The organism is Bacillus sp. 95MFCvi2.1, assembly GCF_000374965.1.
Taxonomy (GTDB): Bacteria; Bacillota; Bacilli; order Bacillales; family Bacillaceae_G; genus Bacillus_A; species Bacillus_A pseudomycoides.
Genome location: NZ_KB895705.1, coordinates 57,672 through 115,342, shown reverse-complemented (window position 1 = coordinate 115,342; position 57,671 = coordinate 57,672). Strand labels below are relative to the sequence as shown.

The following is a 57,671-nucleotide window of genomic DNA, read 5'->3' as shown; positions in this document are numbered from 1 at the left end:
GGATAAAGTGATAAAGGTGGAGATCCTCATGGAACAAGCTTTAAAAATTACAGGTGTACTATCTGATCCAACTCGTTATTATATTTATAAATATATTTCTCAAAAACATAGTTACGTAACTGTACAAGAAATCGCAGATGAATTTAATATCCATCCAAACGTAGCACGGCTACATTTATCAAAATTAGAAGATGTCAATATGTTGCGATCTGAAACAAAGAAAACGGGAAAAGGCGGCAGACCAAGCAGATTATATGTATTGTCTGAAGACTTAATTCAGCTACAATTCCCATTTCGCGATTATCAATTATTAGCAAAAATCGCTTTTAATTCATTGCTTAGCCTCGGTGCAGCCGGTGAAAAAGCACTATATGAAACAGGCAAACAATTTGGTAAAGAATTAATGGAACAACATATGCAGCATTTAAACATTAATGAAGATTCATTAACATTAGAACACAAAGTTCAAATTGCAAAAGAAGCATTATCAACTGCTGGCCTATCCCCTTCATTTGAATTAAGCACAGATGGTACACAAATTTTCTATGACGTGTACAATTGCCCATTCAAAGAAGTTGCTGTCCATCATCCTGAAGAAGTTTGCCATATGCATAGCGATATGATGAAGGGAATTTTTGAAATCCTATTTCCGGGCATGGAATTAACACGACATGATAATTTATTAGACGGATGTAAATCTTGTAACTACAAAGTTCAGCTATAACTTGTTTTTATATGAAATTGTGTCAAAAAGAAGTCAATTTGATTTGGCTTCTTTTCTTTTTTCGCAAATATTTACAATAGTAAGAAAAATAAACTATAATGAAGAGAGGTTTACTTTTTTAGAAAAGGAGGGAGATTGCATGGAGCGCATGTTTCGCGTTCTCGGCTTTTGGACTGGAATTTTCTCGGTTATGTTTTACTTAGGGGATATGCACGCAACTGCACTATTATTTTTAGGACAAACAGGATTCTTCGTACTTTTAAGCTATTTAAAATTAACAGAGCGTATGTATATATACGTATTCGGGGCATATTTAACTGTTTTCTTCATTGGGTTTACATACTATACAACATTTCTACTTGTCCCTGGCGCTGGGCATTAAAAAGATGGCAAATTGCCATCTTTTTTTATTTTCTCTAATTACCTAGTTGACTTATAGGTTTTATTGAAATATATTCTATATAACAGATTGGAATTAGGGGGAATTATCATGAATACACTGCTAGTCGGTATTAACATAGCGGTCATGCTCGTATTAGTTGGCATATTGTATTATATGCAGCGCAAGCATGTATCATTTAATAAACGCGTATTTACTGCTTTAGGGGTCGGAATTGTATTTGGCCTTATCTTACAATTTATCTATGAACCTACTTCTAAAATTATCGTGGATTCGAATAACTGGTTTAGCTTAATTGGTAGTGGGTATGTGAAATTACTACAAATGATCGTTATGCCACTTATTCTAGTTTCTATTATCTCGGCATTTACAAAATTAAAATTAACAAGTAACCTTGGTAAAATTAGCGGACTTATTATTGGAATTTTAATTCTTACAACTGGAATCGCTGCAGCTGTTGGTATCGCAGCAAGCGCAGGGTTTGACGTTCAAGCAACTGGCTTACAACAAGGTGATGCAGAAACGGCTCGCTTAAAATTAGTGGAAGAAAAATTCAGTTCAATTGAACAAACACCAATTCCACAAAAATTATTGGAGTTATTACCTACAAATCCATTTCTTGATTTAACTGGTGCACGTCCAACTTCGACAATTTCTGTTGTAATCTTTGCAGCGTTCATTGGAATCGCCTTTATCGGTGTGAAAAGAAAATATCCAGAACAAGCAGAGTTATTTAAGAAAATGCTTGATGCTGTCTATGCAATTGTAATGCGTATGGTAACATTAATTTTACGCCTTACTCCATATGGCGTATTAGCTCTTATGACAAAAACAGTCGCTGGTAGTGATGTAAGTGCCATTTTAAAACTCGGTAACTTTGTTTTAGCATCTTACGTAGCACTTATCGTTATGTTTGTTATTCACTTATTATTAATTGCTCTTTCTGGTTTAAATCCAATTCAATATTTGAAAAAGGTATTCCCAGTATTAACATTCGCCTTCACTTCTCGTTCTAGTGCAGGTACAATGCCACTAAATATTGAAGCACAAAAAGAAAAACTTGGTGTTTCAGAAGGAATTGCAAACTTTGCTGCTTCCTTCGGGGTATCTATCGGTCAAAATGGTTGCGCAGGTATTTATCCAGCTATGCTGGCGATGATGGTCGCTCCAACTGTAGGAATTGATCCATTACAACCACAATTTATTTTAACTTTAATCGCAGTTGTCGCTATTAGCTCATTCGGTGTTGCTGGTGTAGGCGGCGGAGCAACATTCGCAGCATTAATCGTCCTTTCAACAATGAACTTACCAATCGGGATTGTTGCTCTTCTTATCTCTGTTGAGCCATTAATCGATATGGGTCGTACAGCTCTTAACGTAAGCGGATCAATGACAGCAGGTCTTATTTCTAGCAAATGGCTTGGTGAATTAGATCACGATACGTATAATCAAGATGATGTGAAAAGCGAAGAAGTTGCTTCATAAGAAAGAGAAACTTTCATAAAAAGGAATGCTAATTGATATAGCATTCCTTTTTTTTATTCCTTATACCTGTTTTAAAAAATTTAATACTATTTTAGGAACATCCTCATTTATTTGAATTCCTTGAACAGAACCTTTATCTACATCTTTTGCGATTATAATGTTATTTTTATCATCTACCCAGACTAACAAACTTTCCTTAGAATCATCCTTAAAAATAACTTCCATATTAGCATGTACAGCATCCCTTGCTTTTTTATCTAAAGATATTTTTTAGATGTACCAGCTTTGATTGCTGTAACAATCTGATTTACTAGATCTTCATTATCCGTTCCTGCTTTAGAAATATTATCTTGATCTATCCTCACTAAATTCATTTCTTTTATTTGTTTTTTCTCAAATACTATTGATGTTTCTTTTTCCTCTTTTTGTTCAGTTGATGAAGAAGTTTTTGAAGAACTTGTAATATTGGAACATCCAATTAAACTCAAAAACACTAGAATTATCATAAACAAGCACATATTTTTTCTCATTTCACTCACCCCTTCATACAATACAATTTTTAATACTGAATATCAGTATAAATCGATTCCTCAACTCCCGGAAGAAGTCTGTATACACTCATTCCCATCAAAGATTCTATTTCTTTTTTTATTTCATAAAAACCTTTCCAATGAACAGAAGTGTGAGCATTGGTGCCGTGTCTCAATCCAACTAAAATCAATCTTTTTTCAAGGGTAGTAAATCCCTTTTCATCAGCTAGGGCATCACAAAGAGTAATAACTTTATCGTATAAATCATAGTTACTGTTTGCATTTAATATCACTACAAGCTTCATTTTCATATCTGGAGGAACAAGACTCCAATCAGCCGCGATTTCTATGTCTTTATTCCTACAAGGAAATGAATGTGTTACACATTTAATCGCATTCCCTCTAAATCCTAATTGTTCTAAGTACATGTATCCATCATAAGAATGTATAACAGATTTTGTAAAACCTTTATACCTACCAATGTCATGAAGCAACCCTGCATTATAAGCCAAATTATCATTCACATCATATCCTTGTTTCATAAATTCCAAGATTATGTTTTCAGTAGCTTGGGCAACATTTATCGAATGTTTATACCAAGGTCCAGGATTTTGTTTATATGCACGTTCAAGTAACTCACGTGCATATGCTCTATCCATGATATATTCCATAACACCACCACTCTATCATCATTACTTCACATAACAAATCTGTTTCTTTTGCTCCCAAAGATCCAATTCTGGAATTTGTTTCTCCGCCGAAATCAATACTTCTTCGATTAATAATTCCAAATCCTTCACACTGTTTTCCGGATTTCCCATCAAGATATTCGTCATTCGCTCATAAAGGTTTTCCGGTTTTATTGTCATTCGTTTGATATTAAAAGGCATCCATTTAAATGCAGGGTGATGCACATACATTTTATTAAGGCCGAACAAAACACCAAATACATTCTTCTGTACATCACAAATTACATCGTATAGCATAAGCCAATCTTTTCGTTTTAAAAGTGCTTCACGGTTATGCCAGCGATTACTTAGCAAAAGATTCTCTACAATCATTTGTCTAGAAAGTTCCAATGGATAATCTGCGACTCTATCTTTTAGCCCCCTAATTTTGTCTTCACCATACAAACTCACACCATCATGAATTGAGGCTACAATACATTGTTTCTCATAATCAGTTTCATACTTTTCCACCACATCAGAAATAAAACGTTCAACCGTTACGGATAAAAAGTTACTTATTTCTAATTTAATCCCATCTTTCGTTACATAAGATTCAGACCACTCTTCCTCTTCATACGGATGATACGATAAAACTGTCCCATCAATACGTTTAATAGGCCCTTCACGATCTTCATCTTCTGGCGGTGCTGACCATAAAATATGTAACTCTATATCTGAATTTTCATCTTGCCAGTTTCTTGATACGGATCCTGCTAAAAGAATCGCTTCTACTTTTTGGTTTTGTTTATATATTTTTGCCATATCTATTGCTTTTTGCATTAAGTTCATTTGATTTCCCCCATGTTTGATTATCCATTTGAACATTTTATTGCAGCGTTATTACAATGTTTCTATTTATAGCTTAATGGAAATTTATTACTATATCAAATGATTTTCTTTTATTTCTGAATATTACATATAAAAACTTTCTTCGTTACCAAGTGTATAAACAGAAAAAGGATATATGCTCCTATATTGAGCATAATATCCCCATCATCATTATCTATTGATATAACCTTTTCAAGCACATAATAAAAATAAAAGTTCCTCTTCACAGCCCGTCCCTTTTACAAATAGCCATTGTGTTCGCACCATTCATGAAACTGCCGCACATCTACCCCTACTAAAACGATATCTTTTAGTTCCACATCAACGACTTGATCGTCAATAACAAGGAAAAAACTTGATCCTTCCTGCTTTTCTTTTTGCTTTACAATTCCAATGCGATTCCGATACGGTCCATCTTTTACATACGCTTTTTGTCCTGTAATATCAAAATTCAAAATTCTCACCCCTTTTACTGCGCTCAACTTTGGCATACTACCTTCTCCTCGGAAAGTTTCCTTTCATCACACTATTTCTGTATATATATGATGAAACAGCAAAAGAGTCCTTCCTTTATTACAATTATTTTTTCTTTGTGTCATTTTTATAAATTATACGTGAAAATTAGGAAAAACCGCACTTGGAAACGCTTTCTTAAATTTATTTCATGTTATAATGGAAAAGCAGAACTTCGTAAAGAGGGAGAAAAATGGATATAACAATTATTACAAAAGTAATCGAAGCATTAAAATCATATGGATTTCAAGATGTAACATACTGTGAGGAAACAAAACAATTCTTATTTCATAACCAAACCGATATTATGAGTGGCTATGCAGAAATAACATACAGCAGCCAATTTGAAAAGTTTAACGTGCAAATTCATCCGATTGAAACCCATCATCAGGCAGAGTTACAAGAAGTTGAAAAACACATTCAATCTTGTATACGAAAAGTCGAGTATTTAAATGCACTTCTTACAGGACAAAAAAAATTAACTGACAAAATTATTATTATGTAAAAAAAGAACGTGAGATTATCACGTTCTTTTTCATTTTCACTATTATATACTCATCTTCTCTTTCAATTGTAACCCTGTAACAGACTCTAATACATTCATCGCTTCTCCAATTGTCATATCAAAAATTGTCTTATCTTCTATATACGGAAACTGTCTAAAACGTTTTTCTAACATTTTTACTGCATCCGATGAAAATACTGCACTATCTATACCGAATTCTGTTTCAAGTAGAACAATCCAATCTAAAATATGAAATCCTAACCCATTTACAAATGAAATAAGTTTTTCTTCAGGTTGTGAAGATAGAAATACATAACGTTCCATTTCACTAAAGAGTTCTTCACCTAAAATTTCTGCGAGTTCTTCATCATGTTCACGATTTACAATTTCATCATATCCATAATCGTCTGCAAGTTCTTCTACTTCTTCTCCGTCTGCACAAAGTAGCTGACTACGCAGTGCACCTTTTTTGAATTCACTTTTTTGTATAACTTCTAAAAAGCTTGTTTCCCATCCTTGTTCTAATTTCATATTTATAACTCCTTTATGCTTTCTTTATTTTTAAATATATATTTTGATTGAAGTTCTCTTTCGCATTTTGATTGCATAACCTTACATGTTCAGATAAACGAGACGCTTTATATATTTTACCATTCATATAGACATGTGGATCAATTAAGCGTTCCTTCCCACCCGAGTAACAAATATCATACTCTTGATTATTCTCTTCTACTATTACATTTGGATGTAAAGTAGCCAATACACTCGTTATCTCTTCATCAAGACAACATTTCAATTTTTGAAGCACTACCTCATCATCGCACAAGAAATCTTCAGTATGTATCACATGCTTTTCTAACGCTAGTTGCAAAACTTTTGTTAATACATGATAACTATATGAGCCTAATGGATGTAGAAAAAAATCAATTGTTTCTTTATAATAGACTGTTGTAAACCACTCTGCCGCCTCTAGCGTACTAAGACAGATTTGTTTTTCATGGACAATTAATTGATTTAAAAATGTAAGAACTTCTTGTTTTGAAATCATTCCATATGTATATAAATCGCGAAGTGTATAATCTATACGATCTGCGCATAGAGCTGGTAGTGGTTGTTCCAACAGCATCCATTGTTCCCAGTTTTGAAGCATTTTAGAATCATATCCATACTTTTTCAAAATGAGCGGGATATCCGAGTTTTCAATGACTGTATCAAAAATATGTTCATGATAGTCTTCATCTTTTTTATGTAATACACGATCTACAACGTGTGAAAAAGCAGTATGTGATGCATCGTGAAGCAATGCTGCAATTTGTTCCGCTTCACCCCCACCCAGCATTTTCACAAGAAGCATAACTCCAATTGAATGCTCATAACGAGTTATATTCCACTCTGGTTTTACAAGAAAGCTCGCTCCAACTTGATGAATTTTCTTCAGCCTTTGCATAGCTTCTGTTTGTAATAGTTCTTCTAATACACCGTCTATTTCAAAATTACCGTATATCGTATCATAAACCTGCATGATCTATGCGTCTCCTTTATTCATGACGTATGAAACAAACTCCTCCACTTCCCCTTGAAAAATATCCACTTCTGGTAAATGGTAAAACGTTGTTTGAAGCGGATTGTTTTTATGATACATATAGATTTTCTTCTCTAGCGCAATAGCCATACCTAGCTCCGTGTGACTCCCATTTCCGCCATCTAATAAAAGTAGAAAAACATCAGCGTTTTGTATCGCCTGCTTTTCTGCTTGACCAATCTTCTGTAATTGTTCTCTATTTGTCGCTCTTTCATTTTGAGTCCAATTATATGTATGATGCCATCCCGCTTCTTTCAATTGACTCGCTACAAATTGAACAAGATGTTTGTTTTGAAAACTTGATGCAATATAGAAATTCATATGAATTAGCTCCTTATTTATAAAACCAAAGGAAAACTCCTTTTTTAGCGTTAATGATAATAATAGAGAAGGATTTCGCCAAAAGAAATCCCCACCTTCAAAACTTATTTTGCGTTTAAATGGTGGGGTGCCTCATGCTTTTCTCTTATTTTTTGCTTTTTATCACTTTCATCGGCTAACATCTCTAACTCAGCTGTTATTTCCGATTTTTCTAAGTTTCGTTCTTGTGAAAATTTTCTTGAAATGTAAATAATAACACTACCAACGTATAGCACAAAACATATAATCAGAGCGGTATTTTCATAGAGACTCAGCTCCAACACAGTCACTCCTAATCCATTCGTATTTTCACGCTCAAAGAACTGGAATTCCCCTATTAAATCTCTGTTATTGTAACATAAATAAAGTAATTCTTCGAACCTTTCATTCTACTAAAAAAGACATGATTTTTTAGAAATCACGCCTCCGTAATATATTTCATAATGGTCTGTACTGCTTCTTTTCCACTATACTTTTTTAATTCTTTTTTATACTTCTCACAATTATGATTTAACTCTTCTATATGCTTCATAAGGGATGTCACTGTTACAGTTTCTTCATATAAAACCGCTGCATACCCTTGTCTTTCAAACGATTGTGCATTTAAAATTTGATCTCCGCGGCTTGAAGCTTTCGGTAATGGAATTAAAAGCATCGGTTTTTGCAATGTTAAAAATTCAAAAATCGCATTCGATCCAGCTCGTGAGATGACAAAATCAGTTGCCCCTAACACATCTGGCAATTCTCCGTGCACATATTCAAATTGCCTATACCCTTCTATACCTTGTAACGTCTCGTCTAGATTTCCTTTTCCGCATAGGTGAACAACTTGATAATTTTTAAGGAGCTGTGGCAATGCTTCTCGTACTGTTTCATTGATTTTCTTTGCCCCTAGACTTCCTCCCATAACCGTGATAACTGGTTTTCTAGTATGGAACCGAAGAAAGTGTAATCCTTTTTCACGATTTCCACGTAGCACTTCTTCCCTCACAGGCGAACCTGTATAAACCACCTTTTCTGTTGGCAAATGTTGTGCAGCTTCTTCAAACGTAACAAATATTTTTGAAGCAAAACGGAGTGCAATTTTATTCGCTAGTCCTGGTGTCATATCCGATTCATGTAACAAGACTGGAATACGATTTAACCATCCGCCAATTACTACTGGTACAGATACAAAACCACCCTTTGAAAAAATAACATCAGGTTTTAATTTTCTTATTCGTACATAAGCATCCATAACACCCTTCATAACGAGAAAAGGATCTTTTATATTTTTCAAATCAAAATAACGGCGTAACTTTCCGCTCGCTATACCATAGTATGGAATTCCTTCGTTCTCTATAATCGTTTTTTCAATCCCTTGATGAGAACCTATATAAGAAATATCCCAGCCCTTTTTTTGCAAATGTGGAATAATTGCTAAATTAGGTGTCACATGTCCAGCCGAACCACCGCCTGTAAAGACTATTCTTTTCATACCTCTCCCCCTTCTACACTATAGTACACTAAAATATCGTGCTTCGGGGTGAGCAAATACCATTGCCGTTACAGATGCTTCCGGCTCCATCATAAATCCTTCTGTTAGTGAGATTCCAATCTCCTCTGGCTGAATTAAGCGAAATAGTTTTTCTTGATCAGCAAGTTCTGGGCAAGCTGGATAACCAAAAGAAACACGAATTCCCTGATATTTTGTACGGAATCGCTCTTCCATCGTCATCTCCGGTGAATCCGGAATTCCAAAACGATCACGAATCAACATATGTGTTTTTTCAGCGAGTCCCTCTGCTAGCTCTAGCGCTAACGATTGAATCGCATGGCTACGTAAATAATCCCCTTTCTCTTTCCATTCTTCCGCAATATCACGCACACCTTGCCCCACTGTAACAGATAAAAAGGCGACATAATCCATTTCATCACCGACAGGACGTAAGTAATCCCCTAATGTACGGTACGGAGCTTTCCCTTGTCTTGGGAATGAAAAACGTTCTAGCACACGTGTACGATCTTCTGGATCATAAATAATAATAGTTTGTCCATCACTTTGGGCAGGGGAAAATTGATAAACAGCTTTTGGACATAGCCAAGATTGTCCTTCTTGTAATAATTCATCAATTAAATTGTTTAACTCATGCGCTCTCTTATCACCTTCTTTTAATAATTTTTTCACATTTCCTTTTAAACCAAGGTGATGACCAATTAGCATTTGCCTGTTTAAAAATGGTGCAAGATGTGAAACTGGAATATCACGAAGTACAACCCGTTTTGTTGAGTCCGGCACCATAACTTTTGCTTTCGGCAACGGTTCAATGACGGCTGGTTTCTCCACTTTTTTCTCCTCTTGTTTCACGACATGAATGTGGCGATTTTTTTTATCCTGCTTCATTTTTTCTCGTTCTTCTTCTTTTTGCAATCGATTGATAAGATCGAGTCCTGTCATCGCATCACTTGCATATAATACGAGTCCATTATAGGAAGGTGAAATACGGTTATCTGTAAACTTTCTTGTCAATGCCGCACCACCTACAACAATGGGAATATCAATATTTGCCGCTTGTAAATCTTCGGCAGTTGCTACCATTTGCTGCGCCGATTTTACTAATAATCCAGAAAGTCCGATAATGTCTGGTTTCTTTTCTTTTACCTCTTGCACAATGCGATCAGAGCGCACATTAATTCCTAAATTAACAATATCATAGCCGTTATTTGATAAAATAATCTCTACAAGGTTTTTGCCAATATCATGTACATCACCTTTTACAGTTGCTAATAATACCTTTCCTTTTTTCGCACTATCGCTAGATTCCATATAAGGCTCCAAATACGCAACAGCAGCTTTCATACTTTCTGCACTTTGCAATACTTCAGCAACGATAAGCTCATTGTTATTAAACAAACGACCTACTTCGTCCATCCCCATCATAAGCGGACCGTTAATAATATCAAGGGGCTTTCTTCCTTCTGTTAGTGCGAAACTTAAATCTTCATGTAAACCCTGCTTCGTTCCTTCTACAATATAATTTGCTAACCTTTCATCAAGTGTTAATGTTTCTTGTATGACCGCTTCTTTTTTCTTAGCAACCCGGTAAAAGTTCGTAAATTCTTCTAGTGTTTCTTTCGTTGTTTCGAATAATAGTGCATCTGCGAGTTCCTTTTCCTCTTCTGGAATGGATGCATAGCGCTCTAGCTTTTCAGTATTCACAATTGCGTAGTCAAGCCCAGCCTTTGTTGCATGATATAAAAAGACCGAGTTTAGCACTTCGCGACCAGCTGGCGGTAAACCAAACGATATATTACTTACTCCTAAAATTGTTAAACATTCTGGCAGTGATTCTTTAATAAGACGAATCCCTTCTATCGTCGCTGCTGCCGAACCAATATATTCTTCATCACCAGTTCCTACCGGGAAAACGAGTGCATCAAAAATAATATCGGATGGACGTATACCATATTTCTTCGTTAATAACTCGTAACTTCTCTTTGCAATTTCTAACTTTCTTTCTGCACTAACTGCCATGCCCTCTTCATCAATCGTTCCTACTACAATTGCCGCACCATATTTATGAAGAAGAGGTGTTACTTTCTCAAAACGCTCTTCTCCATTTTCTAAATTAATAGAGTTAATAACCCCTTTTCCTTGTATATACGTGAGAGCTTTTGCCATAACATTATCATCCGTTGAATCTATCATAATCGGAACTTTTAATACTTTCGTTACTTCTGCCAAAAAGTTCTCCATATCTTCTACTTCATCACGATCTGGATCCGCCATACAAATATCAATAATATGGGCATTTTTCTTCACTTGCGCCCTCGCAATTTCAGCAGCTTCTTCAAAATTCCCTTCAGCTACTAATCGCTTAAATTTTCTTGATCCAATAACATTTGTTCTCTCTCCCACAAATAATGGCCTCATAGAATCATCATATTGCAACGCTTCTAAACCACTAATACCGTGGCCTTCTCGTTCATGATTCTCACGTGGTTCAAGGGACTCAAGCAAAACTTTTATCGCTCGTATATGATCAGGCGTTGTACCGCAACAACCACCGATAATATTGATCCACCCTTCTTTAGCAAATTGTTTCACCTTTTCTGCAAGTGAAGTCGGTGACTCATGATAATGTCCATCCTCGTCTGGAAGACCAGCATTTGGATAACAAGAAATATAACACTCTGATAAGTCAGAAAGAGAACGAATGTGTTCGCGCATAAATTCTGGTCCTGTAGCACAGTTTAATCCGACAGATAATGGTTTCATATGCTCAATTGATAAATAAAATGCCTCGATTGTTTGCCCTGCTAACGTTGTTCCCATCGGTTCAATGGTTCCTGAAATCATAAGCGGAACCGTATGATTTGCTTCCGTAAACGCTTCCTGAATCCCTAAATACGCCGCTTTCACGTTACGCATATCTTGGCTTGTCTCTACAAGCAATACGTCAACGCCACCTCGTAATAAGCCCCGAGCTTGTCTCGTATAAGCTTCAATTAGTTCTTCAAACGTTACACCGCCTGTTACACTAATTGCTTTTGTTGTTGGCCCCATCGCACCTGCTACATATACTTCTTTACCACTCTCCTTTACCGCTTGCTTTGCTAAAAACGCCGCTCTTTCATTTAACTCTTCATCTAAATGAGATAGCTCATAATCATGCAATACGATATTCGTAGCACCAAACGTATTTGTTTCGATAATATCCGCACCCGCTTCAATGTAAGCTTTATGGATACCTAAAATAACATCTGGCCTTGTTTTTACTAAGTATTCATTACAACCTTCGTATTCTTCACCTCCAAAATCTTCTGCAGTTAAATCTGCCTGCTGAATCATCGTTCCCATCGCGCCATCTAATATTAAAATATCATGTTGTAATCTCTCTTCTATCGGTCTCATCAGTTGATTCCCTCTTTCACGTCTCGCTTTTCTTTCACATACTTAACGAGATTTTCTGTAATTTCATATTTCAAAAATGGCGTAATGAGATAAATACCGTTAAAGTATTTCATTGCGGCATTAATTAATTCCTGAGAAATACGAATTCCTTCTTCAATTGCAGACTCCTGCGTTTCATGCCCATCCATTCTCTGTCTTACTTCCTCAGGCAATGTAATGCCTGGCACCTCAAAATGAAGAAAATCAGCATTACGTTTACTTACTAAAGGCATAATTCCAATAAAAATTGGTTTTTCTAAATGTTTTGTCGCCTCGTATATTTCTTCAATTAAGGCTACATCGTAAATTGGCTGTGTTAAGAAATACTCTGCACCAGCTGCAATTTTCCTCTCCATTCGCTTCACCGCTGCTTTTAAATGTCTCACGTGCGGATTAAAAGCTCCTCCAACAGAAAACCTTGTCGCTGGACCAATGGATTTTCCTAAAATAGATCGACCATCATTCATTTCTTTAATCATTTTAATTAATTCAATAGAAGACAAATCATATACAGAAGTCGCTCCAGGAAAATCCCCCACTCGCGCTGGATCACCTGTTAAAGCTAACACTTCTTCCATTCCTAAAGCCGATAAACCTAGTAAATGAGATTGCAAACCAATTACATTATGATCACGGCACGTTAAATGCGTCAGTACTGGAATATCATGCTTCGTTAATAATGCCCCCATTGCCATGTTTGAAATGCGCGGGGATGCTAACGAATTATCTGCTAACGTAATGGCATCTGCTCCCGCTCTTTTCAATGCCCTTGCCCCTTCAAAAAAACGCTGCGTATCTAATGTTTTTGGGGGATCTAGTTCAACAACCACCGTTGTTTGCTTCTTCGCTTTTTCTGCAAGGGTAACATGAGTGCTAGCACGTTTTGTTTGGATATGAACTACTTGTTGTCTTTGAACAATTTGTTTTTCTGTAACAGGCGTTACATTCGCAATTACACGCTTCATCCCTTCAATATGTGCTGGCGTTGTACCACAACAGCCCCCTAACAAACGAATACCTTGTTCAATAAATTTCGGTGTCATCTCTTCAAAATAAGCAGGGCTTCCTTCGTATACGTAACGTCCTTCTACATAGTTTGGAAGGCCTGCATTTGGATAAGCCGACAAATAACCATTTTTAGGAATCGATATCATTTTAAAAGCTTCCGTCATATGAAGCGGTCCTAACTGACAGTTTAAACCGACTACATTTGCACCGTAATCTAAAAGCTGCGTTAATATTCCATTTACATCATTTCCATTTTGCGTTGCGCCCGCTTCATGAAGCGCTAGCTGTGCAATAATTGGAATATCTGTTTGTTTTCGCAATACTTTCACTGCATGTAACAATTCGAACTCATCATAAAATGTTTCTAATAATAATCCGTCAACCTTTTCTTCTAATAATGCTCCCGCTTGCTCAAGTAGCATAAACTCTCGTTCCATATCAGTCGTTGTAACGGCCCCGATATGCTTCATCCCACCGATGGTCCCTAAAATGGCGTTCTTATCTGTTCCGGCTGCTTTTGCAAGTTTAACCGCTGCTTTATTAATTTGGGTGACCTGATTTTCCAAACCATACATGCGTAATTTCGCTTCATTTGCACCATATGTATTTGTTTGAATAATATCTGCCCCAGCAGCTACATATTGTTTATGAATAGATATAATAAGATCTGGATCAGATAAGTTTAATTCTTCAAAACTACTTTGCAAACCATGAGAATGTAATAACGTACCAATTGCACCATCACCGATAACAATTCCTTTTGATACTAAATCTAGAATTTTCACTTGTCTCCCTCTTTTCTATCAATATAAAAACCCCCTCTTCATCTTGAAGAGGGGGACATCATCAATCCTCCTCTTATCATGCAAAACAAATTGTTTTGCAGGTATTAGCACCGTTTCAAACATTTCGTTTGAAGGTTGCCGGGTTTCACAGGGCCTTTCCCTCCACCGCTCTCAATAAGAGTTTGTCTTTATTATTCATCTATGTTTTAAAAGGAAATACGTGTACCTTTTAACAATCTTTGTTAATTTTCTCATAAATTTAGCATGGGATAGACTAAAAGTCAATTGAATTAGCAGAAAAATGAAAATTGTTTAAAATAAAGTTGCAATTCAATTATCTTTTGTTGTAAAGTTAAAACCATAATAAAATTTCATACAAAATATTCTTATCTAGAGAGGTAGAGGGACTGGCCCTATGACACCTCAGCAACCATTAACACGTTCGTTAATAAGGTGCTAATTCCAGCAAATTGTGAAAAGATTTGACAGATAAGAAGAAGACTATATTCGCATGAAAGCCTTCTTCTTAGAAGGCTTTTTTTATTTTTATAAAGGAGGAATTTCACATGTCAACAATCGAAACAAAACTAGCACAAATCGGAAATCGAAGCGAAACTACAACAGGAACAGTTAATCCCCCTGTTTACTTTTCAACAGCTTATCGCCATGAAGGAATTGGAAAGTCAACAGGCTTTGATTATTCACGAACAGGAAATCCAACACGTGGTCTTTTAGAACGCGCAATTGCTGATTTAGAAGAAGGTGAACAAGGCTATGCCTGTAGTTCTGGAATGGCAGCTGTTCTTCTTATTCTTTCCTTATTCCGTTCTGGAGATGAACTTATCGTATCAGAAGATTTATACGGAGGGACCTACCGCTTATTTTCGGAACATGAGGAAAAGTGGAATATTCGATGTAGATACGTAGATACACAATCTATTAAACAAATAGAACAAGCTGTCACTTCTCAAACAAAGGCTATTTTTATCGAAACACCGACCAATCCATTAATGCAAGTCACTGATATTGCAGCTGTCGCAACTGTCGCAAAACGGCACGGCCTACTTCTAATTGTCGATAATACTTTCTACACTCCTTATATACAACAACCATTAACAGAAGGCGCAGATATTGTCCTTCACAGCGCAACAAAGTATTTAGGTGGACATAACGATGTACTAAGCGGCCTTGTCGTTGCAAAAGGTCAGACACTTTGCGAAGCACTTGCCCACTATCATAACGCTTCTGGTGCTGTATTAAGTCCATTTGATTCGTGGTTATTAATTCGTGGTATGAAAACATTGGCTCTTCGTATGAAACAACATGAAGAAAACGCAAAAAAAATCGTTTCTTATTTAAATGGGGAGAATGGTGTAACCGATGTTTTTTATCCAGGAAGGGGCGGTATGATTTCATTTCGTCTTCGCGATGAAAAATGGATAAATCCTTTCTTACAATCTTTATCGTTAATTACATTTGCAGAAAGTCTTGGCGGGGTTGAAAGTTTAATGACATATCCAGCAACACAAACACATGCAGATATCCCAGAAGCAGTTCGTATAGCACGCGGGGTATGTAATCGTCTTCTCCGTTTTTCCGTTGGCATTGAAAACGGGGATGATTTAATTCAAGACTTAAAGCAAGCTATTAAACATGTAAAAGAAGGTGTAAGAATATGAGTTATTCGTTAGATACACTCTTACTTCATAACCAATATAAACATGATTCACAAACAGGAGCTGTTAACGTTCCCATTTATAATACATCGACATTTCATCAATTTGATGTAGATACCTTTGGAAAATACGACTACAGTCGCTCTGGGAATCCAACACGTGAAGCACTTGAAGACATAATCGCTTTATTAGAAGGGGGAACAAAAGGATTTGCCTTCGCATCTGGAATTGCAGCGATTTCTACTGCCTTCCTCCTTCTCTCGCAAGGCGATCATGTTCTCATTTCAGAAGATGTATACGGGGGAACATATCGCATTGTAACAGAGGTTCTGTCTCGTTACGGTGTTTCACATACATTTGTTGATATGACAAATGTAGAGGCAGTAAAACAAAACATTAGACCAAATACAAAAGTCTTTTACATTGAAACACCATCCAATCCATTATTAAAAGTAACCGACATTCGTACTGTTTGCGAATTAGCGAAATCTACCGGAGCTCTTACTTTTGTTGATAACACATTTTTAACACCACTATTCCAAAAACCACTCGAACTTGGAGCAGATGTGGTTCTCCATAGTGCGACAAAGTTTATTGCCGGTCATAGTGATGTTACAGCTGGATTAGCAGTTGTAAAAGATGATGAACTCGCTAAAAAACTCGGCTTCCTGCAAAATGCATTTGGCGCTATATTAGGCCCACAAGATTGCTCTCTCGTTCTTCGCGGTCTGAAAACATTACACGTACGTCTCGAACGCTCAGCAACAAACGCGAATAAAATTGCTCTTTATTTACAAAAACACTCGAAAATTCAGAATGTGTATTACCCTGGATTAGAATCACACCTTGGCTATGACATACAGCACTCACAAGCACAATCTGCCGGTGCTGTTTTATCTTTCACGTTACAATCTGAAGATGCTTTGCGAAAATTTTTATCACAAGTCAAGCTTCCTGTATTTGCAGTAAGTTTAGGAGCTGTGGAATCCATCCTCTCCTATCCTGCAAAAATGTCACATGCAGCATTATCACAAAAAGCACGCGATGAAAGAGGTATTTCTAATTCATTGCTCCGTTTATCAGTTGGCCTTGAAAATGTAGATGATTTAATTACCGATTTTGAAAATGCACTTTCTTTTGTAGAGGAACCTGTGAATGCATGAGAATATTCCCATCTGATATAGAAATAAAATGTTTCACATTATAAAAAAGGATTTACCAAGCAAATTACATTCGCTTGGTCTATCCTTTTTTATTACGGTACTCAGGATTTACCACCATAAACTCATCATATGCACTTAGGTAAAGTCCCTCTATTGAAGATAATAAGCCATTAATGTATCCTCTCCATAAGAACCATCTTCATATTTAATTTGCTTCCGTTGTCTACCTTCTTCTATAAAACCAGTACGTTTGTATACTTTAATAGCCCTATCATTAACAGAAACGATCCCTAAGCAAATTTTTTCTAAACCTTTCTGCTTTTTAGCCCAATTAACAAGAAATTTTATTAATTTGGTACCGATACCTTGATTGCAACATTCCTCTCTGATACCCATTCTCATTGTTCCTACATGTTTTAAGCGTTCTTGTTTGTAACGATTGAAAATCAAAAAGCGGACTACTGCACCTTCCATCTCACTTACTATATAAAGATTTCCATCCTCAACACTTTTCAATATTTTTTCTCTTTCTTTATTCACATTATCAGGTATTTTATTTGGAGAAGATATAAAAAACTTTGTCGTAGCTGCTGATAAAATGATTTCCTTTCTAATAGCAATAAATGATTCAGCATCAGATTCTTTTGCTAATCGTATCACATCATCACCACTTATCTTTTTTCAGTAAACCTTCAGGAAAGTGAAAGTGTTTTAGGAAATGTATGTTATGATATGCCTTCTTTTCATCCAAAATTATATTCTATAGAAACATATAAAATCTCTTTTTCTTATTATTTTAAAAATTTTGTATATTAATTGAAAGAATAACAAAATCGTGATAAAATTGTGTTACAAATGTATCTGTATATTCACGATTTTTAACAAAAAATACTGTGTTACAAAACGTACAAATTTTGCAAAGTTATTTACATCATGTTCTCTTTTCTTACAATTTCTTTACTTTAGAACATTTTTTCTGCAACAACTATTTTCTTTTCTTTAGATTTTTGGTATGTATAGTATGGGTATAACAGCTCGCATGGAGGTGGAAAAAACATGTTAGAAACCTTTCAAAAGGAATTAGAACTATACGAAAATAATGCAGAATTACTGAAAGTTCTTGCTCACCCTGTTCGTTTATGTATTGTAAAAGGATTGATCGAACGCGGTCCAAGCAATGTTTCGACAATGTACACAGGATTAAATATGCCACAATCCACAATTTCACAACATTTAGCGAAATTAAAAAGCGCTAAAATCGTTTCTAGTGAAAGAAAAGGATTGGAAATTTACTACAAAGTAGAAAATGAAACAATTATCCAACTTGTTCGTGTATTACTAGGTTAGGGGTAACCAAACAAAAAGGACGTATTCTATATTTTCTATCTCATATCTTTAATATAAATATATATCATGAGAGAAAATATACAATACTACATATCCTAAAGTCGTATCAAAAAACAAGACGCAGAATCATTCTGTGTCTTGTTTTTTTCTATATATGTAAATAATGCTTTAAATCAAAATGTGGCATTCCTTTTTTTTGCATAACAACATCAAAAGCATCGCTTATTCCCCCATGTAAAATCATAGAACGAACCGCTCGATTTTGTTTCTGTTTCTCAGAAAAAGGATCGGAATCTTGATGACTAACAAGTTGTTCTAATATACCTGCCGCAAGTAAAAACCCCCTTTGTTTTGTATGCCACACTGTATGAAGACTGCTTTCTTCTCCTATTTTCTTCAATTCATCCCAATGAATATGCGCTGTAATATCCATTTCACCTGGATAATTCAGAGGGTTCTGAATGAGCCTATGGTCATAATATCCCCTTAGACTCCCTTCATGATGCGTAGGATGCATCCACTCCGCCTTTGTATATCCATAATCAACCGTGATGAATAAGCCTTCCTTGAGCCATCCTATAATCTCTTGTAAATAGGTTTCCATTGCTATTGGTACTTCAAAGCGCTGTCCTTCATAAAGCTCAATCTTATGTCTTCGTAAATAGCATCGTATTACTTCTTGTTCTAACGGCCGCAATACTTCTGTAAGTTCCCGCTGCTCCGTATACGTAATACGAACTTCATACAAAATACCAGCTCGCTTCTCTATCACTTCAACAGGAAACGCATCAAACAATTCGTTTGAAAAAACGATTCCTGTAAAAGACTCCCCTAATTCCTTATAGGACTTGTACTGCGAAATATTTTGAAATGAACCAAGTTGACGTTTTTGCAACCTTCTATGAAAAGGACTCACTTCAATAATAGAATATCGTAACTCTGTATAGGTTACTGGAGATAACTGTTTCCATTCCTGTAAAACATCATAAGCAAATCTCCCTGTTCCCCCTCCAATTTCACAAACATTCGGGGGGATCTCTCCATTTTGGACAAGTCGAATAAAAAAACGAGCGAACGTCCTTGCAAATACCGAAGAAATATTACTACTCGTAAAAAAGTCACCATTTCTTCCGATTTTCTCACGTTCTTTCATATAATATCCGTACTCCTCATCATACAGCGCAAGGTTCATATATGTACTATATGAAATCGAATAATCCTTTTCTTTTTCCATCCATTTTCTTAAAACGAGCTCCATCCCCATATAGCTCCTTATTGTAAAAACGGATTATTTTCTTTTTCGAAACCAATATTTGTTTCTGGACCATGTCCACATAATACTGCTGTGTCATCTGGCAGTACAAATAATTTTTCTTCAATGCTTCCAATTAATTCTGCAAAACTTCCACCTGGTAAATCTGTTCGACCAATACTCATTTGGAATAATACATCTCCTGAAAATACAGCATTTGCCTCTTTGCAATAATATGAAATACTGCCTGGAGAATGCCCTGGCGTCTCAAACATTTCAAATGTAAAAGATCCAATCGTTAACATTCCTTCGCCTTCAATAATTTGATCAGCTGGTTTCGCTGTAATACTTCGATTCATCATAAAAATTTGCGAACCATTTACAGTCGCATCTCCTAACCAATCCACTTCTTCTTTATGTACATATACTGGGATATGAAAAGCATCTCTCACAGCATCAACTGCACCAATATGATCGAAATGAGCATGTGTTAATAAAACAGCCAGCGGCTTTAATTGTTCTTCTTGTAAATACGTTACAAGCTTCTCTCCTTCACTACCTGGATCAAAAATAATACATTCTTTTTGATCATTACTTAAAATATATGCATTTGTTTGTAATGGCCCTAATGGCATTTGTATCCATTTCATTTTTAAATCTCCTCCAGTTATTGAACTTACTTTTATGATACAACATTTCTTCCCCTTAGGAAAAGAAACGATGCTATCTCGACAATCATTTCTAAAACATGTACAATAAAAAAGAAGAAATATTGCAAAAACTCAAACGAAAGAATGAGAGAGCAGAGGGGGATCATATATGGGTCTTGTTATCATTTTTGCGCTAGTCACTCTGTTAGCTGTATTCGCAACCCTTAGAACGTTACGTGAAAAAAATTTACTAGCAGGCGGTTTTGCTGTTGCAACTGTACTTGTTTTTGGTTGGTTTACAGTCATGACTGTCCTTTATAGCGGGTACCCACCAGCTCATTAATTCACTTACAGTTCTATTTCCCATCAAGATTTTGCATAAAAAAAGAGGAAGGGATCTCCCTTCCTCTTCTCATTATTTTGCAAATACCAGTAGTCTCATCTTAATTCCGATTCGCCCTGACTGATTCTATTCTTTTTACTTCATAACTTCATATTTATGCTTCTTCACAAGCCAAGCTCCACCAATTACACCAGCATCATTCCCAAGCGTTGCAATTGCTAGCTTCGTGCTCTTAACAGCACGAGAAAATGCATATTGTGCAAAATAGCGCTGAATTGGTTGTAACAATGCATCGCCAGCTTTAGATACACCACCGCCAATTACAATCTTTTCTGGATTTAACGTACTAGAAAGATTTGCTACAGCTAACCCTAAATAAGAAGCTACTTTTTCTACAACTTGTTCCGCTAAAGCGTCACCTTGTTCAAGCGCTTCAAATACATCTTTAGATGTAATACGTCCCTCTTCTTCTAACATAGAGTGAAGTATGCTTGGTTCATCTGTACCTTGTAATTTTTGCATAGCAACACGTACAATACCTGTTGCTGAAGCTACTGTTTCTAGACAGCCAGATTTCCCGCAGTTACAAGGAAATCCATTTTCTGTTACGACTGTAATATGTCCGATTTCACCAGCAGCACCACTTACACCGTGCACGATCTCACCATTTGCAATTACACCGCCGCCAACACCAGTTCCAAGCGTCATACAAACTAGATCTTTTGCTCCTTCACCAGCACCTTTCCACATTTCACCAAGCGCTGCTAAGTTTGCATCATTATCAACCACAACAGGTAAGCCTGTTTCTACTTCTAATAAATCTTTTAATGGATAGTTTTTCCACCCTAAATTAACAGCTTCATAAATCATACCAGAAGCGACATGCACAGGTCCAGGAGCACCCATACCAATACCAATTAGCTTGCTCTTTAATTCTCCTAGTTCTTCTAACTTTTTATCAATTGCTTTCGCTACATCTAATGTAATATGTTTGCCTTGCTCACTTGTATTCGTTGGGATTTCCCACTTATGTAAAATTTCACCATAAACATTGATAAATGCTAATTTAATCGTTGTCCCGCCAAGGTCAACACCAACTAACCACTTTTCTTCCATTTTTGCTAACCTACCTTTATCTAATTCTTGCTCATCTCTTTTTGAATCTCTTGTTTCAATAAAAATAAAGCTGTTTGATAGTCTTTTGGCTCAATCAACTGTGATTGATTTAATTCACGCAATTCATCTTGCATTAATTGTAAATCAGCGATTCGATCACCTGTATAAATGATTGTTCCAAATTTTTTTAGCAATTGCTGAATATCATAAATTGATATCATTTCATCACCCTCTATGTCCACTTATTATGGAAATATAATAAGAAAACGTTCACATATTTTATTATAATCAACAAGAAAAAGTCTCGTCAATTTTTATTTGTCTATACAAGTCCATTTTGAAGAATTGTTTCTTTTTCTGTAATAATTTTTTGTACATTTTGATCAAACGACTCTGTTGGAATATAACTTACAATTTGAAAATCAAAAGCTAATGATAACGTTTTCCCTTCATACTGCAGCAGATAACGATCATAATAACCACCGCCGTACCCAATACGTTCCCCTCGTCTTGTATACGCAACTCCGGGTACAAACAGAAGATCAATTTCATTTGCTTCTGTTTCTACTGTTAGCGCAGGAATTGGTTCACGCAAGCTCATATATACTGTTTCTAATTGATCAAAATTTGTAATTTGACGAAAGATCATTGTTCTTGTCTCTCTATTACACTTTGGTACAACAACTTTTTTTCCTTCTCGCCATGCTTGTTCAATAATTACATATGTATTCACTTCATGTTCCATCGAAAGAGTAATTCCGATTGTTTCCGCTTCTCTCCACTCTTTTTGTTCATATAAAGAAAATACAATTTGTTCTGATAAAGTTTTGTGCTGTTCTTTCGATAAAAAATTCATTTGCTCTACTATTTTCTTACGTAAACGTACCTTCTCCTCTTTCACACGCTTTTCCCCCTATAAAGTGATCCTTTACTTACTTTATAATTATTAATCGCAAAAATGAATTATGTTCTTATAAACAGTCTATCATTTTTTCATGTATCATCACTTTTCAATAAGGGTTATAACCATAGTAAAAAAAAAGAAACAGTAGGAAATTTCCTACTGCTTACTTTGTTTCACGGTGTAACGTAGACTTCTTGTCACGCTTGCAATACTTTTTAAGCTCAAGGCGCTCCGTGTTGTTACGTTTATTTTTCTTTGAGATATAGTTACGATCTCCGCATTCTGTACATGCTAGAGTAATATTCACACGCATTCTTATTTCCCTCCAGTCACTAATAACTTAAATCAGACTATACTATAATACCACTTTTAAAATAAAAATTCTACACCTTTTGATATTGTCTAATTTTTTCTATAAGAGTTTTCATATTTTCCTTTGCTATTACTGGGTTTCTCGCGTGTGAATATACAAGAAATTTAGGATGTTTTGCATCAGAAACAATATAAGACCACTCTTTTTCTGTATATTTAAATTGGATTCCCTCTAATACTTCGACTTCTCTTTTTTCCATATCTTGCAATAACATTCCCATTACTTTCCCTTTCTCTTTCCACGAGCAAACAACTTCATCACATAATAAGTAAAGGGGTGGTGATTGCTCTAACATCGTCGACAAAGTATTTCCTTGCCGAGCAATTAGTTCGAATAATTTTCCAATCCGATATAAAATATCTTGCTGCCATCTCATCTGAAACTTACTTTGTTCACCATACATATAAAAAAGAAGATAGCACTCTCCTAATTTTAACGATAATGGATAAACACTTTCTGTCGTCTCAAGTAATAAATCAGGCACATCGATTTCTTCACAATTTGCACTTTGGTAAATCCCACCATGATTATCATATAATTCAAATTTATTTCCTTGTTCATAAAACATAAGAGCCATATGAGCTCTACTTGATTTCATTAACAATTTAACATGTTCTTTTTGCTCACTAGCATAAACCCATGTAATTGTGCAACCTAGTTTTCGCAAGAAGGATATGAGTAGGGACTGAAACATTTCATCTCTTTTATTAATAAGAAGGTGAAATGTTTGCTTTTGTATCGTTTCGATATCCAAATACACTAATACAGATTCAACATATTTCTCTAAACAAACATGTACCGTTTCATTTCGTCCTATGTCTTTATCATATACATAATGAAATGCTTCTGACATATACAAGTGTTCCATTTCTTTTTGCTGTTTATACGATAACCTTATGCCTTCCTTACCATACAGTTGAATGACAATTCCTTCTTCTTGTTCAAAGCGAATAAAAATGCCCCCTGCACATTCGAGTTCATTGATCGCATACCGAAAGGCCGAATCGTTCATTTCTTGACATTCCATCGTATACAAGCCAACACTATGAATTGCATGTAGAAATAACTTTTTAAAAATATCAACTTTTACATCATCATATCCCCCTATCAATATACGCTCCCCTTTTGAAAAAAGAGAGCCATATGCCATTGCTATTTTTACAACAACTTGAGGTGTCATTTCTATATTACCCCTACCTACTACCCGGCTTTTTTGCAGCCAACCTGAGTTTTTTTCATTTTCAGTAATTCCTGACGAGGCAATAATAGAATGACTATCAACAACTTTATTAGGCCATATTTTCCCATTGTGTTGTATCACTGTATTTTTTCCAATCTGGCAACGGTCTGCTACCACACTTTTCTCAAATAAAGTTACATCATCTTTAATCATCGCATTTTCTCCAACGGTCGCTTCTAATAGCTCACAGCGTTTTCCTACATACGTATGGGCAAGAACAATACTTTTTTGGACATGCGTATGATCTAATATTGTGCTGCACTTACCGATAATTGAATATGGCTCAATTATTACCCCCGCTCCGATGGACGCTCCTTCTCCGATAAAAGATGGACCGTGAATTTTTGTTCCCTTTTCAATAGTTACCCCTTCTCCCATCCAAACCATCGGTAGTACTTCCGTATAAGAAATGGGTACCTGTACTTTCTTTGTAAGTAAGTCAAAATGAGCCTGCCGATATTGATCTAATGTACCAATATCTAACCAGTAGCCTTGCGCTACATATCCAAAGAGTGCTTTTTTATTTTCCAGCAAAGGAAAGACATGGTGACTAAAATCAAAAAACTGCGCTGATGAAATATAAGAAAAAATTTCGGGGTCCATAATATAAATGCCTGTATTTACAATATTTGAAATCACTTCGTTCCAACTCGGTTTTTCCATGTAACGTATAATTTCATGCTCTCTATTCATAACGACTGAACCAAATGATAGTGGGTTTTCCACTTCCTTCACAAACATTGTGACCAGTCTATTCCTGCATTGATGGAATTCAATTCCTTTCGATAAATTAAAATCCGTCAATGCATCTCCACTAATTACAACAAATGGCTCATCTAAAAACGCTTCTGCTTGTTTAATGCTTCCTGCCGTACCAAGCGGCGGCGAATCTTCGAAATATTGCAACTTCACTCCCCATTTACTTCCATCACCAAAATACCGCCTAATTGCCGTACTCATATATTGAACTGTAATTGCAATCTCATGAATACCATGCTGCCTTAGTAACTCAATATTGTATTCTATCACTGGTTTTTCAAGTAATGGTAACATTGGCTTTGGAAGATTACATGTTAACGGTCTAAGACGCCTTCCTTTTCCTCCAGCTAAAATAACCCCCTTCATATACATTCATCCTCCACGTTTATAATGTTGAACGACCTTGTATATCATATGTATGTCACTTATGTAGAAATTAACCTTTTCACTTCACTGAACCACATTGGTAAGCGCTTACTTTATAGCTTAATACTGTGAAATTTTAATCAGTGGCGTTTTTCCTTGTCTTTCACTGAGTGTCTACCTTCACCAATCGAGTTTTTTACAGGATAAACAATCGCTTCCTATATTATTCCATATCATATTATGATACATCTTATCATTATAGAGAGGACAAGACAACGAGCTTTTTTTGTCATGTTTTGACTAAAAAAGCAAGTGATATTCCATCACTTGCTAACATTTTTTCCTATTCATTTAATAAATAATGTTTTCCTTTCACCAAGTAAAAAACATTCTCGGCAATATTCGTAATGTGATCTGCTACACGCTCAATGTAACGTGCAATAAAAGATAATTGTGTAATTTGCGTAATCGCTTCAGGATGTTCAGGGATAGAGGAAATAAATTCACGAATCGCTCTCCCGTATATTTCGTCAACAGAATCATCCATTTCCGCAATTTGTTTTGCAGAAGTTAAATTTTCTTCTTGATATGCTTCTAACGATAAATTTAACATATCCATGGCAATCGTAAACATTTGTTCTAGACTATGCAAGCTAACAGATACATCTTTTTCTCCGAGCCGAATTGTTGATTTAGCAATATTTACGGCATGATCTGCAATACGTTCTAAATCTGTTGCTGTCTTAATCGAAACAAAAATTCTTCGCAGATCGCTTGCAACAGGTTGCTGTTTTGTAATTAGCATAAGTGCAAGGTCATTAATTTCTTCTTCTAAATTATCCATACGGTAATCACCATCAATAACTTCTAGCGCTTTTTCTACATCTTTCTTCTGAAGCCCTTCCATAGAACAAGAAAGGGCTTCTCTTGCCAATTCTCCAAGTTCAATTACCTTTTGCTGCAATGTGTGTAAATCATAATGAAATTGCTCCCTTACCATGTTGTTTCCCCCTTTAGCTGTTACATATATGAAAACTCCCGCCACTTAGCTCCTTTGGATCTTGAAGTGGGAGTTTCTCGTGTGTCTCCTCTAACAGATGCGTAACACGAGTGGAGCTGACACAGTTACCTGATAGCACAACCCCTCTATTTCATTGGCAAACGCCTTTGGAACCACTTTTTTAATATATTGTACAAAGCGTACAAGAATGCGGTTACTAGCAATTCAGCTCCCCGCTCAAGGACTGTGCTGAGCATAGTCCTTGAGCGGGGAGTTTTCTTACTTGATTTTTGATAAAATGATAAAAGCCCCTTATAAAGGGGCTTTTACTCCCAAAAACATTAACCAAATCGTCCCGTGATATAATCTTCTGTTCGTTTATCTGTAGGAGTAGTGAATAATTTGTTTGTATCTGTATATTCAACAACTTCACCGCTTAGGAAGAACGCTGTTTTATCAGAGATACGTGCCGCTTGTTGCATATTATGCGTCACAATTACAATACTAAAATCTTTCTTTAGCTCTTGAATCAATTCTTCAACTTTCAATGTAGAAATCGGATCCAATGCTGATGTCGGTTCATCCATTAAGATTACATCCGGTTCAATCGCTAAACAACGCGCGATACATAAACGCTGTTGTTGTCCACCAGATAAACCATATGCATTATCGTGTAATCGATCTTTTAATTCATCCCAAATCGCTGCACCACGTAAACTTTTTTCAACAATTGCATCAAGTGTCTTCTTATCACGAATACCATGAATCTTTGGACCATAGGCAACATTCTCATAAATAGATTTCGGAAATGGATTTGGCTTTTGGAACACCATTCCAACATGCGTACGTAATTCTTCAACAGGATATGACTTATCAAAAATATTTCGATCTCGATATTCAATTACTCCCGTTGTGCGAACGATAGGTACTAGCTCTACCATACGGTTTAACGTTTTTAAATATGTTGATTTTCCGCAACCACTCGGTCCAATAATTGCTGTTACTTCATTCTCATGAATACTTAAATTAACATCTTTTAATGCATGATCTTCTCCATACCATAAATTTAAATTTTTTGTATCGAATACAACCTTCTTCGTTGCTGACTCAATTTTCTCTTCATTTTTCACCTGTACATTTACTACTGTTGCTACCATTTTGAATTCCCCTTTCATCCACTACTTACGATTTCTCAACCATAAGACAACCACATTTATAATGAGCAACAATCCTAATAAAACGATCATACCGGCTGCTGCTACATGCTGAAACTCCTCTTGCGGTCTACTCATCCAATTAAAAATTTGAATCGGTAAAACTGTAAATCTATCAAACATGTTAAGCGGAATATAATTAGCAAAAGCAAGCGCCCCAATGACTAATAATGGTGCCGCTTCTCCGATTGCCCTCGATAAAGCCAAAACACATCCCGTTAAAATTCCTGGCAAGGCAGTTGGCACTACAATTTGATACATTGTTTGCCATTTTGTAGCACCGACACCATATGAGGCTTCTAACAAAGAGCTTGGCACCATACGAATTGCTTCTTGACTCGACACAACAACAGTTGGTAACACAAGAAGACTCATCGTAAACGCTGCTGTTACTATACTCTCACCTAACTGAAGACCATATACAAAAATTGTTAAACCAAGCAATCCAAACACAACAGATGGCACCCCCGCTAATGTTTGAATATTTAATTCTACGATTCTTGTGAATACAGATTGTCTTGCATAATGCTCTAAATAAAGAGCTGTACCTACTCCAAATATAAAGGAAACTGGTACTACTATACTCATAAATACAATTGTTCCTGACAATGCAGCTGCAATACCAGCTTGCTTTGGATTACGCGAAGCAAAGTTCATAAAAAAATCTATCGAAAGATAACTTATACCTTTTTCAAAGATTTGATAAAGTAATAAAATTAGTATGCAAATAGAAAATAGCATTGTCATATAAGAAATTGACTTATATATTTGATCCTTCCAAAAACGCGTTGCCATATTTTCTTTTATTCTCTTATGGTTCAGCATTCGCATCTTATATCGCCTTTCTAAAACGGTGCATAATCTGCTGCGAAATCATATTCATCATGAATGTAAACATAAGTAACGTCGCGCCTACAGCGTACATACTATAGTATGCGATCGTTCCATGGGGGGCATCACCTAAGCTTACTTGCACAATATAAGCCGTTAACGTTTGAATGGAGTGCGTCGGATCTATAGATACATTGGGCGTTGAACCTCCAGCAATGACAACAATCATCGTTTCACCAATCGCACGTGAAGCCGCTAATAGGATTGCAGCCATAATACCGGTAAATGCAGCTGGAAACACAACCTTTCGTACAGTTTCAAAACGCGTTGCACCTAGCCCAAGTGAAGCCTCTTTTATTCCTTTAGATACAGCTCCCATTGCATCTTCAGAAAGAGAAGCGATTGTTGGAACCATCATAATTCCTATAACAATGCCTGGACTAATTGCATTAAAGAACTGTAAATCCGGAATGACACGCTGCAAGGCCGGTGTGACAATCGTTAAAGCAAAAAATCCATATACAATTGTAGGAATACCTGCTAGTAGTTCTAAAATGGGCTTTAACACTTTTCTAACAAAGTGTGAAGCATATTCATTTAAAAACACGGCACATCCTAGTCCAATTGGAATAGCTACTATCATAGCGATTGTTGTTACAAGTAAGGTCCCACATATAAGAGGAAGTATCCCAAACTTAGGCTCTTCAAAAAATGGTAACCATTCTTTCTCAGTAAAAAAAGAATACATTGATATTTCACGAAAAAACATAATTGTTTCATTCGCTAGCGTAATAACAATACCGATTGTTGTTATAATAGATACGCTAGCAATTGCCTTTAATAGTAACGGAACCATTCGATTGATTCGCTGCGTTTTTTTTCTTTTGATTGTATTTCTTTCAATCAAATGTTGCACAGAAAATGCAAATTGACTTTTGTCATTTCGAGCCAAAGATGAAAACCCCTTCCCATCCTGACATTATCTTTTTATTTCTGTTAACATTCGCAGCTGTTCACTATATTTCTTTTGTGGTAATTTAACATATCCGACTTCTTCAGCAAGTCCGCCCGCATGTTGCATCATAAACACCACATACTCTGCCACACTGCTTTTATTTCGAATCGAAGCATGGTTTACATAAGCAAATAGCGGCCTAGACAATGGCTTATAAACACCAGATTGAATGTTTGCTTTCGTTGGTGGTACACCATTTACTTTTACGGATTTTACCTTATCTCGATTCGCCATATAGTACGCATATCCCACAAATGCAATTGCATTTTTATCATTCATTACCCCTTGCATAATGACTTGATCATCTTCAGATAAAGCAACTGTTTTTGCAAGACGATTGTTTCGCAAGACAACACTTTGAAAATAATCATACGTACCGGAATCAACACCCGGCGCATAAAATTGCACCTTTTCGTGCGGCCATTTCGGATGAATATGTGACCATCGTTTCGTTCTCCCATCTTCGCTCCATAATAGACGTAATTCTTCTATTGTCATATTATCAGCCCATGTATTTTGACGATTCACAATGATTGTGAGGCCATCATAAGCAATTTCAAATGGTGTAAACTGGATGGAATTTTCCTTCATAAAATTTTCTTCTACTTGTTTTACCTGGCGCGATGCATTATTTATATCTACTTCGCCTTTGCCAAAACGATGAAACCCTCCTCCTGTCCCAGATATACTAATAGAAATTTTCACACGTGGTTCTTTTTTTGTGTACTCTTCCGCTATAGCTTCCATAATTGGAAAAACGGTTGAGGATCCATCAACTCTCACTTCCCTCACATCATTAGCAGCGGATGGAGTAGACACATATAAAAAAATGAAACATGTCGATATTGCTAAAATCTTGATAGATTTTTTTGTCCATTTCACGTGTAGCTCCTCCTAGAAGTATCCTGAAGTAACAGGATTACAGATATAAGAATAATGCCCAACTATTAATTCGGTTTTAATAATTTGTAAAAGTTTTGTAAAGTTCAACATAATGTAGAGGAATACGATACTTCTTTCTCATTTTCACTTCTTTTCTCAAAAGTAAATATATGACCGGTCATACTATGAGAGAGTTCATTTTTTTCAACCCCCTATTTCGCGTATAGGATATGCTCGTCCACAATTACTAAAACCTATGCATAAAATACAAAAAAAAGCACACTATCTTTTAAGATAGTGTGCCAAATTCACATATTTTTATTCTTTTTTACCTTTTTCATCTTTTGGTGCTTCACCTGTTACTTCTTGTTTTTTCAAGTCAAAGTAAGCATCCATAATTTCACGACCGATATTTCCGTTAATTCCAGACTTATCATCGTGTACCCATGGAACAACAACGGAGAATGCAACTTCAGGATTATCAAGCGGCGCATAACCTACTAATGTTAAGTTATAAGTTGATACAGGCTCGCCTTTTGCATTTCTTCCGATATCTTTGTTACCACCATAAAACGTTTGTGCTGTTCCTGTTTTTCCAGCAGCTGTATATTTTGCACCTGTAAAGTATTTTGCACCTGTACCACCTGAATCATTAAATACTTGTCTAAATCCTTCTTGCACACGCTGGATTTGATCTTCAGGCATATCAATACGATTTAATACTTTTGGTTCCATTGATTGAATCACTTTTCCGACTTCATCTGGTTTAGATGATGGTTGACGAATTTCTTTTACGACTTGCGGTTGCATACGATAGCCACCATTGGCAATTGTAGAAACATATTGTACAAGTTGAAGCGGTGTATACGTATCATACTGCCCGATTGCTAAGTCTAATAAGAAACCTGGTTGGAATCCAGAACCTCTCTGACCGGCTATTTCATTTGGTAAATCAATTCCTGTTTTCACACCAAGCCCAAATTGTCCAAAATAATAACGCATATCATCGAATGCCTTTTTCTTAATATCTAATGTACCGCCCCTTTGATATTGCACTCCAGCAAGATTCATGGCTGTTTTAAACATGTATACGTTAGAAGACATTTTTAAAGCGGTAAGGTCGTTAATACTGCCCATCGTTTTCCAAGAAGCTTTTTGCGGTGTACCTTTTAATTTAATCGGTTCATCCACTAGAACTGTTCCAGGCGTAATTGCTCCTGTTTGATATCCCGTTAGCACCGTAGCACCTTTCACAGTTGAGCCCATCGGATACGCACTTGTCATTGTTCCTAATGCGTAATCTTTTATCTCTTTCGTTCCATTTTCGTCTACGATTTGTTTCCCAGCCATAGATAAAACTTCACCATTTTTCGGATTCATCATCACAACAAATGCACGGTCTAAAAGTGGTTCTGCACCTGCATATTGCTTTAAATACTTCGTAAGGATTTCTTCTACACGCTTTTGCAATTCCATATCAATTGTTAAATTCAGATCATTGCCTCGTTGACCTTTAGAAACGTTTATTGTTTCTAAAATATTTCCGTCTTTGTCTGTAACATTTCTCACTTCTGCTTTTGTACCATGAAGCGTATCCTCATATTGCTGTTCAATATAACTTTTACCAACGCGGTCGTTACGGTTATAATCTCGAACAAGAAAATAATCTAGTCGTTCTCTTGGCAACCCTTCATCTGAGCTTGTTACACCACCAAGTACACTACGGAACATATCATCATAAGTGTATTTACGATCCCAATCAACTGTCGTATCTACACCTGGCAACAATGCTAAATTTTCACTAATGATTGCATATTCTTCTGTTGTTACATCTTTTTTTATGATTTGCGGTGTCATTGCATATCCGCCATCCATTTTACTCTTAATTGCAAGTATTTCTAAATCTTCGGGTGTTAATTGATTTATTTCTGCCTCTGTCACGCGATTACGCTGACGCTCTGCCATTTCTTTATCATCAATTTTCTTTGCTTTAAATTCAGCTTGGTCTTTCTTTGTAATCTTTTCCTTTGCCTCTTTTTCATGTAAAGAAAGCCAATAATCTTTTTTATCACGTTCTGTTAATTTATCTGGTGATACTTCAATTAGCTTCGCCAGTTTTTTCGCTGTTTCTAAACGTTCTTCCGAAGTTGAACCCTTCAGTCTTGTAAACGTAATGGTACGAACTGGGTTATTATCCACAACCGCACGACCATATCTATCAAAGATCTTTCCGCGTGGAACTGGATTACTTACTGTTGAGTTTTCCTTTTTTTCAACTTCATTTTTATAGTCCTCACCATGTACAATTTGTACCATTCCAAGCTTTACAATGATCGCTGAAAACATTAAAAACACACAAAAAAACAACACGTTAAGCCGAAACGGAACGTGGGTTTTCTTTTTTTTCTTCTTTTTACTCATACGAACCCCCTCTACCAACAGCTATGTAATAGGAAAGGGACACCTTATTATAGGTGTCCTCACTGCTGTTTTACATGTCTTTTTATTCTAGCATAAAATCCAGAAGAAGTTAACCTTCTCGTTCAGTATGATTTTGTGTTGTTTCAGGTGCTGGAATCCTTGGTTTATTTGGATTCCCTTCCCCGTATTTGACATTTCTAACAGCAAAATAAATAAGTAAATGTCCAGCTCCAAGAATACATAATAGAACAGGTAAGCTTTTTTCTGGCTGGAAAAATGATACTGCACATAAAAAACTTAAAATCGAACAGATTCTTCCGCTGTTTAACCATAATTCTCGAACAACAATATACTCGACCCGCCATTCTTTCGCCTGCTTTGCTCTTCCGATTACATCGTATGTCATCGATCCGTACGGAACAAGTAAAATCGGATAAGCTATTGCAATACATGCTGCATAAATGAGTAATTTTACATATGTAACATGAAAAATAACTAAAAATACAACGACATACAAAATAATTCCACCAAGTAAAATTGCCTTTTTTCTCCACTCCTTTTTTAACATACGCGCAACCAAGTAATAGCATACAAATGAAACAGCGGAATTGACTAAACTATACTTTCCTAATGCAAATTCGCTCCCTGATGCCAAATAGACATATACAGAAATAACAAAAATAAACGTCCCTTCCCTTAATCCTTGAAAAAAGTGTGCGCGTGTAATCCTTCCCCAGTTTTTATCAACCTTACGTTCTTTCAAAACTTGAACAATTTCATAGCGCCCCTCACATTCTCTTTTCGATAAAAAGAAGCTTATGACAACAGCAATTGCAAATAAAGTTAATGAAAGAAAAAAGATAACTGTATAACCGCTCCATTTCTCCATACGTGAAATCGTATATCCTGCTGTTATTGGCCCAATCATTCCAGAAAAGGATGTTAAAAGACCAAGAAAACCGTTAAAAAAATCACGTGTTTCCGGTTCCGTAATCTCAAATGTCAACAGATTAAATGCAAGCCAATAAAAACCGTATCCAATTCCAAGAAGACCGCCAAGTAATAAAATGTAATGTGAAGCATGCGTTCCTGCGAGTAAAACAACAATAAAAAAAGCAGCTAATGTTCCCACACCGATTCGCAGTAAAATAGCACGATCTATCCGTTTTGCCAATTTTCCCGCAAAAAGAAATGTTAGTGGCTGCAATACAACGCTTGCTAAATTATACAAACCAAGGTTCACATAGTTTTGTGTTTGTTTCCATAAATAAATGTTAACAAACGTGTTGGATAAAGAAATTGCGAGCGTGTATAATCCCCCCATAACAAGTAACAATATTAAATCACGATTCACCTCGACATCGCCAATTACATGTTTCCACTTCATACATAACTCTCCTTTACTTCATGTTCTAGTCTTCCAAAGACGAGCACAATTATGTAAAAGAAAGCATACAAAAAAGCTAGGAGAATATTCCCCTAGCTTCTTCAATATCGCCTTACCTAAAACGGAACAAGCGATATTATTTAGCTTCTTGGTAACGTTTTTCAGCTGCGTTCCAGTCTACAACGTTCCAGAATGCACCGATGTAGTCAGGACGACGGTTTTGGTAATGTAAGTAGTAAGCATGCTCCCAAACATCTAAACCGATAACTGGAGTTTTACCTTCTGTTAAAGGTGAATCTTGGTTTGGAGTGCTTGTTACTTCTAGCTCACCATTGTTTACTACTAACCAAGCCCAACCAGAACCGAAGCGAGTTGCACCAGCTTTTGCGAATTCTGTTTTGAATGCATCAAAGCTACCGAATTTCGCTTCAATTGCAGCTGCAAGTTCACCTACTGGTTGTCCACCACCATTTGAAGATAGAATTGTCCAGAAGAAAGTATGATTCGCATGTCCGCCACCGTTATTGCGTACTGCAGTACGAATTGCTTCTGGTACTTCATTTAAGTTTGCAACTAATTCTTCAACACTTTTGTCAGCTAGTTCTGCATGACCTTCTAGCGCAGCGTTTAAATTTGTTACGTAAGTGTTGTGGTGTTTTGTATGATGGATGTTCATTGTTTCTTTATCAAAGTGAGGTTCTAAAGCATCATACGCATAAGGTAAATTTGGTAATTCATGTTTTGCCATTGTTACATTCCTCCCAGTTTATGTATTGCCAAAATGACTTGGCATACAACTTCATTTTACCCTAATTGCCATAGGGTGAAAACAAATTAAATCACATTGTCTTGCTATCATTAACGTAGCAAAATTCCCATTTCTTTTCAAATAAAATGCTCATATATTTCGTAAAAAAAGCTTCCTTCTACAAGGAAGCTTCTCGTCTACATGATGAACATTTGAAATGGATATGGACCCTGTAGGACTCGAACCTACGACCGGACGGTTATGAGCCGTCTGCTCTAACCAGCTGAGCTAAGGGTCCAGAATTATGTATATATCGGTGGCTGAAATTTAAATCACACCACCAAGTCTCCACAGAACTTTCATACAAGATAAAAACTGTATAATTACATGGTTGAGTCACTGCGAGATATATCGGTTAAGAAATGTAAGATAAATTTACCATATAAAAAAGAAAAGTGTCAATTGTATTTTTACTTTTCTTAAAGTCAAACTTCCATCAGTAAACTTTTCCTCATTTCTCAATGATGGTGAGCTCTCGTCTATTTTACATTTACTGAAGTCTATCTTTTTTATTTTCAAATCTTAAAAAAACACCTTACTGCAAGCGAATAATTATATAAATCCATTTTGTTTTTTCGATATATAATAATCCCCCACTACGCAAAACAAAAAGTGACCTGCACTTGTTTTCTCTCTTTGTTTTACCGTCGGACGGGGCAGGAAAAAGGATCTGACTGCTTCTATGCATAGCCAGTTGCCCTCTCCTACCTAAAAGAAAGGTTTTATGTCAGGGTTTCAATTTATATTGATATAGCAAAAAGTCCTTTATAACTCTCACTTACTGGGGTATCAATCTTACTTCACACGATATAACTTGTAGTTCTCTAGATTCGTACGTTACAATGATTTTATGCATCAATCTATCATACATATAGCAAAGGAAGTGAATATATGTCCGTATTTACGCAGCTAGTAAAAAGTTTATATTCGCCAAAAGACATGGCACTTTTTCGTTTTCAAAAAATCGGGAAAACGATTCTGTATATCATGTTATTGTGTTTAATTGCAACAATCCCAAAAACCTTTACATTTGGGAATTTCACCCAAGATATCGTTTCTACTGTACATCAATCAATTGAAAAAGATCTCCCAGATTTTAAAATTGAGAACGGCGAACTTCATGCCGACGTTAAAGAACCCATTATAAAAGAAGATGGGAACTTTGTTTTCGTATTTGACCCTAATGCAACGGATACGACTGCATATGCAAATAAACAAGGTGTATTCGTTTTAAAGGATAAAGTTGTATCTATTAATAACAATCAAACACAAAGTCAGTCTTATGGCGATTTTGGGAATGGTACATTTGAGAAAAAAGATATTAAAGATATCATATCAGCCATTGATAGCATTTATCCTATTCTCATGCTTGTTGTAGGAATAGTCATTTATTTGTTCCAATTATTCATTTCATTCCTAGGGGTAACAATTTTAGCCTTTATTGGTTCTGCAATGGGCGGTCAGCGGAAGTTATCTTACAAACAAGTTTGGACATTAACGGCTTACAGCTATACAATTCCAACAATTTTCTTTATGATTATGGATTTATTAAAAATAAATGTCCCCTGGTCATTCCTTCTGTACACTGCAATCATTTTAATTGTTCTGTACTTAACCATTAAAGAAATACCAAAACCTAAAGAAAAACACGAACTATAAAAAATGCCATTTTGGCATTTTTTTTTTGGACAAGCATATATTTCCTAACAAAGGAGTGAGGAATATGAAAAGACTTGGTACACTCTTACTTGTGCTTGTTCTCGGTTACGTGTTTTATTACGATATAAAAATTGGTACTTTACCAATGTTAAGTTCATACAAAAAACCAACAGCTGCCCAAACTGTAAAAAAAGAAAATGTTGATACAAAATCCAAAAAAGAAACGGATGCACAATATAAAGCGATTGAAGTAAAAACAGGAGATACTGTTTTATCCATTACAGAAGCGATTAACAAGAAAAAAGTTCCTTCTATTGAAAAAGTAATCGATGATTTTAAACAATTAAATAAAAATACATCTTCTACAAAAATTCAAATTGGAAAATCTTACAAATTCCCATTATATCAATGAACCATCACTTAATCCTTGTCAATTACATAAAGGCGCTGATACAATAGTAAAAGTGAAACCGAGCATATAGGTTTCTATCGCTCCATATCACATATACTATATTTGATATGAGGCAACAAAATAAGAAACTTCTTTTATAAGGAGAGCGATCTATTCGTGAATGAAATGACTCATCGTACAAAAACACGTCCTGTTAAAGTCGGTAATTTAACAATTGGCGGTAATAATGAATTAATTATACAAAGTATGACAACAACAAAAACGCATGATGTAGAAGCTACAGTTGCTGAAATTAAACGTTTAGAAGAAGCGGGTTGTCAAATTGTCCGCGTTGCTGTTCCAGACGAACGCGCAGCAAATGCTATTGCTGATATTAAAAAACAAATTAACATTCCACTTGTTGCTGATATTCACTTTGATTATCGTCTTGCTTTAAAAGCAATTGAAGGCGGCATTGATAAAGTACGTATCAATCCAGGAAACATTGGGCGTCGCCATAAAGTAGAAGCTGTTGTAAATGCTGCTAAAGAACGCGGTATTCCAATTCGTATTGGTGTAAATGCTGGTTCATTAGAGCGCCATATTTTAGAAAAGTACGGCTATCCTACTGCAGATGGTATGGTTGAAAGCGCACTGCATCATATTAAAATTTTAGAGGACTTAGATTTCCACGATATCATCGTATCCATGAAAGCCTCTGATGTTAACTTAGCAATCGAAGCTTATGAGAAAGCAGCTCGTGCCTTTGATTATCCATTACATTTAGGCATTACAGAATCTGGAACACTATTTGCTGGAACGGTAAAAAGTGCTGCTGGTCTTGGAGCAATCTTAAATAAAGGTCTCGGAAATACACTTCGTATTTCATTAAGTGCTGATCCTGTTGAAGAAGTAAAAGTTGCTCGTGAACTTTTAAAATCATTCGGTCTTGCATCGAATGCTGCAACACTTATTTCTTGTCCAACTTGCGGTCGTATTGAAATTGACCTTATCAGTATTGCAAATGAAGTAGAAGAATATATCTCTACGCTGAAAGTACCAATCAAAGTTGCTGTACTTGGATGTGCTGTAAACGGACCTGGTGAAGCTCGTGAAGCTGATATCGGTATTGCCGGTGCACGTGGAGAAGGTTTATTATTCCGTAAAGGAAAAGTCGTTCGCAAAGTACCGGAAGAAACAATGGTAGAAGAACTCAAAAAAGAAATTGATGTAATTGCTGCTGAAATGGCTGCAAATCAAGAAAAAGAAAAAGAAAAACAAGAGCAATAATAAAAACGGCTGCCTGGATGTCACCAGCAGCCGTTTTATAACTACAAATAAAAGCTTGTCAGTCTTTACGCTGACAAGCTTTTACTTTGCACACTTCGGGCAACGCCCATATATTTCAAACTTATGCCCTGTTACTTCGTATCCTTTAAAATCTTTATTCATAAAATCCATTGGACAGGAAGTAATTTCTTTCGTACCACCACAATCCAAGCAAATGAAGTGATGATGATGTTCCATAATTGAACATGTAAAACGAAAATGCTTTTCTCCATTTAATTCTGTTTGCTCTAAAACACCAATTTCAGCAAATACCGTTAAATTACGATAGATTGTATCAAAACTTAGTCCTGGGTAATCATTCTTCATATGCTCTAAAACGTCTTTTGCGGTTAAATAACGATTATGAACCGCAAATAAACGTAACATTTCTTCCCTTTTTCCAGTGTGTTTATAGCCTTTTTCTTTCATAAGACGTAAAGCTTCAGTCAGATTCATAACTATCCCTACTTTATGCAGTTTTTTTCTTCTTCCATAAGATTGCACCGATTAAAATAAGAACCGCTAGCATAACAATTGTACCACCTGGAGCTAAATCAAGCTGATAAGAAGCAAACAGCCCACCTATCACGGAAATTTCACCAAATAAAATGGAAAAGAAAATTGTTTGTTTAAATCCTTTTGCGATGCGGATACTTGCGGCAACTGGTAACGTCATTAGGGATGATACGAGAAGAACCCCAACAACACGCATTGATACTGCAATGACAAGCGCAACTAAAATAATAAAAATAAAATGAATCCATTTAGCACGAAGACCTGTTGATACAGCATATTCCTCGTCAAATGATAATAAAAATAACTCTTTATATAATAAAATAATTGTTGCAATAACTACGATTGCTACAATACCAATAAGAATTAAATCCGTGCTTGTTACAGCACTCACGCTACCAAATAAGTAACTAAATAAATCCGTATTAAATCCATTCGCAAGTGAAATAAAAACAACTCCGAGTCCCATCCCTGCTGAAAGAATAATTGGAATTGCTAATTCTTGGTAATGTTTATATACAGTACGTAATTTTTCAATTAATAGTGCTCCGCCTATCGAAAAAATCATTCCCATATATAACGGATTTAAAAAACCACCTGTAAAAATCGTTTTTTCTAGTAACAAACTTGCGGCAATCCCTGATAATGTCACATGACTTAAAGCATCTGCAATCAGTGACATGCGACGAATGACAACAAATACACCGATTAACGGGGCAACAAGCCCTATTAAAATACCAGCGTATAAAGAATTGCGTAAAAAATCATATTGTAAAAAATCCTGTATCATTATATCCTCCCGTGATGCTCATGATCATGTTCTAAACGATGAACATGATGTCCATATAAAATCGACATTTCTGCATCTTCTAACTCTCGGAATTTCTCAACATTTCCATGGAAATGCAAATGCTGATTTAAACATGCAACATGCGTCACCTTCTCTGTTACAGCTCCCATATCGTGTGTAACCAGAATCAATGTGATACCTAGTTTTTTATTTAAATCTTCTAGTATCTCATAAAAGCTCTCTACACTCTTTACATCAATCCCCACTGTAGGCTCGTCCAAAATCAGTAATTCTGGATTACTTACAAGCGCGCGTGCAATAAACACACGTTGCTGTTGTCCACCGGAAAGCTCTCCGATGTTACGATTTTGAAATTCACTCATTCCTACATCTGCGATTGCCTTTGTAACCTTTTCTTTATCTTCTTTCTTCAAGAAACGAAATAGGCCTTTTTTTGAAACAAGCCCCATTGAAACAACTTCAAAGACAGTTGCTGGAAAACCAGAGTTAAAGCTGTTAGCCTTTTGTGAAACATAGCCAAGTTTATTCCACTCTTTAAACTTCTTGCTATCAATACCAAATAACCGAATACTCCCTTTCTTCGGCTTCAAAACACCTAATATACACTTTAATAGGGTCGATTTACCAGATCCATTCGGTCCAACCAAACCTAAAAAAGCTCCCTTAGGAACTTGCAAATTAATATCTTCTAACACATTTCGATCTTCATACCGAAATGTCAGTCCTTCTATTTCCAACATATTCTTCATAGCATCTCACCTATTTTAATTCAGAATGATTCCGATTTACCTCTATTTGAATTATAGTATAACTTATTATAGTTGTAAACCAATCTGCCCAAAAATATATTCTTTATTTCGGACAACCTTATTATTATAACAAAAAAGCAGAGAAAATCTCTCTGCTTTTTTTTAAGGATATTCAAAAATTACGGCAAAGATTACTTTTACATTTCCTCATACTTTGGAACTGATTGGCCTTCTTTATCTTCTTTTTTTGAACATGTACTTTTAATGAATAGCGGATTTAAATTTACCACCATTTGTCTCTTGCGTACTCATAATTGTAATAAAGGCATTTTCATCAATTTCATGAACAATTGATTTTAATTTTGTTACCTCAAGACGTGTAACAACTGCATAAATTACTTCTTTCTCTTTATCTGTATAACCACCTTTAGCAACGAGTTTCGTTGTTCCACGACCAAGGCGGTGTAAGATGGCATTTGATACTTCTTCATACTGATCTGATACAATCAGTACTGCTTTTGTCTCATCCAACCCTTGAATAACCGTATCAATTGTTTTAAATGCGATATAGTATGTCATAACAGAATACATCGCCTGTTCGACACCAAACACAAATGCTGCCCAAGCAAAAACAAATAAGTTCACAAACATAACAAATTCACCAACAGAAAACGGTAATTTTTTCGTTAATAAAATCCCCATAATTTCCGTTCCATCTAATGAACCACCATGCCTAATAACAATCCCTACACCAATCCCTAAAATAAGACCACCAAAAACGGTTGCCAAAATCGGTTCCGTCGTAAAAGGCTTGAAAGAATGTAATGTTGACTCAATAAATGCTAAAGCGACGATTGCAAAAGCAGAAGATAACATAAAAGTTTTCCCGATTTGTTTATACCCAGAATACATAAACGGTAAATTGAGGATGACAACTAAAGTAGAGAAACTTAACCACCAAATGTTTGGAGTAAGATAATCTAGTATGAGGGAAATACCGATAATACCACCGTCAATAATTTTATTTGGCATTAAAAACAGTTCAATAGCTACTGCCGCACACGTTGCACCAAAGACAATCATAACTAAACGATACAATAGGTGAATAATACTTTCTTTTCTATGTTGCTTTTTTTCCATAAACCCTCCTTATATACTTTTTATATAGTTTTGTTCTTTTATTATAACATAGTCTTCTTTTACTTATAGAAAAAAGCATCTACTATGCGAATATATACAAGCATCCCGTACATATATTTCGATATAAGAACAACTGAAGGAGGACTACATCATGAATCTCATCAAGCACATTGTAAACAAAAAATTAAATCATATGACAACAAAAGAATTATTGAAATATAGTAAAGAATATGAAGTTCCCATCACAACTGAACAGGCTGAGCAAATTGTCCCTTTAATAAAAGGGAAAAACATCAACATTTATGATACAGGAGAAAGACTAGAACTTTTAAAAAAGATTGCAAAAGTCACTTCCCCATCTACCGCTCAACAAATAAATACGCTATTTCAGAAACTATTAAAATAAGGAGGTGGAAATCCCCCTCCTTATTGTTCTTTAATCTTCTCAAGAAGACCTTCATCAAATGAGCCACTCTTCAACATTTCAATTTCAAACTTATATGGTGGTTTTTTATCTTTCTTATCCTCACCTACATACGGTGTTTCAAGAATTTTTGGTACATGCTGTAATTGCGGATGGTGTACGATGTGGTGTAACGCTTTATAACCAATATGACCGAAACCAATATTTTCATGACGGTCTTTTCCAGCTCCGCGTATATTTTTACTATCGTTAATATGCAATACTTGCAAACGATCAATCCCAACAATTTTATCAAATTCATTTAATACACCGTCAAAGTCATTCACAATGTCATAACCTGCATCATGCGTGTGACACGTATCGAAACATACAGATAACTTTTCGTTATATTTTACACCATCAATAATTTTTGCAATTTCGTCAAAGCTGCGTCCGCACTCTGTTCCTTTTCCAGCCATCGTCTCTAGTGCAATATTCACTGTCTGTTCTGGCGTCAATACCTCATTTAGGCCTTTAATGATTTGCTGAATACCAGCTTCAGCTCCCGCGCCAACATGAGCTCCTGGATGAAGTACAATTTGCTTCGCTACACCTAACGCTGACGTTCTTTCAATTTCCATGCGCAGGAAATCAACACCTAATTGAAACGTTTCCGGTTTTGTCGTATTACCAACATTAATAATATAAGGTGCATGGACAATAATTTCTTCAATACCATTGAGCTCCATATGTTTACGCCCTGCTTCTATATTTAACTCTTCAATTGGTTTTCTTCTCGTATTTTGCGGTGCACCTGTATAGATCATAAAGGTTGTCGCACCGTATGAAGCAGCCTCTTCACTTGCTGCTAATAACATTTTCTTACCACTCATAGAAACATGAGATCCAATCTTTAACATATAATCACCTCTTCAATATACAATAGCTATAATGATAGCATAATTTGTAGAAATATGTAGTGAATTGTTTGTTCACAAAACAATAAACATACTGCTAAAACAGATTCACAAGTTACGCCCCCTGCTTCTAAAACATGGAACTCTTCTTAGCATATCAAGATTAGTAGAGTTTTTCTTAATTCCTGCTGGTTATTAGTCCTCACCTAACGCCTTTATTTTTGCTACAGGAAAGATTCACATTCGCAAATAAAAGGATAAAAAAAGATAAGGGATCGCCCCTTATCTTTTTTTATTACTGTATTTATTCTTCACTTTTGCACGTTCTGTTGCCAGTTTTCTCTTATAATTAGGTTTTACTTTTTTCGGCTTCTTAACAACTTTCGTTGCCATAATATCAAGTTCATCATTTGGCTTTTTACGACTTTTACGACGACGGCGGTCACCTAAATCAGCCCATTCATCTCCACGTAAGTCTACATGGTTAAATATGATATTACGTTGTTTTTCTAAGCTATCTAACGCTTCTTCATTTGCTGGATCATAAATCGTCACTGCAATTCCTGAATATCCAGCACGAGCTGTTCTTCCTACGCGGTGAACAAAGAAATCTAAATCAGATGGAAGTTCATAGTTAATAACATGGCTAATCCCTTCAATATCAATACCACGTGCGGCTAAATCTGTAGCGACAATGTATTGAAACTCTAAGTCACGAACTTGTTTCATCATTTTTTTACGATCACGTGGTGATAAATCACCATGAATTCTTCCTACTTTTAATCCACGCTCTGCTAATCCGTCCGCAACTTCATCCGCTTTTTTCTTTGTATTTGTAAAAACGATTGCTAAATACGGCTTAAATTGAAGTAACATATTTTTCACTAATTCAATTTTATTACGATGCCTAGAAGGAACTAAATAATGCTCAATATTCCCTGCTGCAACTTGTTTTGGATTAATATGAATATGCTCTGGATTCTCCATATACTTCTTCATAAACGGTTTTAATTTTTGAGGAATCGTTGCAGAGAAAACAAGCATTTGCAAGTTTTTAGGCATACGCGCTGCAATTTTATCTACATCTTGAATGAATCCCATATCAAGCATCAAGTCTGCTTCATCAACAATAATCGTAGTAGCTTTATGAACGAATAGCGCTTTTTCTTCTACTAGATCTTTAATACGCCCGGGTGTCCCAATAACAACATGAGGTTGTTTTTTCAATTTTTCAATGGATCTTTGCTTATCTGTTCCTCCGATTAAGCAGCGTGCTGTAATCATTTGATCTTCTTCACAAAACTTTGTTAACTTTACAATCTCTTGATAAATTTGTTGTGCTAACTCACGAGTAGGCGCTGTAATGACAAGTTGGACCTCGTCTCGTTTCGCATCAATTCGGTTTAATGTTGGAAGTAAATATGCGTGTGTTTTACCAGAACCCGTTTGGGACTGTCCAATTACACTCACACCTTTTTTCACAACAGGAAAAATTTTCTTTTGAATTTCTGTCGGCTCTGAAAAGCGTAGTTCACGAACTGCATCTATTAAAAACGGTTGAAAATTATATTGTGTAAATGTTTGTAGTGTCATAAGTTACACCTTCTTTCTAAAATTTCTACTGCGCGCACAAATCAGTCAAGTCTACATTATATCGAACTCTAATAGTAAAATCCATCTTTAGTTTAGGTTTTCACTCCAAAAACTAACCTTCTTTCTTTTCATTGCATATTGTATGTGTATATACCTAACTGAAGAAAGGAGGAGTTCTCTTATGTATCCGAACTCTCCTATGGGACAAATGTATACAGGACAGCAACCGTACACCCCGTATCCTATACCTAATTTACCTCCTATGATGCAAAAAAAGAAAGGATTTCTCTCGAAGCTATTCAAAAAACACGATCCGACTCAGCCCTTTATGCAAATGGTTCCTCCCTATCGACAAATGGAGGGGCAACCGATGATGCATCAACATCAGCAGCCCTATATGCAGCAGTCACAACAAATGATGCCACCTCAAATGAACAATCCGAATGAAATCCGTAGCTCAGCACCGATTATACCTAGCGGTGGCGGTGGCATTGGCAGCTTTTTTTCCAACTTAATCTCCAATCCAACAGGTATGTTAAATAACATTGAAAAAGTTGCTCAAGTCGCTCAATCTGTTGGACCTGTCGTCGAGCAGTATGGACCCATTGTGCGTAGCATACCAAGCATCGTAAAAATTCTCACTTCTGGAAAAGGTGCTGCTGAAGAATCAGCAGAAGAGGTGGAAGTAATTACTACACCTCCACCACCTTCAAAAAAGAAAAAAAAGAAGAAAATAATTTTAGAACCAGTTATTGAAAGAGCCTTACCGAAAGAGGAGAATATCCCGCGTATGGCACCAAAACCGAAACTATATGTCTAACAATCCTTTGTTTTCTGTCCGCTCCTCCTTTATAATGGAAAAGACTATGTACAAAAAGGATTCCTTGTTTAGAAGGAGAGGATTACTCACATGAAAATTGTTAAAATTTCCCCTCGTGGTTATTGCTACGGTGTTGTTGATGCGATGGTCATTGCACGCAATGCTGCACTAGATAAAACATTACCGAGACCGATTTATATTTTAGGTATGATTGTTCACAATAAACATGTAACCGACGCTTTCGAAGAAGATGGCATTATTACATTAGATGGTCCAAGTCGATTAGAGATTTTAGACAAAATTGATTCTGGTACTGTTATTTTCACAGCACACGGTGTTTCTCCAGAAGTTAAACAACGTGCAAAAGAAAAAGGGTTAACGACAATCGATGCAACATGTCCAGATGTTACGAAAACACACGACCTTATCGAAACAAAAAAATCGGAAGGATACCATGTGATTTACATTGGTAAAAAGGGACATCCAGAACCAGAAGGTGCCGTTGGTATTGCACCTGACATCGTTCATCTTATTGAAAAGGCAAATGATTTGGAGACACTAGAAATCCCAACAGAGAAAATTTTAGTAACAAATCAAACAACAATGAGTCAATGGGACGTTCAGCACCTGATGGAAGACATTCAGAAAAAATTCCCAACAGCTGAATTTCACAAAGAAATTTGTTTAGCAACACAAGTACGTCAAGAAGCAGTTGCTAAGCAAGCAGATGTGGCTGATTTAACGATTGTTGTCGGTGATCCAAAAAGTAATAACTCAAACCGTTTAGCCCAAGTATCACAAGAGATTGCTGGTACAAAAGCATACCGCGTTGCAGATGTAAGCGAAATTCAATTAGAGTGGCTGCAAGGGATCGAAAATGTCGCTGTTACCGCAGGGGCCTCTACACCAACGCCAATTACAAAAGAAGTAATCGCCTTTTTAGAACAGTACGACCCAATGAACCCAGCAACTTGGGAACGTAAACGAAACGTACCACTTCAAAAAATCTTGCCACGTGTTAAAGTAAAAAAACAACAATAAAAAAAATCCGTTGCTAACTCACTAGCAGCGGATTTTTTTATTCAATATAAATCTATTTTGATTTTTTCACATATAAGTCGCTGCTACGGAGAACAAAAAAATTACCTATATTCTTTTTTCTCTTTGTTTTCACTTGGCATGGGGCAAAAAAAGGCTCTGACCACTTCTATGCATAGCCGGATGCTCTCTTCCATCTAAAAAGAAAGATTTTATAATTTTTCTTTTTAGAGCTTATACAAAAGTAAACGGATCTGTATGTAACTGAGAAGCATGAATTTGCACAGCAAATTTTTTCTCATCTACTTTTTGCTGTAATTGCTTTTGCACACCTTGTTTCATTACTTTTTCAACATTATGTCCTGGATCCACAATATTTAATCCGAGCATCATCGCATCATGTGCAACATGATAATACATATCGCCCGTCACATACACATCTGCCCCTTTAAATTTCGCTTGCGTAATATATTTATTCCCATCACCGCCAAGCACTGCTACTTTCCGCACTTTATCGTCTAAATTCCCAACAACTCGCGCACCTTTTACATCTAATGCCGATTTCACATGTTCAGCAAACTGGCCTAATGTCATTTCTTCTTGCAAATATCCAATTTTACCAAGTCCTAACGTTTCTCCCTTATTATCAAGGGGGTATACATCGTAGGCAACTTCTTCATATGGATGTGCTGTTAACATTGCTTTTACTACTTTTCGCTCTAGTGGGGCTGGGATAATCGTTTCAATCTTTACCTCTTCTACACGCTCTAACTGCCCAGTTTCGCCTATATAAGGGTTTGTCCCCTCCCCAGGCATAAATGTACCTATTCCTTCACTATTAAACGTACAATGGCTATAGTTGCCGATATAACCAGCGCCAGCATCCCCAAGAGCTTTGCGAACTTCTTCAGCATGCGTTGCAGGCACACATACAACAATCTTTTTCATTTCTTCCGAGTATGTCGGAACAAGCACTTCTGTATTTTGTAATCCCAGCGCCTCAGCAAGCAAGTCGTTCACTCCGCCTTTTGCTACATCGACATTTGTATGCGCTGCATAAACAGCGATATCGTTTTTGATACACGTTTCAATAATTCGACCATACGCCTTATCTGTATGGATTGCTTTTAGCGGATTAAAAATAAGCGGGTGATGAGCAATAATTACATTCGCACCTATTTGAATCGCTTCTTCTACAACCGCTTCTGTAACATCTAGTGCAATCAATACATGCTGGACTGGCTTATTGAGTGCACCAATCTGCAAACCAATTTTATCGCCTTCCATCGTTAAATGCTTCGGATACATGCTTTCAAATAAAGAAATCACTTCATGCCCATTTGGAATTTTACTCATGATAAAACCTCCTCTATCATTTTCATTTTCTCGACTACTTCAATTCGTTTTGCCTTTGTATCTTCTGATTCTGTCGCACGCTCTATTTGCTTCAGGATATTTTGAAAGTTTTTCAGTTCATTTTCCCATTTCTCTACAAACGCATCACTTTTTTCCTTCATCAAAAATGGTCCAATAAATAACTCTGCTTGTTTGTTTTCATGATAAGGAGTTAGCGGTTCTCCTTTTTCCCCAACTAAAATCTCATAAATCTTTCCGTCTTCTTTTATAATTTTTTCATGAATAAGCTCCCAACCATTTTCAATAAACCATTCACGAATATGATGTGCAGCAATATTAGGCTGTAAAATTAAACGTATTACACCATTTAGCTTTTCTTTTCCATTCTCTAAAATATCACGAATTAGCGCTCCACCCATACCAGCAATTGTAATAACATCGACTTCTCCTGGTGTAATAACAGCTAAGCCATTTCCTTTACGAACATCTACCTTTTCTTGTAGGCCACTCTCAGCTACTGTAGCCTGTGCAGAACGGAATGGCCCATCTACCACTTCTCCCGCTACTGCCTTTGTAGCAATATTATTTATGATTGTATAGCACGGTAAATACGCATGGTCGGAACCAATATCTGCAACTGTAGATCCTACTGGAATCTCCCGCACTACTTCTTCTAATCTTTTTGAAAGCTTCACTTCATTCATTTATTTCCATTACTCCTTCTCTTGTCAGTCTGTCTCCATGATAATGAATTTACAGTAGTTGTTGCAAGTAAAGAAACAAAACAATTCATTTATTTCATCGTATTTTAGATTGAAAGAAAAAACAAGCTCCCTGCTATAAGCAAAGAACTTGTTTTATCGGTCGTATTCCACTACATGCGAATCATACAATTCTCACGGATTAAAGGTTCACTTTATTTTTTCTTTGATAACCAATCAGCTACTTTAGAAGCCTGATCTGCTGGGATTATATTCGCTGGCATATTTCCTTTCCCTTTTGTAAGCACTTCCTTAATTTCATCTTTGGAAAGTTTCCCACCAACTTTTTGTAAGTTAGGACCTACTGCACCTTGCAACTGATCACCATGACAGCTCGTACAACTTTGTTTCACAATATCTTCTGGTTTCGATGCCGTTTGTGCAGGTTTCCCACCATTTTTTGCATCAGCAAGCTCTTTAGATTTATGTAACCCCTGAAACGAAAATACAAACATAATGATAATGCCCAGTGCTGCAATAAGAGCGAATGGAATCAACGGATTACGTTTCATATCTCTTCTCCCCCCTCTACACCCCCGAATAGTTAGATGATTCAGTCACTTCTATTGTACTTGAAAACGTTCTATCAGAAAAGACAAAACTATCAGTTGTTAAAAATATTCCATAAATTCAGTTTATTAATTCTCTTCCTTTTATCCCATATTATTTTGATAAATATCAACGCTTCTCATCATATTTTTTGTTTTTCTACATATAATTTTGTATAGAATAAACGAAATTAATCGAAAAATCGAAAAATGAGCATTTGCAAATCAAAAGACAATTCTGTAAAATAAATTACAAGAATTGTAATCGTTACTGGCAGCTAAATTTTAACAAGAATTAACAAAATAAAAAAGTTTACTTCACAAGTGTGAAGTAAACTTAAAAAGAACCCTATTCTAAGAAATCTTTTAAACGTTTGCTACGGCTTGGATGTCTTAATTTACGAAGCGCTTTTGCTTCAATTTGACGAATACGCTCTCTCGTTACACCGAATACTTTCCCAACTTCTTCAAGCGTACGAGTTCGTCCATCATCTAAACCGAAACGAAGACGTAGAACATTTTCTTCACGATCTGTTAGTGTATCTAACACATCTTCTAATTGTTCTTTTAGCAATTCATACGCTGCATGGTCCGCAGGTGATGTTGCTTCTTGGTCTTCAATAAAATCGCCTAAATGTGAGTCATCCTCTTCACCAATTGGTGTTTCAAGAGAAACTGGCTCCTGTGCAATCTTTAAGATTTCGCGTACTTTTTCTGGAGCAAGATCCATTTCTTCTCCAATTTCTTCTGGAGATGGTTCACGTCCTAAATCTTGTAATAATTGACGCTGTACACGGATTAATTTATTAATTGTTTCAACCATATGAACAGGAATACGAATTGTTCTCGCTTGGTCTGCAATGGCACGTGTAATCGCTTGACGAATCCACCAAGTTGCATACGTACTGAATTTAAAACCTTTACGATAATCGAACTTTTCAACAGCTTTAATTAAACCCATGTTTCCTTCTTGGATTAAGTCTAAGAAGAGCATACCACGGCCTACATATCGTTTTGCAATACTTACAACAAGACGTAAATTCGCTTCCGCAAGACGGCGCTTCGCTTCTTCATCACCTTCTTCAATGCGGGTTGCAAGTCGAATTTCTTCTTCAGCAGATAGTAGATCCACACGGCCGATTTCTTTTAAATACATGCGAACAGGGTCATTGATTTTCACACCTGGTGGCACACTTAAATCATTTAAATCGAATTCTTCTTCTGTCTTTGTGATTTGGTGATTATTCGGACCTTCATCGTTGTCGCCAACTAAATCAATTCCTTGTTCACCTAAATATTCATAATATTCATCCATTTGATCAGATTCAATTTCAAATCCATTCATGCGTTCTGCAATCTCTTCATATGTAAGAACGCCACGTTTTTTTCCAAGCTCAGTGAGTTGTTCTTTCACTTGCTCAAGAGTCATATCAGTTTCAATTTGTTTAGAACGAGCTGGTTTATCAGCCATCTGTTCCCCTCCTTACGCGAGATACAAACATTCATTATAATAAAATTTTATACAAAAAGCTATCTTCTTGCTTTCTGATTTTGTAAATATGCTACATAAAATTTTGCAGCTTCTACTGGATCTGTTTTTTCCATTTGCTTTAATGCAAAAATGGTTTCCATCTTTTTAAGCTTTTGCTTGTGGCGGCTTAGCGCCTCTAAGTGACCTTGCAATATTTCATCACTGTATTCTGGATTAATGAATTCATCCGTTGAAATATTGGTGATAATATTTTTCAATTTCTCATCAGAGAGCCAGCTCAAGAAATTCCCGACTGAAGGTTCATTTCCCTTTTCATAATATGCATATAGTTCATATAAAATCCCTTTATGTTCTTCCGTATGAAAATCTTCTATATGAGGTTCAATACGGAAAGCAACTTCGGCACTTTGTAACATATGGTAAATGAGCTCTCTTTCTGCCCTTTCAAAACCTGAAAATTTCGGTTTTGCCTGAACAATTTGAGGCGGCTTAGAAATTTGTTTCGTTTGTTTTTGCTGTATCTTTTGTTCTTTGCGATATTGGTGCAATTGTCCTAAAAGTGTTTCCATTGAGTAAGAAAATTCTTGCGATAATGATTTTAAATACGACTCCGCTTGCATTGCATCTTGCAATAATGCTAGCTCTTTTAAAACACTTTTCACATATTCTTCTTTACCAGACTCATCTTGCAAATTTTTCCCTAAACGCAAGTAATTTATTTTGAATCCAACAAAACTTATACTAGCCTTTACAAGATTTTCAAACGCCGCTGTTCCATATTGTTGCACATATTCATCAGGATCAAGCTTATCTGGCAATGAAGTAACCTTCACATGACAACCAACTTGCGATAACAATTGTCCTGCTTTCATCGTCGCTTCTCGTCCTGCTTTATCACCATCATAGCAAAGAACAACAGTTTCAACATTACGCCGCAGAAGTTTTGCCTGTTCTTCTGTTAAAGCTGTTCCCATCGTCGCAACTGATTCCTCAATCCCGCTTTTTACAGCAGCTAATACATCAGCATATCCTTCAAATAGAACAACTTGCCCTCGTTTTCTGATAAACGGTCTTGCTTGATGGAAGTTATACAGCAATTTGCTTTTGTAAAAAATAGGTGTTTCTGGGCTGTTTAAGTATTTCGGAGTATCATCCCCCAACGCCCTTCCACTAAATGCTGCGACTTTTCCTTGTAGTGTATGAATGGGAAACATAACCCTTCCGCGAAAACGGTCATGGTGACTGCCATCCCTTTCACTCCGCACAAGCAAGCCAGCTTGCTCCATGGTCGATAACGAAAAACCTCTTTTTTGTAATATTTTTGCTGCTGCATCCCAACCTGGAGATGCATAACCAATTTCAAACTTTGCAATCATCTCTTTTGTAATACCTCGATTTAGTAAATAAGAAAGAGCTACATTTCCCTCTTCAGTATTTACTAAAAGATGGTGATAGTATTTTTTCAAAAGTTCGTGAGCCTGTAACATAATGACACTGTCATCAGATATGTCCTCTTGTTGATCTTGTCCTGATGTATAATCTACAACCGAAATATTATTTCTTTCTCCTAGCTTTTGCACAGCTTCTATGAAAGAGAGCCCTTCCATCTTCATGAGAAATGAAAAAACATTTCCTCCCTCTCCACATCCGAAGCAATGAAAAATTTGCTTGTCTAATGAAACAGAAAATGAAGGTGAATTCTCACCGTGGAATGGACAAAGCCCAAAATAATTGCGCCCTTGCTTTCTGAGCTGAACATACTCACCAATCACTTCTACAATATCAGATGATGTCCGAATCTGTTCAACAACTTCTTCGGGAATTCTGTTCCCCATAACTCCATCTCCGTGTCGTATTTTGTATTCGATACAAATTAAAGGATTCCTTTATAATTCGACAATATTTTTTCTAAATTTATTAAAAAGCATTGTCGATCATGGGTTGAAAATGCTTTTGGACCTTTTGTGTAGGTCCCTTGTCTGCGTAACTTCGCAGATACATACCTACTATATAAAATTGTATCCATTTGCTCATCAGTCACAAATGTACCTCGTGGAGATAATACATATACTCCCTTTTTTACAAGAAGACCAGCAAGTCCCATATCCTATGTGATTACGAGATCTGAAGCTTTGGCGTGTTTATAGATATAAAAATCCACCTCATCTTGCTCAGAATCCACATATATCCAATTCCCTTGCTGTTTTTTCGAACGATGGGCGTAGGATGCGACAAACAAAATTTCGACATGGAATTTTGTTCCAGCTTGCACAATTTCATCCTTCACAGGACATGCATCTGCATCAACTAGAATCTTACTGATGTTTTGCATATTTCTGTATTCTACATCCCTTCTGTGAATCCTTCCATAATGTGCGTTTTCTTGTCCAGATTTTTGTCGATTTTACGTAAATGCATACCTTTTCCGTAAATCCTATCCCTAGTTTATTCTGAAAAATTAAAGTCTAAACGTAAAATGTACCTTTTTATCACAATTTTTTATTATAATATATTTTCTCTAACTTCGCTACATATCCTTTAAAATTTTATCCGGCTATTCACGGGCAGTAATACTCCCATTTCAAAATTCAGATTAAAGTAAAAGGTTAAGCGGGGGACAACCTACCCGTAAAAGCCCAAATAGTAAAAGATGAAGCACTCCACTGATTAAAGTTTTTCTTTATCTTGAGCGAAAAAAGCACATTCACCCTTGGTAAATGTGCTAAAACATTTTTTGGTTTTGCACTGCATTCACAATAATATTCGCTGTTTCCTCAATTGCCTTATTTGACACATCAATAACTTGACAGTTTATTTTACTTACTACCTTCTCAAAATGATCAATTTCTTCTTTAATACGATTGATGTTCGCATATGTTGCTCCATCACTTAACCCAAGTGATTTTAATCGTTCTTTTCGAATGTGATTTAACTTATCCGGTGTAATTTTCAAACCGAAACATTTCTCTTTTGCAACTTGATATAATTCTTCAGGCGGATCCACTTCTGGTACAAGTGGTACGTTCGCAACCTTCAATCGTTTATTATGAGCTAAATATTGTGAAAGTGGCGTCTTTGATGTACGTGATATCCCAATTAAAACGATATCAGCTTTTAAAATCCCACGTGCATCTCTACCATCATCATATTTAACAGCAAACTCAATTGCTTCAATCTTTTTAAAATATTCTTCATCTAATCTACGAACAACACCAGGTTCATACCTTGGAACTTGTCCTGTAATCTCTTCGATTTGATCGATAAGAGGCCCGATAATGTCATATGCCTCTACACCCTCTTTTGCCGCTTCTGCTAACAAATACTGACGCATTTCTGGTTTTACTAACGTAAAGCAAATAAGCGCTCGATTACTTTTCGCAATTGAAATTACCTCTTTTAATGTCCCTGTATCTTCCACATACGGTACACGTCTAATATCAGGAGCAAATGGAAACTGTCCCATTGCAGCTCGAACAACTAAATCAGCCGTCTCTCCAACAGAGTCAGATACGACATATACGATTTTATTATCCATTACATTACCTCACTTTAAACAAATTACACTTATTCATTGTTTACTAAATTTACAAACGCACGCGTAATATTTGTTTTTGTAATTCGACCAACAACTTCTAGCCCTTGTTTCGTGTCTTTTACCACTGGTACAGCATCAATCTGTCTTTCTATTAATTCCATCGCAACATCATATAGAGAATCCTCCCTACGGCACATTGCGATGTTTGGCATCCTTGTCATGATAATATTAACCGGAAGCGATGTTAAATCCTGCTTTCCTAAGCTTGCACGTAATAAATCTTTACGAGAAACCACCCCAACTAGAAGCGTCGCTTGATCTACAACAAATAAAGTACCAACATCTTCTAAAAACATGGTACAAATCGCATCGTATACGGAAATATTTTTATCAATTACAACCGGTCTAGATTGATAATCTTGTACCTTAACTTTCTTAACAGCTTCTGATAATAACTGTCCCCCAGTTTTCCCTGTATAAAAATAACCGACACGTGGACGTGCTTCTAAATAACCTGCCATCGTTAAAATCGCTAAGTCAGGTCTTAATGTTGCACGTGTTAAATTTAATTGTGCCGCAATTGATTCCCCTGTAATAGGACCGTGATCTTTTACAATCTGAATGATATGTTCTTGCCGTTTATTCAGTTCTATGATAATCACCACCTTCAATGCAAAACGAAAAAAGTTATACTATCTCTTAAATATTATATACTAAATATGCTTTTTGAAAAAGAAAGTATGTAAAAAGGACCTATATATGGTCCTCATTATATTTGAAATTTATCAAGTTGTTCAAGAAAACGCCTTGATTTCAAATAGATTCCGCAATATTCATCATAATATGTATTTAATACTGTACGTATTTGCCGCTTCGTTCCATCCTTAACAGATACATTACCAAGGCGAGCTAAATCAAAATGATAAAAGAGACGTAGCAATTTATGAACAGCCTCTCCCACCGGAATACGGTATGGATCTTGCTGCGCATGACGCGAGCACAGAAAACCGCCTTCTCGGACAGAGAAGGCGACAAAATCTGCTTCTTGGTGACAAATTGCACATGTATCAAAGTATGGATGCATCCCTAGTACTGGGAGCATTTTCGTTTGATAAATTAAAGACAATACTTCAGCATCAACACCCTCACACATATAGTGCAACGTTTGATGTAACATTTCAAATAAATACGGATTATGTTTCTTATCTTCAGTTGCTTTATCGGTCAATTCCACGATAAATGATGCATAAGCAGTTAAAAATATATCTTCACGAATTTCTTTCATAGATGAAATTATTTCACCTTGTTGCAAAGTCCCAAGTCCAGACCCCATTTGAATCAGAAAGTGACCGTGCATCATAAGTTGCGAAATAGATGCTAACCTACTTTTCGGTTTTTTCGCCCCTCTTGCCATTGCACTTACCTTTCCAAGCTCACGGGAAAATATCGTAACAATTTTATTCGTTTCTCCGTAATCTGTTGTCCGGATGACAATTCCCTCAACTTTTTGAAACATGTTTGTCACCATCCAAGGTTTGAACAAAACGGGTCAAGAAATTGGAGAATCTAGATGCGCTAGCTCCTCTTCATGTTGATCCATCTCATCGTTTACGTCTTTTTCCATTTCCTTCAAAAGCAAATACGTTTCAATGCTTCCTGTTTTGGAGAAAAACTTCCAGGTAAAATCTAGCATAAGAATCCACCTTTCTCAGTAAGCGTAGCATATAAACCAATTTCTTTTGTTGTTATTAAAATGACCCATTTTGTCCATTTTCATGTGAGAAAAATTTTCCTAATTTCTATTAATACTCATCTTCACGGAAACCAAGATCGCGAAGTTGTGACATTTTATTACGCCAATCTTTTTGTACTTTTACCCACACTTCTAAGAATACTTTTGAACCAAGAAGTGCTTCAATATCAAAGCGAGCTCGCTTTCCAACTTCTTTCAGCATCTTCCCTTGTTTTCCGATAATAATTCCTTTTTGCGATGGACGCTCTACAATAATTGTCGCATTCACATAGACCGCTCCACCTTCACGCTTTTGAATCGCATCAATCACAACCGCTACCGAATGTGGTACTTCCTCACGTGTTAAATGAAGTACCTTTTCACGAATAAGCTCAGCAATAATAAATCGCTCTGGATGATCCGTTACTTGGTTGTCTGGATAGTATTGTGGTCCTTCAGGTAAATATTTTTTAATCGCACCGATTAACGCCTCAACATTATTACCATCCAATGCAGAAATCGGAACAATTTCTGCAAATTCATGTAACTTACGATATTGATCAATTAATTCCAGCAATTGTTCCGGATGAACTTGGTCAATTTTATTGATTACTAGAAATACCGGTTGCTTTGTTTCTTGTAATTTTTCGATAATAAACTCTTCACCACGACCAAAACCTTCAGCAGCATTGACCATAAATAATACAATGTCAACTTCTTTTAATGTCGTTTGTGCCATCTTCACCATAAAATCGCCTAATTTATGCTTCGGCTTATGTATTCCTGGCGTATCAATAAAGATAACTTGTGAGTCATTTTCTGTGTATACACCTTGAATTTTATTACGAGTTGTTTGTGGTTTATCGCTCATAATTGCAATTTTTTGACCGATAATTCGATTTAAAAATGTAGACTTTCCAACATTCGGTCTTCCAATTATAGAGACAAAACCTGATTTATAACCTTTTCTATTCATGTAAATCCTCCGCTAAAAATGCTCCTGGTAACAATTCTCCAACTGTTGTCTCCTGAACGTCACCATGTAAATTTGATAAGTATACTTTCGTATCCTGTTTACATAATTCTATCATAACTTGACGGCACGCTCCACAAGGAGGTACTGGACGCTTCGTATCCGCTACTACCGCAATGGCTACAAATTCTTTATCTCCTTCAGAAACTGCTTTGAATAAAGCTGTTCTTTCTGCACAATTACATAATCCATATGATGCATTTTCAACATTACATCCTCGGTATACTTTTCCATCTTCCGTTAATAATGCTGCACCTACTTGAAACTTAGAATATGGTACATACGCTTGTTTACGCGCTTCGATTGCTTCTTGAATTAATTCTTTGCTGTTCATGCTCTCGCATCCTTTCCATTCACAATTGTGAAAAGATAAAATGAAACTTTCATTAACGGCGTTCTTAACGCTACCAAAGCATAACAAAAGCTTTGGAATGCAACTATACCATATAAGGTAAAAAGATAATAGCACCAATTATAACAGCTATAACAGTAAATAATAGCACTGCACCAGCAGCAACATCCTTTGCAATTTTTGCAAATGGTTTAAAATCCACTGTGACTAAATCAACTGTTTTTTCAATTGCCGTATTGACCATTTCCAAACCCATGACAATTCCAATTGTAATGAGTAATATGAGCCATTCCGTTCTCGTTACACGGAAATAAAAGCCGCAGCATATAACAATAACTGCGGCCAAAAAATGAATTTTCATATTTCGTTCG

At 36.1% G+C, this 57,671-nt stretch carries 60 protein-coding genes, 1 tRNA gene, 1 pseudogene and 2 riboswitches (1 of these 64 only partly in view); of the genes and pseudogenes, 14 read left to right on the top strand and 48 right to left on the bottom strand.

Features of this window, described 5'->3' with window-relative positions:
- Positions 1 to 28: 28 nt before the first annotated feature.
- From C568_RS0120470 to C568_RS0120460, 3 genes are all read left to right on the top strand, one after another.
- A complete protein-coding gene (locus C568_RS0120470; protein ID WP_003200412.1) occupies positions 29 to 724 on the top strand; it encodes a helix-turn-helix transcriptional regulator in 696 nt (231 codons plus the stop codon).
- 139 nt (positions 725 to 863) lie between these two features.
- Positions 864 to 1,106: a DUF2626 domain-containing protein gene (locus C568_RS0120465; RefSeq protein ID WP_006096019.1), complete on the top strand. Its 243-nt coding sequence runs from the start codon at positions 864 to 866 to the stop codon at positions 1,104 to 1,106.
- A gap of 87 nt (positions 1,107 to 1,193) precedes the next feature.
- Positions 1,194 to 2,609: an L-cystine transporter gene (locus C568_RS0120460; RefSeq protein ID WP_003200409.1), complete on the top strand. Its 1,416-nt coding sequence runs from the start codon at positions 1,194 to 1,196 to the stop codon at positions 2,607 to 2,609.
- 60 nt (positions 2,610 to 2,669) lie between these two features.
- Here the strand turns inward: C568_RS0120460 and C568_RS35655 are convergent, their stop codons facing one another.
- From C568_RS35655 to C568_RS0120440, 5 genes are all read right to left on the bottom strand, one after another.
- Positions 2,670 to 2,834 (bottom strand): hypothetical protein, encoded by a 165-nt coding sequence (locus C568_RS35655; RefSeq protein ID WP_231398944.1) that lies wholly within the window; start codon positions 2,832 to 2,834, stop codon positions 2,670 to 2,672.
- Between the two features lie 32 nt (positions 2,835 to 2,866).
- Entirely contained in the window at positions 2,867 to 3,139 is a 273-nt protein-coding gene (locus C568_RS35650) for a hypothetical protein (protein ID WP_231398942.1), read from the bottom strand.
- A gap of 29 nt (positions 3,140 to 3,168) precedes the next feature.
- Positions 3,169 to 3,810, bottom strand: a complete 642-nt coding sequence (locus tag C568_RS0120450; protein ID WP_018782571.1) for an HD domain-containing protein — start codon at positions 3,808 to 3,810, stop codon at positions 3,169 to 3,171.
- A 21-nt stretch (positions 3,811 to 3,831) separates the two neighbouring features.
- Positions 3,832 to 4,656, bottom strand: coding sequence for a DUF4037 domain-containing protein (locus C568_RS0120445; RefSeq protein WP_018782570.1), 825 nt, complete (start codon positions 4,654 to 4,656; stop codon positions 3,832 to 3,834).
- A 278-nt stretch (positions 4,657 to 4,934) separates the two neighbouring features.
- Positions 4,935 to 5,150 (bottom strand): DUF3912 family protein, encoded by a 216-nt coding sequence (locus C568_RS0120440; protein ID WP_026008571.1) that lies wholly within the window; start codon positions 5,148 to 5,150, stop codon positions 4,935 to 4,937.
- A gap of 251 nt (positions 5,151 to 5,401) precedes the next feature.
- On the opposite strand from C568_RS0120440, the gene C568_RS0120435 reads away from it, so the two are divergent.
- On the top strand, positions 5,402 to 5,713 hold the full coding sequence (locus C568_RS0120435) for a hypothetical protein (RefSeq protein ID WP_003200402.1): 312 nt from the start codon (positions 5,402 to 5,404) through the stop codon (positions 5,711 to 5,713).
- Positions 5,714 to 5,755: 42 nt separating this feature from the next.
- Here C568_RS0120435 and C568_RS0120430 read toward each other — a convergent pair whose 3' ends face one another.
- The 7 genes from C568_RS0120430 to C568_RS0120400 all read right to left on the bottom strand — a co-directional run bounded on the left by C568_RS0120430 (position 5,756) and on the right by C568_RS0120400 (position 14,381).
- Positions 5,756 to 6,244: a hypothetical protein gene (locus tag C568_RS0120430; protein ID WP_003200401.1), complete on the bottom strand. Its 489-nt coding sequence runs from the start codon at positions 6,242 to 6,244 to the stop codon at positions 5,756 to 5,758.
- 13 nt (positions 6,245 to 6,257) lie between these two features.
- A complete protein-coding gene (locus C568_RS0120425; protein WP_018782569.1) occupies positions 6,258 to 7,235 on the bottom strand; it encodes an HD domain-containing protein in 978 nt (325 codons plus the stop codon).
- Positions 7,236 to 7,238: 3 nt separating this feature from the next.
- Positions 7,239 to 7,616: a nucleoside 2-deoxyribosyltransferase gene (locus C568_RS0120420; protein ID WP_003200399.1), complete on the bottom strand. Its 378-nt coding sequence runs from the start codon at positions 7,614 to 7,616 to the stop codon at positions 7,239 to 7,241.
- A 104-nt stretch (positions 7,617 to 7,720) separates the two neighbouring features.
- On the bottom strand, positions 7,721 to 7,993 hold the full coding sequence (locus C568_RS0120415) for a DUF3966 domain-containing protein (RefSeq protein ID WP_026008572.1): 273 nt from the start codon (positions 7,991 to 7,993) through the stop codon (positions 7,721 to 7,723).
- An 80-nt stretch (positions 7,994 to 8,073) separates the two neighbouring features.
- Positions 8,074 to 9,132 carry an undecaprenyldiphospho-muramoylpentapeptide beta-N-acetylglucosaminyltransferase gene (locus C568_RS0120410; protein WP_018782568.1) on the bottom strand — a complete coding sequence of 353 codons (1,059 nt, stop codon included), beginning with the start codon at positions 9,130 to 9,132 and terminating at the stop codon, positions 8,074 to 8,076.
- 18 nt (positions 9,133 to 9,150) lie between these two features.
- Complete coding sequence (metH, locus tag C568_RS0120405) at positions 9,151 to 12,549, bottom strand: methionine synthase (protein WP_018782567.1); 3,399 nt, start codon at positions 12,547 to 12,549, stop codon at positions 9,151 to 9,153.
- Positions 12,549 to 14,381 carry a bifunctional homocysteine S-methyltransferase/methylenetetrahydrofolate reductase gene (locus C568_RS0120400; RefSeq protein WP_018782566.1) on the bottom strand — a complete coding sequence of 611 codons (1,833 nt, stop codon included), beginning with the start codon at positions 14,379 to 14,381 and terminating at the stop codon, positions 12,549 to 12,551. Before C568_RS0120400 ends, metH begins: the two co-directional genes overlap by 1 nt.
- 70 nt (positions 14,382 to 14,451) lie before the next feature.
- A riboswitch (SAM riboswitch) is annotated at positions 14,452 to 14,562 on the bottom strand.
- A gap of 202 nt (positions 14,563 to 14,764) precedes the next feature.
- A riboswitch (SAM riboswitch) is annotated at positions 14,765 to 14,877 on the top strand.
- 70 nt (positions 14,878 to 14,947) lie between these two features.
- On the opposite strand from C568_RS0120400, the gene C568_RS0120395 reads away from it, so the two are divergent.
- Together C568_RS0120395 and metC are read left to right on the top strand one after the other, a co-directional pair.
- Positions 14,948 to 16,060, top strand: coding sequence for a methionine biosynthesis PLP-dependent protein (locus C568_RS0120395; RefSeq protein ID WP_006096010.1), 1,113 nt, complete (start codon positions 14,948 to 14,950; stop codon positions 16,058 to 16,060).
- Positions 16,057 to 17,220, top strand: coding sequence for a cystathionine beta-lyase (gene metC / locus C568_RS0120390; protein ID WP_018782565.1), 1,164 nt, complete (start codon positions 16,057 to 16,059; stop codon positions 17,218 to 17,220). Before C568_RS0120395 ends, metC begins: the two co-directional genes overlap by 4 nt.
- Before the next feature lie 150 nt (positions 17,221 to 17,370).
- Here metC and C568_RS0120385 read toward each other — a convergent pair whose 3' ends face one another.
- Positions 17,371 to 17,880 (bottom strand): GNAT family N-acetyltransferase, encoded by a 510-nt coding sequence (locus C568_RS0120385; protein WP_018782564.1) that lies wholly within the window; start codon positions 17,878 to 17,880, stop codon positions 17,371 to 17,373.
- Between the two features lie 396 nt (positions 17,881 to 18,276).
- On the opposite strand from C568_RS0120385, the gene C568_RS0120380 reads away from it, so the two are divergent.
- Positions 18,277 to 18,567 carry an ArsR/SmtB family transcription factor gene (locus C568_RS0120380; RefSeq protein ID WP_000894376.1) on the top strand — a complete coding sequence of 97 codons (291 nt, stop codon included), beginning with the start codon at positions 18,277 to 18,279 and terminating at the stop codon, positions 18,565 to 18,567.
- A gap of 148 nt (positions 18,568 to 18,715) precedes the next feature.
- Here the strand turns inward: C568_RS0120380 and C568_RS0120375 are convergent, their stop codons facing one another.
- Both C568_RS0120375 and C568_RS0120370 read right to left on the bottom strand, forming a co-directional pair.
- Positions 18,716 to 19,831, bottom strand: coding sequence for a class I SAM-dependent methyltransferase (locus C568_RS0120375; RefSeq protein WP_029427560.1), 1,116 nt, complete (start codon positions 19,829 to 19,831; stop codon positions 18,716 to 18,718).
- An 8-nt stretch (positions 19,832 to 19,839) separates the two neighbouring features.
- The gene (locus tag C568_RS0120370) at positions 19,840 to 20,469 is read right to left on the bottom strand and encodes an MBL fold metallo-hydrolase (protein WP_003200375.1); all 630 of its coding nucleotides are present in this window, start codon (positions 20,467 to 20,469) and stop codon (positions 19,840 to 19,842) included.
- A gap of 169 nt (positions 20,470 to 20,638) precedes the next feature.
- On the opposite strand from C568_RS0120370, the gene C568_RS33345 reads away from it, so the two are divergent.
- On the top strand, positions 20,639 to 20,812 hold the full coding sequence (locus tag C568_RS33345; protein WP_003200373.1) for a DUF2759 domain-containing protein: 174 nt from the start codon (positions 20,639 to 20,641) through the stop codon (positions 20,810 to 20,812).
- 135 nt (positions 20,813 to 20,947) lie between these two features.
- On the opposite strand, the gene glcK is transcribed toward C568_RS33345, so the two are convergent.
- The 14 genes from glcK to C568_RS0120295 form a co-directional block, all read right to left on the bottom strand.
- The gene (gene glcK, locus C568_RS0120360) at positions 20,948 to 21,928 is read right to left on the bottom strand and encodes a glucokinase (protein WP_003200371.1); all 981 of its coding nucleotides are present in this window, start codon (positions 21,926 to 21,928) and stop codon (positions 20,948 to 20,950) included.
- 20 nt (positions 21,929 to 21,948) lie between these two features.
- On the bottom strand, positions 21,949 to 22,149 hold the full coding sequence (locus C568_RS0120355) for a YqgQ family protein (RefSeq protein WP_016116335.1): 201 nt from the start codon (positions 22,147 to 22,149) through the stop codon (positions 21,949 to 21,951).
- 101 nt (positions 22,150 to 22,250) lie between these two features.
- A complete protein-coding gene (locus C568_RS0120350; protein ID WP_003200367.1) occupies positions 22,251 to 22,829 on the bottom strand; it encodes a 5-formyltetrahydrofolate cyclo-ligase in 579 nt (192 codons plus the stop codon).
- A 166-nt stretch (positions 22,830 to 22,995) separates the two neighbouring features.
- On the bottom strand, positions 22,996 to 23,145 hold the full coding sequence (gene rpmG / locus C568_RS0120345; protein ID WP_001265618.1) for a 50S ribosomal protein L33: 150 nt from the start codon (positions 23,143 to 23,145) through the stop codon (positions 22,996 to 22,998).
- Positions 23,146 to 23,215: 70 nt separating this feature from the next.
- A complete protein-coding gene (locus C568_RS0120340; protein WP_018782562.1) occupies positions 23,216 to 25,570 on the bottom strand; it encodes a sugar phosphate nucleotidyltransferase in 2,355 nt (784 codons plus the stop codon).
- 343 nt (positions 25,571 to 25,913) lie between these two features.
- Positions 25,914 to 26,570 carry a phosphate signaling complex protein PhoU gene (gene phoU / locus C568_RS0120335; RefSeq protein ID WP_016116338.1) on the bottom strand — a complete coding sequence of 219 codons (657 nt, stop codon included), beginning with the start codon at positions 26,568 to 26,570 and terminating at the stop codon, positions 25,914 to 25,916.
- 341 nt (positions 26,571 to 26,911) lie between these two features.
- Complete coding sequence (gene pstB / locus C568_RS0120330; RefSeq protein ID WP_016116339.1) at positions 26,912 to 27,727, bottom strand: phosphate ABC transporter ATP-binding protein; 816 nt, start codon at positions 27,725 to 27,727, stop codon at positions 26,912 to 26,914.
- A gap of 21 nt (positions 27,728 to 27,748) precedes the next feature.
- The gene (gene pstA / locus C568_RS0120325) at positions 27,749 to 28,615 is read right to left on the bottom strand and encodes a phosphate ABC transporter permease PstA (RefSeq protein WP_006096005.1); all 867 of its coding nucleotides are present in this window, start codon (positions 28,613 to 28,615) and stop codon (positions 27,749 to 27,751) included.
- A gap of 1 nt (position 28,616) precedes the next feature.
- Complete coding sequence (gene pstC, locus C568_RS0120320; RefSeq protein ID WP_003200358.1) at positions 28,617 to 29,567, bottom strand: phosphate ABC transporter permease subunit PstC; 951 nt, start codon at positions 29,565 to 29,567, stop codon at positions 28,617 to 28,619.
- 27 nt (positions 29,568 to 29,594) lie between these two features.
- Positions 29,595 to 30,512 carry a PstS family phosphate ABC transporter substrate-binding protein gene (locus tag C568_RS0120315; RefSeq protein WP_018765834.1) on the bottom strand — a complete coding sequence of 306 codons (918 nt, stop codon included), beginning with the start codon at positions 30,510 to 30,512 and terminating at the stop codon, positions 29,595 to 29,597.
- A gap of 318 nt (positions 30,513 to 30,830) precedes the next feature.
- Complete coding sequence (locus tag C568_RS0120310; protein ID WP_018782560.1) at positions 30,831 to 32,933, bottom strand: peptidoglycan D,D-transpeptidase FtsI family protein; 2,103 nt, start codon at positions 32,931 to 32,933, stop codon at positions 30,831 to 30,833.
- Positions 32,934 to 33,042: 109 nt separating this feature from the next.
- The gene (locus C568_RS0120305; RefSeq protein WP_003200351.1) at positions 33,043 to 34,320 is read right to left on the bottom strand and encodes an MFS transporter; all 1,278 of its coding nucleotides are present in this window, start codon (positions 34,318 to 34,320) and stop codon (positions 33,043 to 33,045) included.
- A gap of 136 nt (positions 34,321 to 34,456) precedes the next feature.
- Positions 34,457 to 35,068: a superoxide dismutase [Mn] gene (gene sodA, locus C568_RS0120300; RefSeq protein WP_003200350.1), complete on the bottom strand. Its 612-nt coding sequence runs from the start codon at positions 35,066 to 35,068 to the stop codon at positions 34,457 to 34,459.
- A 224-nt stretch (positions 35,069 to 35,292) separates the two neighbouring features.
- Positions 35,293 to 35,366, bottom strand: a tRNA-Ile gene (locus tag C568_RS0120295).
- Between the two features lie 653 nt (positions 35,367 to 36,019).
- On the opposite strand from C568_RS0120295, the gene C568_RS0120290 reads away from it, so the two are divergent.
- From C568_RS0120290 to ispG, 3 genes are all read left to right on the top strand, one after another.
- A complete protein-coding gene (locus tag C568_RS0120290) occupies positions 36,020 to 36,787 on the top strand; it encodes a DUF1189 domain-containing protein (protein WP_018782559.1) in 768 nt (255 codons plus the stop codon).
- Between the two features lie 64 nt (positions 36,788 to 36,851).
- Complete coding sequence (locus tag C568_RS0120285) at positions 36,852 to 37,199, top strand: hypothetical protein (protein WP_003200346.1); 348 nt, start codon at positions 36,852 to 36,854, stop codon at positions 37,197 to 37,199.
- Positions 37,200 to 37,364: 165 nt separating this feature from the next.
- Complete coding sequence (ispG, locus tag C568_RS0120280; RefSeq protein WP_162473036.1) at positions 37,365 to 38,468, top strand: flavodoxin-dependent (E)-4-hydroxy-3-methylbut-2-enyl-diphosphate synthase; 1,104 nt, start codon at positions 37,365 to 37,367, stop codon at positions 38,466 to 38,468.
- An 81-nt stretch (positions 38,469 to 38,549) separates the two neighbouring features.
- Here the strand turns inward: ispG and C568_RS0120275 are convergent, their stop codons facing one another.
- The 4 genes from C568_RS0120275 to C568_RS0120260 all read right to left on the bottom strand — a co-directional run bounded on the left by C568_RS0120275 (position 38,550) and on the right by C568_RS0120260 (position 41,720).
- Entirely contained in the window at positions 38,550 to 38,963 is a 414-nt protein-coding gene (locus tag C568_RS0120275) for a Fur family transcriptional regulator (protein WP_003200343.1), read from the bottom strand.
- A 13-nt stretch (positions 38,964 to 38,976) separates the two neighbouring features.
- Positions 38,977 to 39,810 (bottom strand): metal ABC transporter permease, encoded by an 834-nt coding sequence (locus tag C568_RS0120270; RefSeq protein ID WP_003200340.1) that lies wholly within the window; start codon positions 39,808 to 39,810, stop codon positions 38,977 to 38,979.
- Complete coding sequence (locus tag C568_RS0120265; protein ID WP_018782557.1) at positions 39,810 to 40,580, bottom strand: metal ABC transporter ATP-binding protein; 771 nt, start codon at positions 40,578 to 40,580, stop codon at positions 39,810 to 39,812. The genes C568_RS0120270 and C568_RS0120265 overlap by 1 nt, the downstream gene beginning before the upstream one ends.
- A 261-nt stretch (positions 40,581 to 40,841) precedes the next feature.
- Positions 40,842 to 41,720 carry a YitT family protein gene (locus C568_RS0120260; protein ID WP_003200334.1) on the bottom strand — a complete coding sequence of 293 codons (879 nt, stop codon included), beginning with the start codon at positions 41,718 to 41,720 and terminating at the stop codon, positions 40,842 to 40,844.
- A 151-nt stretch (positions 41,721 to 41,871) separates the two neighbouring features.
- On the opposite strand from C568_RS0120260, the gene C568_RS0120255 reads away from it, so the two are divergent.
- On the top strand, positions 41,872 to 42,126 hold the full coding sequence (locus C568_RS0120255; RefSeq protein WP_003200331.1) for a DUF2624 domain-containing protein: 255 nt from the start codon (positions 41,872 to 41,874) through the stop codon (positions 42,124 to 42,126).
- Between the two features lie 20 nt (positions 42,127 to 42,146).
- On the opposite strand, the gene C568_RS0120250 is transcribed toward C568_RS0120255, so the two are convergent.
- Complete coding sequence (locus C568_RS0120250) at positions 42,147 to 43,043, bottom strand: deoxyribonuclease IV (RefSeq protein WP_003208520.1); 897 nt, start codon at positions 43,041 to 43,043, stop codon at positions 42,147 to 42,149.
- Positions 43,044 to 43,322: 279 nt separating this feature from the next.
- Entirely contained in the window at positions 43,323 to 44,633 is a 1,311-nt protein-coding gene (locus C568_RS0120245; protein WP_018782556.1) for a DEAD/DEAH box helicase, read from the bottom strand.
- A gap of 181 nt (positions 44,634 to 44,814) precedes the next feature.
- Between C568_RS0120245 and vrrA the strand changes: the two genes are divergently transcribed.
- Both vrrA and C568_RS0120235 read left to right on the top strand, forming a co-directional pair.
- The gene (gene vrrA, locus C568_RS0120240; protein ID WP_018782555.1) at positions 44,815 to 45,453 is read left to right on the top strand and encodes a VrrA/YqfQ family protein; all 639 of its coding nucleotides are present in this window, start codon (positions 44,815 to 44,817) and stop codon (positions 45,451 to 45,453) included.
- Between the two features lie 90 nt (positions 45,454 to 45,543).
- Positions 45,544 to 46,494 (top strand): 4-hydroxy-3-methylbut-2-enyl diphosphate reductase, encoded by a 951-nt coding sequence (locus tag C568_RS0120235; protein WP_003200678.1) that lies wholly within the window; start codon positions 45,544 to 45,546, stop codon positions 46,492 to 46,494.
- A gap of 231 nt (positions 46,495 to 46,725) precedes the next feature.
- Here the strand turns inward: C568_RS0120235 and C568_RS0120230 are convergent, their stop codons facing one another.
- The 13 genes and pseudogenes from C568_RS0120230 to C568_RS0120170 all read right to left on the bottom strand — a co-directional run.
- The gene (locus tag C568_RS0120230; protein WP_018782554.1) at positions 46,726 to 47,847 is read right to left on the bottom strand and encodes a Nif3-like dinuclear metal center hexameric protein; all 1,122 of its coding nucleotides are present in this window, start codon (positions 47,845 to 47,847) and stop codon (positions 46,726 to 46,728) included.
- A complete protein-coding gene (locus C568_RS0120225; protein WP_006095998.1) occupies positions 47,844 to 48,551 on the bottom strand; it encodes a tRNA (adenine(22)-N(1))-methyltransferase in 708 nt (235 codons plus the stop codon). Before C568_RS0120225 ends, C568_RS0120230 begins: the two co-directional genes overlap by 4 nt.
- A 212-nt stretch (positions 48,552 to 48,763) precedes the next feature.
- Positions 48,764 to 49,120 (bottom strand): cytochrome c550, encoded by a 357-nt coding sequence (gene cccA / locus C568_RS0120220; RefSeq protein ID WP_003200671.1) that lies wholly within the window; start codon positions 49,118 to 49,120, stop codon positions 48,764 to 48,766.
- Positions 49,121 to 49,505: 385 nt separating this feature from the next.
- Positions 49,506 to 50,627 carry an RNA polymerase sigma factor RpoD gene (rpoD, locus tag C568_RS0120215; protein WP_003200669.1) on the bottom strand — a complete coding sequence of 374 codons (1,122 nt, stop codon included), beginning with the start codon at positions 50,625 to 50,627 and terminating at the stop codon, positions 49,506 to 49,508.
- Positions 50,628 to 50,686: 59 nt separating this feature from the next.
- Positions 50,687 to 52,483 carry a DNA primase gene (gene dnaG / locus C568_RS0120210; protein ID WP_006095997.1) on the bottom strand — a complete coding sequence of 599 codons (1,797 nt, stop codon included), beginning with the start codon at positions 52,481 to 52,483 and terminating at the stop codon, positions 50,687 to 50,689.
- 38 nt (positions 52,484 to 52,521) lie between these two features.
- A pseudogene (locus C568_RS32030) lies at positions 52,522 to 52,980 on the bottom strand (YaiI/YqxD family protein).
- A gap of 390 nt (positions 52,981 to 53,370) precedes the next feature.
- Positions 53,371 to 54,183 (bottom strand): pyruvate, water dikinase regulatory protein, encoded by an 813-nt coding sequence (locus C568_RS0120200; protein WP_003200663.1) that lies wholly within the window; start codon positions 54,181 to 54,183, stop codon positions 53,371 to 53,373.
- Positions 54,184 to 54,212: 29 nt separating this feature from the next.
- Positions 54,213 to 54,845 carry a helix-turn-helix transcriptional regulator gene (locus tag C568_RS0120195; RefSeq protein WP_026008574.1) on the bottom strand — a complete coding sequence of 211 codons (633 nt, stop codon included), beginning with the start codon at positions 54,843 to 54,845 and terminating at the stop codon, positions 54,213 to 54,215.
- A 107-nt stretch (positions 54,846 to 54,952) separates the two neighbouring features.
- Complete coding sequence (gene recO / locus C568_RS0120190; protein WP_016116361.1) at positions 54,953 to 55,699, bottom strand: DNA repair protein RecO; 747 nt, start codon at positions 55,697 to 55,699, stop codon at positions 54,953 to 54,955.
- Positions 55,700 to 55,732: 33 nt separating this feature from the next.
- The gene (locus tag C568_RS33340; RefSeq protein ID WP_000883924.1) at positions 55,733 to 55,876 is read right to left on the bottom strand and encodes a YqzL family protein; all 144 of its coding nucleotides are present in this window, start codon (positions 55,874 to 55,876) and stop codon (positions 55,733 to 55,735) included.
- Positions 55,877 to 55,985: 109 nt separating this feature from the next.
- Positions 55,986 to 56,891, bottom strand: coding sequence for a GTPase Era (gene era / locus C568_RS0120180; RefSeq protein WP_018765845.1), 906 nt, complete (start codon positions 56,889 to 56,891; stop codon positions 55,986 to 55,988).
- Entirely contained in the window at positions 56,884 to 57,282 is a 399-nt protein-coding gene (locus C568_RS0120175; RefSeq protein WP_006095994.1) for a cytidine deaminase, read from the bottom strand. Before C568_RS0120175 ends, era begins: the two co-directional genes overlap by 8 nt.
- Before the next feature lie 103 nt (positions 57,283 to 57,385).
- Positions 57,386 to 57,671, bottom strand: partial view of a diacylglycerol kinase family protein gene (locus tag C568_RS0120170; RefSeq protein WP_018782552.1) — the 3' portion only. It continues 68 nt past the right edge of the window; only the last 286 of its 354 coding nucleotides appear in the window; its start codon lies beyond the right edge, outside the window — the gene reads right to left on this strand; it ends in the stop codon at positions 57,386 to 57,388.

Excerpts from the sequence above, each read along its gene's own strand:
- C568_RS0120470 (WP_003200412.1), top strand. The coding sequence starts at position 29 with ATGGAACAAGCTTTAAAAATTACAGGTGTACTATCTGATCCAACTCGT.
- C568_RS0120465 (WP_006096019.1), top strand. The coding sequence starts at position 864 with ATGGAGCGCATGTTTCGCGTTCTCGGCTTTTGGACTGGAATTTTCTCG.
- C568_RS35655 (WP_231398944.1), bottom strand. The coding sequence starts at position 2,834 with ATGGAAGTTATTTTTAAGGATGATTCTAAGGAAAGTTTGTTAGTCTGG.
- C568_RS35650 (WP_231398942.1), bottom strand. The coding sequence starts at position 3,139 with ATGAGAAAAAATATGTGCTTGTTTATGATAATTCTAGTGTTTTTGAGT.
- C568_RS0120450 (WP_018782571.1), bottom strand. The coding sequence starts at position 3,810 with ATGGAATATATCATGGATAGAGCATATGCACGTGAGTTACTTGAACGT.
- C568_RS0120445 (WP_018782570.1), bottom strand. The coding sequence starts at position 4,656 with ATGAACTTAATGCAAAAAGCAATAGATATGGCAAAAATATATAAACAA.
- C568_RS0120435 (WP_003200402.1), top strand. The coding sequence starts at position 5,402 with ATGGATATAACAATTATTACAAAAGTAATCGAAGCATTAAAATCATAT.
- C568_RS0120430 (WP_003200401.1), bottom strand. The coding sequence starts at position 6,244 with ATGAAATTAGAACAAGGATGGGAAACAAGCTTTTTAGAAGTTATACAA.
- C568_RS0120425 (WP_018782569.1), bottom strand. The coding sequence starts at position 7,235 with ATGCAGGTTTATGATACGATATACGGTAATTTTGAAATAGACGGTGTA.
- C568_RS0120420 (WP_003200399.1), bottom strand. The coding sequence starts at position 7,616 with ATGAATTTCTATATTGCATCAAGTTTTCAAAACAAACATCTTGTTCAA.
- C568_RS0120410 (WP_018782568.1), bottom strand. The coding sequence starts at position 9,132 with ATGAAAAGAATAGTCTTTACAGGCGGTGGTTCGGCTGGACATGTGACA.
- metH (WP_018782567.1), bottom strand. The coding sequence starts at position 12,549 with ATGAGACCGATAGAAGAGAGATTACAACATGATATTTTAATATTAGAT.
- C568_RS0120395 (WP_006096010.1), top strand. The coding sequence starts at position 14,948 with ATGTCAACAATCGAAACAAAACTAGCACAAATCGGAAATCGAAGCGAA.
- metC (WP_018782565.1), top strand. The coding sequence starts at position 16,057 with ATGAGTTATTCGTTAGATACACTCTTACTTCATAACCAATATAAACAT.
- C568_RS0120380 (WP_000894376.1), top strand. The coding sequence starts at position 18,277 with ATGTTAGAAACCTTTCAAAAGGAATTAGAACTATACGAAAATAATGCA.
- C568_RS0120375 (WP_029427560.1), bottom strand. The coding sequence starts at position 19,831 with ATGGGGATGGAGCTCGTTTTAAGAAAATGGATGGAAAAAGAAAAGGAT.
- C568_RS0120370 (WP_003200375.1), bottom strand. The coding sequence starts at position 20,469 with ATGAAATGGATACAAATGCCATTAGGGCCATTACAAACAAATGCATAT.
- C568_RS33345 (WP_003200373.1), top strand. The coding sequence starts at position 20,639 with ATGGGTCTTGTTATCATTTTTGCGCTAGTCACTCTGTTAGCTGTATTC.
- glcK (WP_003200371.1), bottom strand. The coding sequence starts at position 21,928 with ATGGAAGAAAAGTGGTTAGTTGGTGTTGACCTTGGCGGGACAACGATT.
- C568_RS0120355 (WP_016116335.1), bottom strand. The coding sequence starts at position 22,149 with ATGATATCAATTTATGATATTCAGCAATTGCTAAAAAAATTTGGAACA.
- rpmG (WP_001265618.1), bottom strand. The coding sequence starts at position 23,145 with ATGCGTGTGAATATTACTCTAGCATGTACAGAATGCGGAGATCGTAAC.
- C568_RS0120340 (WP_018782562.1), bottom strand. The coding sequence starts at position 25,570 with ATGAAGGGGGTTATTTTAGCTGGAGGAAAAGGAAGGCGTCTTAGACCG.
- phoU (WP_016116338.1), bottom strand. The coding sequence starts at position 26,570 with ATGGTAAGGGAGCAATTTCATTATGATTTACACACATTGCAGCAAAAG.
- pstB (WP_016116339.1), bottom strand. The coding sequence starts at position 27,727 with ATGGTAGCAACAGTAGTAAATGTACAGGTGAAAAATGAAGAGAAAATT.
- pstA (WP_006096005.1), bottom strand. The coding sequence starts at position 28,615 with ATGCGAATGCTGAACCATAAGAGAATAAAAGAAAATATGGCAACGCGT.
- C568_RS0120310 (WP_018782560.1), bottom strand. The coding sequence starts at position 32,933 with ATGAGTAAAAAGAAGAAAAAAAAGAAAACCCACGTTCCGTTTCGGCTT.
- C568_RS0120305 (WP_003200351.1), bottom strand. The coding sequence starts at position 34,320 with ATGAAGTGGAAACATGTAATTGGCGATGTCGAGGTGAATCGTGATTTA.
- sodA (WP_003200350.1), bottom strand. The coding sequence starts at position 35,068 with ATGGCAAAACATGAATTACCAAATTTACCTTATGCGTATGATGCTTTA.
- C568_RS0120290 (WP_018782559.1), top strand. The coding sequence starts at position 36,020 with ATGTCCGTATTTACGCAGCTAGTAAAAAGTTTATATTCGCCAAAAGAC.
- C568_RS0120285 (WP_003200346.1), top strand. The coding sequence starts at position 36,852 with ATGAAAAGACTTGGTACACTCTTACTTGTGCTTGTTCTCGGTTACGTG.
- ispG (WP_162473036.1), top strand. The coding sequence starts at position 37,365 with ATGACTCATCGTACAAAAACACGTCCTGTTAAAGTCGGTAATTTAACA.
- C568_RS0120275 (WP_003200343.1), bottom strand. The coding sequence starts at position 38,963 with ATGAATCTGACTGAAGCTTTACGTCTTATGAAAGAAAAAGGCTATAAA.
- C568_RS0120270 (WP_003200340.1), bottom strand. The coding sequence starts at position 39,810 with ATGATACAGGATTTTTTACAATATGATTTTTTACGCAATTCTTTATAC.
- C568_RS0120265 (WP_018782557.1), bottom strand. The coding sequence starts at position 40,580 with ATGAAGAATATGTTGGAAATAGAAGGACTGACATTTCGGTATGAAGAT.
- C568_RS0120260 (WP_003200334.1), bottom strand. The coding sequence starts at position 41,720 with ATGGAAAAAAAGCAACATAGAAAAGAAAGTATTATTCACCTATTGTAT.
- C568_RS0120255 (WP_003200331.1), top strand. The coding sequence starts at position 41,872 with ATGAATCTCATCAAGCACATTGTAAACAAAAAATTAAATCATATGACA.
- C568_RS0120250 (WP_003208520.1), bottom strand. The coding sequence starts at position 43,043 with ATGTTAAAGATTGGATCTCATGTTTCTATGAGTGGTAAGAAAATGTTA.
- C568_RS0120245 (WP_018782556.1), bottom strand. The coding sequence starts at position 44,633 with ATGACACTACAAACATTTACACAATATAATTTTCAACCGTTTTTAATA.
- vrrA (WP_018782555.1), top strand. The coding sequence starts at position 44,815 with ATGTATCCGAACTCTCCTATGGGACAAATGTATACAGGACAGCAACCG.
- C568_RS0120235 (WP_003200678.1), top strand. The coding sequence starts at position 45,544 with ATGAAAATTGTTAAAATTTCCCCTCGTGGTTATTGCTACGGTGTTGTT.
- C568_RS0120230 (WP_018782554.1), bottom strand. The coding sequence starts at position 47,847 with ATGAGTAAAATTCCAAATGGGCATGAAGTGATTTCTTTATTTGAAAGC.
- C568_RS0120225 (WP_006095998.1), bottom strand. The coding sequence starts at position 48,551 with ATGAATGAAGTGAAGCTTTCAAAAAGATTAGAAGAAGTAGTGCGGGAG.
- cccA (WP_003200671.1), bottom strand. The coding sequence starts at position 49,120 with ATGAAACGTAATCCGTTGATTCCATTCGCTCTTATTGCAGCACTGGGC.
- rpoD (WP_003200669.1), bottom strand. The coding sequence starts at position 50,627 with ATGGCTGATAAACCAGCTCGTTCTAAACAAATTGAAACTGATATGACT.
- dnaG (WP_006095997.1), bottom strand. The coding sequence starts at position 52,483 with ATGGGGAACAGAATTCCCGAAGAAGTTGTTGAACAGATTCGGACATCA.
- C568_RS0120200 (WP_003200663.1), bottom strand. The coding sequence starts at position 54,183 with ATGGATAATAAAATCGTATATGTCGTATCTGACTCTGTTGGAGAGACG.
- recO (WP_016116361.1), bottom strand. The coding sequence starts at position 55,699 with ATGTTTCAAAAAGTTGAGGGAATTGTCATCCGGACAACAGATTACGGA.
- C568_RS33340 (WP_000883924.1), bottom strand. The coding sequence starts at position 55,876 with ATGCTAGATTTTACCTGGAAGTTTTTCTCCAAAACAGGAAGCATTGAA.
- era (WP_018765845.1), bottom strand. The coding sequence starts at position 56,891 with ATGAATAGAAAAGGTTATAAATCAGGTTTTGTCTCTATAATTGGAAGA.
- C568_RS0120175 (WP_006095994.1), bottom strand. The coding sequence starts at position 57,282 with ATGAACAGCAAAGAATTAATTCAAGAAGCAATCGAAGCGCGTAAACAA.